The organism is Marinobacter sp. M1C (assembly GCF_023314135.1).
In the GTDB taxonomy this organism is placed as follows: Bacteria; Pseudomonadota; Gammaproteobacteria; order Pseudomonadales; family Oleiphilaceae; genus Marinobacter.
On sequence record NZ_CP092289.1, the window covers coordinates 4,485,265 to 4,539,790 of the forward strand.

Annotated in this window: 67 protein-coding genes, 2 pseudogenes and 2 riboswitches (1 of these 71 cut by a window edge); of the genes and pseudogenes, 15 read left to right on the forward strand and 54 right to left on the reverse strand. The window is 51.6% G+C overall.

What is annotated here, in order from left to right:
• The 3 genes from MIH19_RS21045 to MIH19_RS21055 form a co-directional block, all read right to left on the reverse strand.
• Window positions 1-29: the 5' portion of a thiazole synthase gene (locus MIH19_RS21045; RefSeq protein ID WP_249006723.1), read on the reverse strand. The gene continues 772 nt to the left of window position 1, outside the view; 29 of the gene's 801 nt are visible here — the first part of the coding sequence; it begins with the start codon at window positions 27-29; the stop codon falls past the left edge of the window.
• Window positions 30-124: 95 nt separating this feature from the next.
• The gene (locus MIH19_RS21050) at window positions 125-1,441 is read right to left on the reverse strand and encodes an LLM class flavin-dependent oxidoreductase (protein WP_249006724.1); all 1,317 of its coding nucleotides are present in this window, start codon (window positions 1,439-1,441) and stop codon (window positions 125-127) included.
• Window positions 1,441-2,214, reverse strand: coding sequence for a 3-oxoacyl-ACP reductase (locus MIH19_RS21055; RefSeq protein WP_249006725.1), 774 nt, complete (start codon window positions 2,212-2,214; stop codon window positions 1,441-1,443). The genes MIH19_RS21050 and MIH19_RS21055 overlap by 1 nt, the downstream gene beginning before the upstream one ends.
• A gap of 47 nt (window positions 2,215-2,261) precedes the next feature.
• Window positions 2,262-2,358, reverse strand: a riboswitch (TPP riboswitch).
• A gap of 89 nt (window positions 2,359-2,447) precedes the next feature.
• A riboswitch (TPP riboswitch) is annotated at window positions 2,448-2,556 on the forward strand.
• Window positions 2,557-2,665: 109 nt separating this feature from the next.
• Between MIH19_RS21055 and MIH19_RS21060 the strand changes: the two genes are divergently transcribed.
• Complete coding sequence (locus MIH19_RS21060) at window positions 2,666-4,105, forward strand: sodium:solute symporter (protein WP_249006726.1); 1,440 nt, start codon at window positions 2,666-2,668, stop codon at window positions 4,103-4,105.
• Between the two features lie 46 nt (window positions 4,106-4,151).
• On the opposite strand, the gene MIH19_RS21065 is transcribed toward MIH19_RS21060, so the two are convergent.
• From MIH19_RS21065 to MIH19_RS21080, 4 genes are all read right to left on the reverse strand, one after another.
• The gene (locus MIH19_RS21065; protein WP_249006727.1) at window positions 4,152-5,339 is read right to left on the reverse strand and encodes a PHB depolymerase family esterase; all 1,188 of its coding nucleotides are present in this window, start codon (window positions 5,337-5,339) and stop codon (window positions 4,152-4,154) included.
• 32 nt (window positions 5,340-5,371) lie between these two features.
• On the reverse strand, window positions 5,372-5,788 hold the full coding sequence (locus MIH19_RS21070; RefSeq protein ID WP_249006728.1) for a CopG family transcriptional regulator: 417 nt from the start codon (window positions 5,786-5,788) through the stop codon (window positions 5,372-5,374).
• Between the two features lie 320 nt (window positions 5,789-6,108).
• Window positions 6,109-6,354 (reverse strand): TIGR03643 family protein, encoded by a 246-nt coding sequence (locus tag MIH19_RS21075; RefSeq protein WP_283164712.1) that lies wholly within the window; start codon window positions 6,352-6,354, stop codon window positions 6,109-6,111.
• A gap of 77 nt (window positions 6,355-6,431) precedes the next feature.
• Window positions 6,432-7,067 (reverse strand): heme-binding protein, encoded by a 636-nt coding sequence (locus MIH19_RS21080; RefSeq protein WP_249006729.1) that lies wholly within the window; start codon window positions 7,065-7,067, stop codon window positions 6,432-6,434.
• A 203-nt stretch (window positions 7,068-7,270) separates the two neighbouring features.
• On the opposite strand from MIH19_RS21080, the gene MIH19_RS21085 reads away from it, so the two are divergent.
• Window positions 7,271-7,696 (forward strand): universal stress protein, encoded by a 426-nt coding sequence (locus MIH19_RS21085; RefSeq protein WP_249006730.1) that lies wholly within the window; start codon window positions 7,271-7,273, stop codon window positions 7,694-7,696.
• On the opposite strand, the gene MIH19_RS21090 is transcribed toward MIH19_RS21085, so the two are convergent.
• From MIH19_RS21090 to MIH19_RS21100, 3 genes are all read right to left on the reverse strand, one after another.
• Window positions 7,693-8,667: a M23 family metallopeptidase gene (locus tag MIH19_RS21090; protein ID WP_249006731.1), complete on the reverse strand. Its 975-nt coding sequence runs from the start codon at window positions 8,665-8,667 to the stop codon at window positions 7,693-7,695. The two genes, MIH19_RS21085 and MIH19_RS21090, sit on opposite strands and share 4 nt — an antisense overlap.
• Before the next feature lie 87 nt (window positions 8,668-8,754).
• Window positions 8,755-9,429, reverse strand: a complete 675-nt coding sequence (locus MIH19_RS21095) for a hypothetical protein (RefSeq protein ID WP_249006732.1) — start codon at window positions 9,427-9,429, stop codon at window positions 8,755-8,757.
• Between the two features lie 117 nt (window positions 9,430-9,546).
• Window positions 9,547-10,218, reverse strand: a complete 672-nt coding sequence (locus MIH19_RS21100; protein WP_249006733.1) for an SDR family oxidoreductase — start codon at window positions 10,216-10,218, stop codon at window positions 9,547-9,549.
• Between the two features lie 65 nt (window positions 10,219-10,283).
• On the opposite strand from MIH19_RS21100, the gene MIH19_RS21105 reads away from it, so the two are divergent.
• Entirely contained in the window at window positions 10,284-11,117 is an 834-nt protein-coding gene (locus MIH19_RS21105; protein ID WP_249006734.1) for a M90 family metallopeptidase, read from the forward strand.
• A gap of 74 nt (window positions 11,118-11,191) precedes the next feature.
• A complete protein-coding gene (gene ltaE, locus MIH19_RS21110) occupies window positions 11,192-12,208 on the forward strand; it encodes a low-specificity L-threonine aldolase (protein ID WP_249006735.1) in 1,017 nt (338 codons plus the stop codon).
• On the opposite strand, the gene MIH19_RS21115 is transcribed toward ltaE, so the two are convergent.
• The 3 genes from MIH19_RS21115 to MIH19_RS21125 form a co-directional block, all read right to left on the reverse strand.
• On the reverse strand, window positions 12,177-12,584 hold the full coding sequence (locus MIH19_RS21115) for a nuclear transport factor 2 family protein (RefSeq protein WP_249006736.1): 408 nt from the start codon (window positions 12,582-12,584) through the stop codon (window positions 12,177-12,179). The two genes, ltaE and MIH19_RS21115, sit on opposite strands and share 32 nt — an antisense overlap.
• Before the next feature lie 194 nt (window positions 12,585-12,778).
• On the reverse strand, window positions 12,779-12,970 hold the full coding sequence (locus MIH19_RS21120; RefSeq protein ID WP_249006737.1) for a hypothetical protein: 192 nt from the start codon (window positions 12,968-12,970) through the stop codon (window positions 12,779-12,781).
• Between the two features lie 70 nt (window positions 12,971-13,040).
• Window positions 13,041-13,355: a HigA family addiction module antitoxin gene (locus MIH19_RS21125; RefSeq protein ID WP_249006738.1), complete on the reverse strand. Its 315-nt coding sequence runs from the start codon at window positions 13,353-13,355 to the stop codon at window positions 13,041-13,043.
• Between the two features lie 228 nt (window positions 13,356-13,583).
• Here MIH19_RS21125 and rlmF point away from each other — a divergent pair, with 228 nt between their 5' ends.
• Window positions 13,584-14,537 carry a 23S rRNA (adenine(1618)-N(6))-methyltransferase RlmF gene (gene rlmF, locus MIH19_RS21130; protein ID WP_249006739.1) on the forward strand — a complete coding sequence of 318 codons (954 nt, stop codon included), beginning with the start codon at window positions 13,584-13,586 and terminating at the stop codon, window positions 14,535-14,537.
• A 25-nt stretch (window positions 14,538-14,562) separates the two neighbouring features.
• Here rlmF and MIH19_RS21135 read toward each other — a convergent pair whose 3' ends face one another.
• The 4 genes from MIH19_RS21135 to MIH19_RS21150 form a co-directional block, all read right to left on the reverse strand.
• Window positions 14,563-17,607, reverse strand: a complete 3,045-nt coding sequence (locus MIH19_RS21135) for an EAL domain-containing protein (protein WP_249006740.1) — start codon at window positions 17,605-17,607, stop codon at window positions 14,563-14,565.
• Between the two features lie 141 nt (window positions 17,608-17,748).
• Window positions 17,749-18,408, reverse strand: a complete 660-nt coding sequence (locus MIH19_RS21140) for a GGDEF domain-containing protein (protein WP_249006741.1) — start codon at window positions 18,406-18,408, stop codon at window positions 17,749-17,751.
• Window positions 18,409-18,485: 77 nt separating this feature from the next.
• A complete protein-coding gene (locus MIH19_RS21145) occupies window positions 18,486-18,659 on the reverse strand; it encodes a hypothetical protein (RefSeq protein WP_249006742.1) in 174 nt (57 codons plus the stop codon).
• Between the two features lie 277 nt (window positions 18,660-18,936).
• The gene (locus tag MIH19_RS21150; protein ID WP_249006743.1) at window positions 18,937-19,473 is read right to left on the reverse strand and encodes an alpha/beta hydrolase; all 537 of its coding nucleotides are present in this window, start codon (window positions 19,471-19,473) and stop codon (window positions 18,937-18,939) included.
• 495 nt (window positions 19,474-19,968) lie between these two features.
• Here MIH19_RS21150 and MIH19_RS21155 point away from each other — a divergent pair, with 495 nt between their 5' ends.
• From MIH19_RS21155 to MIH19_RS21165, 3 genes are all read left to right on the forward strand, one after another.
• A complete protein-coding gene (locus MIH19_RS21155; protein ID WP_249006744.1) occupies window positions 19,969-20,514 on the forward strand; it encodes an N-acetyltransferase in 546 nt (181 codons plus the stop codon).
• Window positions 20,515-20,598: 84 nt separating this feature from the next.
• The gene (locus MIH19_RS21160) at window positions 20,599-21,702 is read left to right on the forward strand and encodes a histone deacetylase (RefSeq protein WP_249006745.1); all 1,104 of its coding nucleotides are present in this window, start codon (window positions 20,599-20,601) and stop codon (window positions 21,700-21,702) included.
• A 296-nt stretch (window positions 21,703-21,998) separates the two neighbouring features.
• Complete coding sequence (locus MIH19_RS21165; RefSeq protein WP_249006746.1) at window positions 21,999-23,744, forward strand: diguanylate cyclase; 1,746 nt, start codon at window positions 21,999-22,001, stop codon at window positions 23,742-23,744.
• On the opposite strand, the gene MIH19_RS21170 is transcribed toward MIH19_RS21165, so the two are convergent.
• The 3 genes from MIH19_RS21170 to MIH19_RS21180 form a co-directional block, all read right to left on the reverse strand.
• Window positions 23,739-24,881 carry an iron-containing alcohol dehydrogenase gene (locus MIH19_RS21170; RefSeq protein WP_249006747.1) on the reverse strand — a complete coding sequence of 381 codons (1,143 nt, stop codon included), beginning with the start codon at window positions 24,879-24,881 and terminating at the stop codon, window positions 23,739-23,741. The genes MIH19_RS21165 and MIH19_RS21170 overlap by 6 nt on opposite strands.
• Window positions 24,882-25,103: 222 nt before the next feature.
• Window positions 25,104-25,436: a YnfA family protein gene (locus tag MIH19_RS21175; protein WP_249006748.1), complete on the reverse strand. Its 333-nt coding sequence runs from the start codon at window positions 25,434-25,436 to the stop codon at window positions 25,104-25,106.
• 97 nt (window positions 25,437-25,533) lie between these two features.
• A complete protein-coding gene (locus tag MIH19_RS21180) occupies window positions 25,534-26,439 on the reverse strand; it encodes a homocysteine S-methyltransferase family protein (RefSeq protein WP_249006749.1) in 906 nt (301 codons plus the stop codon).
• 198 nt (window positions 26,440-26,637) lie between these two features.
• On the opposite strand from MIH19_RS21180, the gene MIH19_RS21185 reads away from it, so the two are divergent.
• Window positions 26,638-27,087, forward strand: a complete 450-nt coding sequence (locus MIH19_RS21185) for a MarR family transcriptional regulator (protein ID WP_249006750.1) — start codon at window positions 26,638-26,640, stop codon at window positions 27,085-27,087.
• Between the two features lie 161 nt (window positions 27,088-27,248).
• Complete coding sequence (locus tag MIH19_RS21190) at window positions 27,249-27,677, forward strand: organic hydroperoxide resistance protein (protein ID WP_249006751.1); 429 nt, start codon at window positions 27,249-27,251, stop codon at window positions 27,675-27,677.
• Between the two features lie 59 nt (window positions 27,678-27,736).
• On the opposite strand, the gene MIH19_RS21195 is transcribed toward MIH19_RS21190, so the two are convergent.
• The 18 genes from MIH19_RS21195 to MIH19_RS21280 all read right to left on the reverse strand — a co-directional run bounded on the left by MIH19_RS21195 (window position 27,737) and on the right by MIH19_RS21280 (window position 40,352).
• Entirely contained in the window at window positions 27,737-28,630 is an 894-nt protein-coding gene (locus MIH19_RS21195; RefSeq protein WP_249006752.1) for a dihydrodipicolinate synthase family protein, read from the reverse strand.
• Between the two features lie 502 nt (window positions 28,631-29,132).
• Entirely contained in the window at window positions 29,133-29,681 is a 549-nt protein-coding gene (locus MIH19_RS21200) for a hypothetical protein (RefSeq protein WP_249006753.1), read from the reverse strand.
• Between the two features lie 133 nt (window positions 29,682-29,814).
• Window positions 29,815-31,281 carry an ABC transporter permease gene (locus MIH19_RS21205; protein WP_249006754.1) on the reverse strand — a complete coding sequence of 489 codons (1,467 nt, stop codon included), beginning with the start codon at window positions 31,279-31,281 and terminating at the stop codon, window positions 29,815-29,817.
• Window positions 31,282-31,298: 17 nt separating this feature from the next.
• Complete coding sequence (locus MIH19_RS21210; protein ID WP_249006755.1) at window positions 31,299-31,949, reverse strand: ATP-binding cassette domain-containing protein; 651 nt, start codon at window positions 31,947-31,949, stop codon at window positions 31,299-31,301.
• A complete protein-coding gene (locus MIH19_RS21215; protein ID WP_249006756.1) occupies window positions 31,949-32,797 on the reverse strand; it encodes a putative selenate ABC transporter substrate-binding protein in 849 nt (282 codons plus the stop codon). Before MIH19_RS21215 ends, MIH19_RS21210 begins: the two co-directional genes overlap by 1 nt.
• Before the next feature lie 279 nt (window positions 32,798-33,076).
• Entirely contained in the window at window positions 33,077-33,715 is a 639-nt protein-coding gene (locus tag MIH19_RS21220; protein ID WP_249006757.1) for an SGNH/GDSL hydrolase family protein, read from the reverse strand.
• A 390-nt stretch (window positions 33,716-34,105) separates the two neighbouring features.
• Complete coding sequence (locus tag MIH19_RS21225; protein ID WP_249006758.1) at window positions 34,106-34,435, reverse strand: DHCW motif cupin fold protein; 330 nt, start codon at window positions 34,433-34,435, stop codon at window positions 34,106-34,108.
• A gap of 99 nt (window positions 34,436-34,534) precedes the next feature.
• A complete protein-coding gene (locus MIH19_RS21230) occupies window positions 34,535-34,798 on the reverse strand; it encodes a Txe/YoeB family addiction module toxin (RefSeq protein WP_249006759.1) in 264 nt (87 codons plus the stop codon).
• Window positions 34,795-35,037, reverse strand: coding sequence for a type II toxin-antitoxin system Phd/YefM family antitoxin (locus MIH19_RS21235; protein ID WP_249006760.1), 243 nt, complete (start codon window positions 35,035-35,037; stop codon window positions 34,795-34,797). Before MIH19_RS21235 ends, MIH19_RS21230 begins: the two co-directional genes overlap by 4 nt.
• A 239-nt stretch (window positions 35,038-35,276) precedes the next feature.
• Window positions 35,277-36,224 (reverse strand): D-hexose-6-phosphate mutarotase, encoded by a 948-nt coding sequence (locus MIH19_RS21240; RefSeq protein WP_249006761.1) that lies wholly within the window; start codon window positions 36,222-36,224, stop codon window positions 35,277-35,279.
• Window positions 36,225-36,634: 410 nt separating this feature from the next.
• Window positions 36,635-36,889 (reverse strand): CopG family transcriptional regulator, encoded by a 255-nt coding sequence (locus tag MIH19_RS21245; protein ID WP_249006762.1) that lies wholly within the window; start codon window positions 36,887-36,889, stop codon window positions 36,635-36,637.
• Between the two features lie 79 nt (window positions 36,890-36,968).
• A complete protein-coding gene (locus tag MIH19_RS21250; RefSeq protein WP_249006763.1) occupies window positions 36,969-37,142 on the reverse strand; it encodes a BrnT family toxin in 174 nt (57 codons plus the stop codon).
• Window positions 37,143-37,271: 129 nt separating this feature from the next.
• The gene (locus MIH19_RS21255) at window positions 37,272-37,688 is read right to left on the reverse strand and encodes a GFA family protein (protein WP_249006764.1); all 417 of its coding nucleotides are present in this window, start codon (window positions 37,686-37,688) and stop codon (window positions 37,272-37,274) included.
• A 351-nt stretch (window positions 37,689-38,039) separates the two neighbouring features.
• Window positions 38,040-38,336, reverse strand: coding sequence for a type II toxin-antitoxin system RelE/ParE family toxin (locus MIH19_RS21260; protein ID WP_249006765.1), 297 nt, complete (start codon window positions 38,334-38,336; stop codon window positions 38,040-38,042).
• Window positions 38,336-38,590: a type II toxin-antitoxin system ParD family antitoxin gene (locus MIH19_RS21265; protein WP_249006766.1), complete on the reverse strand. Its 255-nt coding sequence runs from the start codon at window positions 38,588-38,590 to the stop codon at window positions 38,336-38,338. Before MIH19_RS21265 ends, MIH19_RS21260 begins: the two co-directional genes overlap by 1 nt.
• A 613-nt stretch (window positions 38,591-39,203) precedes the next feature.
• The gene (locus MIH19_RS21270) at window positions 39,204-39,686 is read right to left on the reverse strand and encodes an SgcJ/EcaC family oxidoreductase (protein ID WP_249006768.1); all 483 of its coding nucleotides are present in this window, start codon (window positions 39,684-39,686) and stop codon (window positions 39,204-39,206) included.
• A gap of 115 nt (window positions 39,687-39,801) precedes the next feature.
• Window positions 39,802-40,083, reverse strand: a complete 282-nt coding sequence (locus MIH19_RS21275) for a type II toxin-antitoxin system RelE/ParE family toxin (protein WP_249006769.1) — start codon at window positions 40,081-40,083, stop codon at window positions 39,802-39,804.
• The gene (locus tag MIH19_RS21280; RefSeq protein WP_249006770.1) at window positions 40,080-40,352 is read right to left on the reverse strand and encodes a ribbon-helix-helix protein, CopG family; all 273 of its coding nucleotides are present in this window, start codon (window positions 40,350-40,352) and stop codon (window positions 40,080-40,082) included. The genes MIH19_RS21275 and MIH19_RS21280 overlap by 4 nt, the downstream gene beginning before the upstream one ends.
• Window positions 40,353-40,555: 203 nt before the next feature.
• On the opposite strand from MIH19_RS21280, the gene MIH19_RS21285 reads away from it, so the two are divergent.
• Window positions 40,556-40,801: a type II toxin-antitoxin system CcdA family antitoxin gene (locus MIH19_RS21285; protein ID WP_249006771.1), complete on the forward strand. Its 246-nt coding sequence runs from the start codon at window positions 40,556-40,558 to the stop codon at window positions 40,799-40,801.
• Window positions 40,801-41,118 (forward strand): CcdB family protein, encoded by a 318-nt coding sequence (locus MIH19_RS21290; RefSeq protein ID WP_072795464.1) that lies wholly within the window; start codon window positions 40,801-40,803, stop codon window positions 41,116-41,118. The genes MIH19_RS21285 and MIH19_RS21290 overlap by 1 nt, the downstream gene beginning before the upstream one ends.
• 92 nt (window positions 41,119-41,210) lie before the next feature.
• On the opposite strand, the gene MIH19_RS21295 is transcribed toward MIH19_RS21290, so the two are convergent.
• The 4 genes from MIH19_RS21295 to MIH19_RS21310 form a co-directional block, all read right to left on the reverse strand.
• Entirely contained in the window at window positions 41,211-41,699 is a 489-nt protein-coding gene (locus MIH19_RS21295) for a hypothetical protein (protein ID WP_249006772.1), read from the reverse strand.
• 277 nt (window positions 41,700-41,976) lie between these two features.
• Window positions 41,977-42,372 carry a DUF2750 domain-containing protein gene (locus MIH19_RS21300; RefSeq protein ID WP_249006773.1) on the reverse strand — a complete coding sequence of 132 codons (396 nt, stop codon included), beginning with the start codon at window positions 42,370-42,372 and terminating at the stop codon, window positions 41,977-41,979.
• 96 nt (window positions 42,373-42,468) lie between these two features.
• A complete protein-coding gene (locus MIH19_RS21305; RefSeq protein ID WP_249006774.1) occupies window positions 42,469-43,092 on the reverse strand; it encodes a SagB/ThcOx family dehydrogenase in 624 nt (207 codons plus the stop codon).
• Between the two features lie 78 nt (window positions 43,093-43,170).
• Entirely contained in the window at window positions 43,171-43,749 is a 579-nt protein-coding gene (locus MIH19_RS21310) for a TetR/AcrR family transcriptional regulator (RefSeq protein WP_249006775.1), read from the reverse strand.
• A gap of 99 nt (window positions 43,750-43,848) precedes the next feature.
• Between MIH19_RS21310 and MIH19_RS21315 the strand changes: the two genes are divergently transcribed.
• A complete protein-coding gene (locus MIH19_RS21315) occupies window positions 43,849-44,331 on the forward strand; it encodes an HPP family protein (RefSeq protein ID WP_249018609.1) in 483 nt (160 codons plus the stop codon).
• Between the two features lie 311 nt (window positions 44,332-44,642).
• Here the strand turns inward: MIH19_RS21315 and MIH19_RS21320 are convergent, their stop codons facing one another.
• The 3 genes and pseudogenes from MIH19_RS21320 to MIH19_RS21330 form a co-directional block, all read right to left on the reverse strand.
• On the reverse strand, window positions 44,643-45,185 hold the full coding sequence (locus tag MIH19_RS21320; RefSeq protein ID WP_249006777.1) for a DinB family protein: 543 nt from the start codon (window positions 45,183-45,185) through the stop codon (window positions 44,643-44,645).
• A gap of 80 nt (window positions 45,186-45,265) precedes the next feature.
• Entirely contained in the window at window positions 45,266-45,943 is a 678-nt protein-coding gene (locus MIH19_RS21325; RefSeq protein WP_249006778.1) for a class I SAM-dependent methyltransferase, read from the reverse strand.
• Between the two features lie 211 nt (window positions 45,944-46,154).
• Window positions 46,155-46,709, reverse strand: a pseudogene (locus MIH19_RS21330) (transposase); the annotation flags it as partial.
• A gap of 76 nt (window positions 46,710-46,785) precedes the next feature.
• On the opposite strand from MIH19_RS21330, the gene MIH19_RS21335 reads away from it, so the two are divergent.
• On the forward strand, window positions 46,786-47,193 hold the full coding sequence (locus MIH19_RS21335; protein WP_249006779.1) for a transposase: 408 nt from the start codon (window positions 46,786-46,788) through the stop codon (window positions 47,191-47,193).
• Complete coding sequence (locus MIH19_RS21340) at window positions 47,190-48,275, forward strand: IS3 family transposase (protein ID WP_249006780.1); 1,086 nt, start codon at window positions 47,190-47,192, stop codon at window positions 48,273-48,275. Before MIH19_RS21335 ends, MIH19_RS21340 begins: the two co-directional genes overlap by 4 nt.
• A 38-nt stretch (window positions 48,276-48,313) precedes the next feature.
• Here the strand turns inward: MIH19_RS21340 and MIH19_RS21345 are convergent.
• The 9 genes and pseudogenes from MIH19_RS21345 to MIH19_RS21385 form a co-directional block, all read right to left on the reverse strand.
• Window positions 48,314-49,339, reverse strand: a pseudogene (locus tag MIH19_RS21345) (transposase); the annotation flags it as partial.
• Window positions 49,340-49,500: 161 nt separating this feature from the next.
• Window positions 49,501-49,887, reverse strand: coding sequence for a group II intron maturase-specific domain-containing protein (locus tag MIH19_RS21350; protein ID WP_249018577.1), 387 nt, complete (start codon window positions 49,885-49,887; stop codon window positions 49,501-49,503).
• A gap of 91 nt (window positions 49,888-49,978) precedes the next feature.
• A complete protein-coding gene (locus MIH19_RS21355; RefSeq protein ID WP_249006782.1) occupies window positions 49,979-50,188 on the reverse strand; it encodes a BrnA antitoxin family protein in 210 nt (69 codons plus the stop codon).
• Window positions 50,181-50,480, reverse strand: a complete 300-nt coding sequence (locus MIH19_RS21360; protein WP_249009066.1) for a BrnT family toxin — start codon at window positions 50,478-50,480, stop codon at window positions 50,181-50,183. Before MIH19_RS21360 ends, MIH19_RS21355 begins: the two co-directional genes overlap by 8 nt.
• A gap of 111 nt (window positions 50,481-50,591) precedes the next feature.
• Window positions 50,592-50,891, reverse strand: a complete 300-nt coding sequence (locus tag MIH19_RS21365) for a helix-turn-helix domain-containing protein (RefSeq protein WP_249006783.1) — start codon at window positions 50,889-50,891, stop codon at window positions 50,592-50,594.
• Window positions 50,884-51,198 (reverse strand): transcriptional regulator, encoded by a 315-nt coding sequence (locus MIH19_RS21370; protein WP_249006784.1) that lies wholly within the window; start codon window positions 51,196-51,198, stop codon window positions 50,884-50,886. Before MIH19_RS21370 ends, MIH19_RS21365 begins: the two co-directional genes overlap by 8 nt.
• Before the next feature lie 138 nt (window positions 51,199-51,336).
• The gene (locus MIH19_RS21375; RefSeq protein ID WP_249006785.1) at window positions 51,337-52,548 is read right to left on the reverse strand and encodes an FRG domain-containing protein; all 1,212 of its coding nucleotides are present in this window, start codon (window positions 52,546-52,548) and stop codon (window positions 51,337-51,339) included.
• Between the two features lie 149 nt (window positions 52,549-52,697).
• The gene (locus tag MIH19_RS21380) at window positions 52,698-53,333 is read right to left on the reverse strand and encodes a LysE family translocator (protein WP_249006786.1); all 636 of its coding nucleotides are present in this window, start codon (window positions 53,331-53,333) and stop codon (window positions 52,698-52,700) included.
• 304 nt (window positions 53,334-53,637) lie between these two features.
• Window positions 53,638-54,003, reverse strand: coding sequence for a cupin domain-containing protein (locus tag MIH19_RS21385; RefSeq protein WP_249006787.1), 366 nt, complete (start codon window positions 54,001-54,003; stop codon window positions 53,638-53,640).
• Window positions 54,004-54,526: the final 523 nt, after the last annotated feature.

Below are 54,526 nucleotides of genomic sequence, written 5' to 3' on the forward strand. Positions count from 1 at the left end.
AGTGGTTTGTCCAGGGATTGTTCTGTCATGTTGTGTTCCTGTTTGTGAGGGTTGCCGCTTGCGTAGGCGGCGACTGTTGAAGGTGTTGGTAAGGTGATTTGATCGCGAGCGTAAAAATAATGTGTCAGCGATGCGCTGGCCTGGCCAGCCCCAAATGTTCGCGCAAAGTGCTGCCCTGATATTCCCTACGAAACAGACCACGATTTTGCAACACCGGCACGACCTGCTCGATAAAGTCTTCAATGCCAGCGGGCAATGACGGCGGCATCAGGTTAAACCCGTCGGCGCCTTCGTTGCGGAACCAGTGCTCCATTTTGTCCGCAATCTGCTCGGGCGTGCCCACCATGGTGCAGTGGCCACCCCCCGCCGCCAGCCGGCCTAGCAGCTGGCGCAGAGTCGGTTTTTCGGTTTCGATAATGCGTAAAATGGTGCTGTAACGGCCCTGTGGCCCGCTAAAATCCTCCAATGGCGGAAGTGCTGGCACCGGTGCGTCCAAATCCCAGCCAGCACAGTCCTGGCCGATAAACATTGCCAGCTGGCGCAAAGACGCATCCGCGGGTAACAGCTCGTCAAGCTCACGCTGCTTGGTCTTTGCTTGTGCCTCGGTGGGTGCCACATAAGTGACCAAGCCCGGTAAAATCGGCACATAAACCTCGCGGCCCGCGGATTTCACCCGCTGTTTGATGTCACGGTAATAGCTTTTCGCCGCCGGCAAATCGTAGGCAACGGCATAAATCGCCTCAGCGCATCTGGCCGCCAGCTCCCGCCCGGGCTCCGACGCGCCGGCTTGAAACAATACCGGATGCCCCTGCACCGGGCGCGGTACGTTCAAAGGTCCGTCTACTCGAAAAAATTCCCCCTGGTGGTTAATCGGACGCACCTTGGCTGGGTCGGCGTAATGGCCCTGGCGATCAAACTGTAAAGCGTCATCAGCCCAGGAATCCCATAGTCCCAATACTGCCTGCACAAACTCGTCGGCGCGCCGGTAGCGCTCGGCGTGGCCGGGCATAGTTTCATAACCGTGGTTGCGAGCTTCTGCATCAAACATCGAAGTAACCACGTTCCAGCCAATGCGGCCGCCGGAGATATGATCCAGCGATGCGACAAGACGCGCGGCGTGAAACGGTGTGTAGAACGTGCTGGATACGGTGCTGATAAATCCGATCTTTTCCGTAGCCCGGCTCATGGCGGCCATGGCCGTTAGCGGCTCCAGGTAAAACCAGCTGCCATCCGACACATTGCCCGCCGAATTGCTGTCGGCGAAAAATACGGCGTCCAGTTTTCCACGTTCGGCGGTTTGCGCCAGGCGCTCGTAATAGCGAATATCTCCCAACTGCTCCACCGCCGACTGCGGGTGGCGCCAGGCGGCTCGATGATGGCCACAACCCATCAGAAACAGGTTGATGTGCATCATCCGTTGATGTGAATCGGAGGCCGTCATCAGTTTTTCACCAACCCGCCGTCTACCACCAGGTTCTGCCCGGTGACCGAGCGCGACCAGGGTGACGCAAAAAACAAAGTGGCATCGGCAAACTCTGCCGGCGTAGTCACCCGCCGCAACGGTGTGCTAGCGGCGATGAAATCAAACACCGCCTCGGGTGTGGCAGCAGATGCGTCGGTGGTGCGAAGCAGGCCGCCCGACACCATATTGACGGTGATGTTGTCCGGTCCCAAATCCTGGGACAGGGTGCGGGTGAGCGACAGCAAAGCTGCTTTGCCGGCGGTGTAATCGTGATACGGCACCACCGGGTTCTGGAACAGGTTGGTTCCCACATTCACAATGCGACCAAAACCCTGTTCGCGCATACCGGCCAGCGCCGCTTGGGTGGTGTTTAACGCACCACCCACGACGCCGGCAAACTGCTGGTTCAGATTCTCCCAGGTCAGCTGATCTGCGTTCGGGCGGGCGTCGCCGTTGAATGAGAAATCCGGTAAGGCATTATTGATTACCGTGGTCACCGGAAACCCAAAATGTTGCCGGGCCTGAGCAAACATCGCCTGCACAGCGGCGCGGTCTGTCACGTCAGCCTGCACCGCAAGCGCCCGTACCGGTTCTTCAGCGGCCAGTTTGTGCGCCGCTTCGGCGCTGTTGCGATAGTTGATAACAACGCTGGCGCCTTCGCGCAAAAACGCGCGCACCAGGTGTTCCCCCAAACCGCGTGCAGCACCGGTTATCAAAACCAGCTGTTGATCAAGACGTACGGATTTGTGCATAGACACCTCATGGCTGAGGCGAAGGTATGAATGGACAGATTTGGTGCGGGCGCACCTTCTGACATCCCTTCGCCAGTGTGAACTGGATCAGGTTCAACGGGTGTGCTCTCAGCCCTGCAAAGCAGGACACCCCGTGTCGAGCCAAAACCATAGCACAACGGCTGCGCGAATATGCAGGCTAAACCGCCGTTAATAGCTGCAATTGACAAGTACGAACAGACTTCCTACTCTATTGCCATTCCTGGGGGCGCCATTGCGATGGCTGAGACTCCGCACGTTGTGCGGTAACCCTTCGAACCTGATCCGGGTAATGCCGGCGAAGGGAAGGAAAACGCCTGCTTTATGCTTGCCTGTGCGCTTCTTTCTTTCCCAGCGGCTCGTCCCGGTTGTCCCGGTCGTTCGCCACCTTTGGCGATACGCTACCGTCTGCCACGGCAAGGAAGACTCACCGATGCTAAGCACCTCTACGGCCCTTGTGTGGCTGGTTTTATTCGCCGCACTTTTTGCCATACCCGGCCTGATTTACGCCCGCCACAAGCAAGACAAGCTGGATGATTTTCTGGTGGCCCGCAACAGCCAAAGCAGCTCAGCTACCCTGCTGACACTACTGGCGACCACCATGGGCACCTGGATTCTGTTTGGCCCGGCCCAGGCCGCCACCTGGGGCGGTATTGGTGCCGTTACCGGTTATGCACTGGGTGCCCTGGCACCGCGCTTGATCATGATTCCCTTGGGCAAACGCATTCGAACATTAATGCCTGAAGGCCACACCCTCACCGAATTTGTGCTCGGCCGCTATGGTCGTGTTATGTACGGCTTCGTGCTGGTGATCATGGTTTTTTATCTGTTTATCAGCCTGACTGCGGGCCTGACTGCCATTGCCAAAATGGTGTCTTTACTAGCACCAGTGCCCTTATGGCTAACCGCCAGCATCGTCATGGGCGCCACCCTGTTGTACACCCTGTATGGCGGCCTGCGGGTCACCATTTTTACCGACCGGGTACAAATGCTGGTGATATTGCCATTTCTGGCGCTGTTAATCGGTTTTGGCTGGAAAGCCACCGGTGGCTTGGCTCCAGCGCTGCAAGGCTTGCAGGAAAAAGCACCGCACCTGCTGAACCCGCTGGACATCAACGGTTTGAAATCCGGCCTGACCTTTTTTCTGGCAGTGGTGCTGACCGGGTTATTTTACCAGGGCACCTGGCAGCGTATTTTCGCCGCCCGCGATAACAAGGTTATCCGCAACGGTTTTATCATCAGCGGTCTGTTGAGCTTCCCGATCATTTTTATCATGGGTTTGTTCGGGCTGGCGTTTGTCGGTTTGGACTTGCCGGGTGACGGCTCGGTGGCGCTGTTCAGCGTGCTGTTGGCGGATGTGCCCGTGTGGTTTGCGATTGGCCTGTTACCCTTCGGGCTGGCGCTGATTATGAGCAGTGCCGACTCCACCATCAGCGGGCTGACCAGCATCATGGTTATAGACCTGCGCCGGCTGCTGCCAACGTTGAGCAACCATAGCCTGCTGTCGCTGTCCCGCTGGCTGATTGTGTTGTTGTCGGTGCCGGTGCTGTTTGTGGCGGCCCAAGGTTACAGCGTGCTTTACCTGTTTTTACTGGCCGATCTGCTGTGCTGCGCCGCCGCTTTCCCGGTATTTTTCGGCTTCTACAACGCCCGTTACCAAAGCTACAACGCCGCGATTAGCACGTTTTCCGGCCTGGCTACCGGGTTGATGCTGTTTCCCGCACCAGGGGCGCCGCTCACCTATTTGCTGGAATCTTTCCTGCTGGCAACCTTTGTACCGATTGCGGTGTCGTTATTGTTGCTGCTACTGCCAAAAGGAAAGCGCTTCGATTTTTCCATCTTGGCGCAGCGGGTGCGGAAGCTGGAAGGGTAATCTGCAGCCGCTAATAGCCGGCTTACGATTGCCCTTAACGTGACGTCTACCGCTGCTCGACTTTTGAATGCGTCAGGAAAAAGCGCAGCATTTCCCCAGTCGCATCCGGACCTTTTGGGTCGGTATACGAGCCTTGAGGCGCACCACCGGCCCAGGCGTGGCCGGCGCCGTGAATCGACCACTGTTCAACAATAGCCTTGCCGTTGGCATCATGATGAGTCGTGCGGGTATAGGCATGGCCGTTGGGCACCTTCCCTTGTTCACTTTTGGTGTCAATCGCGTTTTTCGGTCCGCTGCCTGAGCCGATAGAGCCAGAATACTGGGCCGCAACGCGGTCGCCATTGCCGGGGTGTACCGTGGTATCGCGGTCACCGTGGAATATGATGGCGGGAATTTTCTGATCCATTGACGACGTTGCGCCAGCACCCGCCCTCTTGTTATTACGGCTTGCAAGAGGCGCAGCATCACCTCGCATGGCCGCAAGTGCTGAAGCTATACTGTGTGCGGCACCGTGGGGCAGGCCAGAATGCACCCCCACCGCTGCGTACAAGTCCGGGTGGGTCATTGCAAGGGTGGTTGCCATGGCACCGCCGGCGGACAATCCGGCCACATAAACCCGTTGCTCGTCCAACTTATACTCATCGACAATCTGCCGCGTCATACCGGCAAGGATTGCCGGTTCGCCGTTCTCGCGTTGTTGATCGCTTGGTTTGAACCAGTTCCAACACTTGGATTGGTTGGCAGAAGCCGTTTGAGCGGGATAGAGCACCAGACACAACTGCGATTCCGCCAGCGTGTTCATACCCGTACCAGCCGCAAAATCATCCGGATTCTGGGTACATCCGTGCAGCATAACCACCAGCGGCAGGGACTGGCCGTGATAACCACTGGGAACGTACAGTTTGTAGTCGCGGCTGCCCGATTGATTCGTAAAAGTGCCACTGTTAAACGTTGCACCTTCGGGTGGCGCTTCGACGGAAGATGCCAAACCTGTGTTCAGACCTGTTTTCAACCCGGGCAAACCCGATAGTTTACCGCACAGAAGATCGCCCAAGCCATTGACATTACGATGAGCAGTAAAGGGCTGTCGTGGGGCTGAGGTTTGAGCCTGGTCTGGCGTGCCGTTCAGCGCCCGCTGTATCATTGCGGTCGCTTCCTGCAATCGGCCCGCATGGGTCAATCGCGTGGCCTCTTGCAAGCTGGCCGCAAGCGTTTCATTGGTTGGAAGATTCATTAAAAGGCTCCTCGGCGTGAATGAATACGCCATTAATAGATTCTGTCCGCCAGGGCGGCCTTGACCGCCTTGCTGGCCTGCAGAGCGCCTAGAACGGCGATGGATTCAATCGTTGCCAAGGCAAGTTCGGGAGAAACATCCTCGGCAATATTCGCCAGCCCTAGCACTTGAATTTGTAATACCTCTCCCTTCGCCTGTAGTGCCTCAAGATCACGACGGCTGTAATACTGCAAACCCAGCACATATGTCTTGCGAGCAACCGTTTCCTTGACCACTTCTGCATGGATTGCTAACTGGTTGCGAATCGCCGTGCGGATCAGATCGCTGCGATTAGAATAAAACCCTTCTTGTACCAGCAGATCAACCTGCCCCAGGTCTACCACACCAAGGTTGATAGTGAGCTTTTCGGTGGTGTCGCCTGTTTTGCGTCTTATCTCATGCACGCTCATCGCTTTTCCTTGTTGACTAGCACTGACCGAATCCTTTAAAACTCCATATGGATTCCAAATAGAATCCATATGGATGTTATATGGCGAATTTAGATAACTGTCAAGGAACAAATGGATCAGGCATAGAGGGGGCTGTAAGAAAAAACGCTGACGGCGTCTTGCGAAAGCGTCAGCTTATGACTTGGCGTAAAGACATCAACTGGCGCAGCAGCGTGCGACCGTTGGAGGGGCAAAAATGCAGGATTAGAAGAGCCAGGCACGCAGGGTTGAAGGGTCAGGCTGTGAAGGTGGAAAGGTTAGACTGCGCAGGTGGAAAGGAATCAGCGTTGCTTGTATTGCGTCGGGCAATAACCCCGCCCCACGTCTGGGCTGCGCAGCTTCAGGTGTTTTGTTGCACGACCGGACACCCGCGTTCGCCACAACCTGAAACTGCCGGGCTTGAGTGATTTGCGCATAAACCGGATAACCTCGGGTTCTGACAGTCCGTACAGCTGTTGGATGGCTTCAAATGGCGTGCGGTCTTCCCACGCCATTTCAATAATTCGTGACTCGTCGACTGGGCCCATAGCGCGTGCTCTAGCTAAACAGAAGTGTCCAGAACATTACGTTTTCCCGCAGTGTTTGGATGCAGGCAATGTTGCGTTTACGGATTGTCTGACGGCATCGCGATCGGCATCAAAACCTCATTGCGCCGCAAAAACCAGGGCATAAAGGGCGGGTTGTAACGCGCCCAAGCTGGCTTGCCAATCACGCGGAAGTCGTTTTCCTTTGCCCAGGCGTTCAACTTGTCTCTATGGTTCCGGTAACCTTTTTCACTCCAGGTGCCTGAGTAGCGCACCACCGCCATGCGCTGGATGGGAACCTGCCGTAGAGTTATTTTGGGATCTTTGGGCTGCGGCAGCGTCTCCATTGTATAAGACGCGGGCATCATGAAACTTACTACCCAGTTGTCGTTTACCCTCTGCTGACCGACCGGCGAGGTCATATCAATCTTTTCGCTTTCGGCTTTCTGCGCCACCGGTGAGGTCATTTCAATTTTCTGCTGGGACGTGTTATCGCCGGAGATGTATTTGAACAACCGGCCGAATGCCTTATTACCGGCGTTAGAAAACTTTCCGTCTACGACGGTTTCGGCCAGGATGTGTGGCTCGTAATCGCGCACCTCAAAATCCTGATCTTTGAGTACAAGCGTGTATTCAGCTTCTTCGGTCGCCATAACGTTGCCAACTCCGAGAATTGCCACAATCATCACCCAAACTGCCTGCTTCAGGTGAGTCATTAGCGCCCACCACCAAACGCTCTCTGGAGATCCATAGAAACACCTCACTTTTTGTGTACCCTTGAAGTCTGGCGTGGAAGATAGAAAGGCGCCATATTCCGCCTTTTAAGCCTTCATACGTGGCAATATCCGGGAATTACTGCCACGCTTTTGATTGTGGAAGGAAATGGCTCCACGCTTGAATTGGGATAAGGAGAAACACTATGTATCGCAAAATTCTCGTGCCCGTCGACCTGTCACGTACGGCGCAAATGTCGAAGGCGCTCAACACGGCAATCGACATCGCCAAGCACTATAACGCCGCACTCTGCTACATCGCGGTCACCAACACGGCCCCTTCCGCCGCCGCACACAATCCGGAAGAACTGGCCAAAAATCTCAACACTTTTGCCCAAGAGCAGGGAAAGTTACACGGCGTCGCTACCGACAGCAAAGTGATCTCGACGGCAGATACCGCCGTGGAACTGGATGACCGTTTACTGGAAGCCATCAAAGACACCGGTGCAGACCTGGTCATCATGGCGTCACACCCGCCTGGCACCGGCGATCGATTGCACATTCTCCACTCGAACGGTGCAAACATCGTCAGACACAGTAACGTGTCGGTTTTCGTTGTGCGTGAGGATTAATCTTGTGCGGCGCCGGGGCCCGAGACCTTAATCCTGTCGTTTCGAATGTAAAAGTCTCCGTTGATCGTCAAAGCCAAAGGCTTTCCGCTTAGCGGAGCCTCTTCGGGCAGGCCTCTTTGGGCATGCACGTGCAAATGCGGCTCTGAACTGTTACCAGAATTACCCATCTCCCCAAGCTTGTCACCAATTTCCAGACTGTCTCCGGCCCGTACCTGAATGCTGCCCTGGCGCAAATGCGCCAACACCACAAAGAAATCACCGCAATCAACAGCAACGTAATTGCCCGCTATATTCTCGGGGTCCAATTCAGGAACCTGCATGTCCTGAACACCGTCAACAATTCTGGCGATTTCTCCCTTACAGGGTGCTAATACCGGTGTACCGAAGGTGACATAACGAGTTGGGTCAGCGGGTTGCCAGCCTTCTACATGACGGCCAAACGGCGTAATCCGTACAATGTCGAGCGCGCGGCTCTGGCCCCGCCAGGGCCGGAATCGCTCTACCGATTCGTCCAGTGTATGCAGGTGAATATTGACTAGGCTGCCTGAGCCCCCATACGTCACCAGATAGTCGCCATCGCCGAAGGGCAGTGCGATATTCACGGTGCCTACCTGCGGGAGTTCCCGGCCCAGCAACGCCAGGTAACTCATATAACCGCCGATCGAGCCTAACCCGGCTGCCATCAGCACCAGCGTGGTTGGCCCGGCTGACGCTTGCCAAAATCCGTTGCCCAGGGAGCTGCCTCGCACAAGATGCCAAGCCATGGTCGACAGGAACACAACGCCGTAAAGATACGGCACCCAGAAAGGCGGCATCGTCCATAAAGCCGCGAGCCCTATCCCTAGAATAACCGCGCCAACCGAAATCGCCTGAAGCCCAAAGGCTAGAAAGCCAGCCGCCGGAAACCGTGCAAACCAAAACAGCAGCAGCACCGGCAGGAGAATCTGAGTAACCATGACCATCCAGGACATTAATCGGAGTTCCTTAATTCAAGCCGTAATACTGATAGGGAATGCACACACAGAGCACTTATAAAGAACGCTCATAACCAAAACGCGCTACCACGCCAGCCAGATGACATGCTTCGCGCCCTTTCCGGGGCGATGGGCACGCACCGTCACCGGCTCAACAGAAAGCCCGGTACGCTTGATCCTTTCGGTAAAGGTAGGGTCCTGCCCTGCCGACCAGTACGCCAGAATGCCTTCGGACGTCAGCGCGGCCTGGGCGGCAGCAATACCGGCGGCGGTGTACAGCCAGTCATTTTCCTTACGGGTCATTCCTTCGGGACCGTTGTCGATATCCAGCAAAATGGCGTCATAATGGCCCGGCGAATCTTTGATCAGCTGCACCACGTCGCCGACGTGCACTTTGGTTCTGGGATCATTCAAGGGATAACCCGCCGCAAGGCCCAATGGCCCGCGATTCCATTCCACTACGTCCGGCACCAACTCGGCCACGATTACTTCAGCCTTATCACCCAAAGCGCCCAGGGCCGCGGCCAGCGTAAAGCCCATGCCCAAACCGCCGATTAGCACGCGCGGTGCGGGGTGATTGGCAATCCGCTCGCAAGCAAGCGTTGCCAGGGCATCTTCGGAGCCGTGAAGGCGGCTGTTCATCAGCTCACCGGACTTGCCGGCAATTTTGATCGAAAACTCATCATTGCGCTGGAGCAGTCGCAGCTCCGTGCCTTTACCCGGAATGGTGGCGGTACCCAGCAGTTCAAAACGGGCCATAAAAACCTCAAAAGTCGTCAACACACCGGCAAAGGATTCACCGCAATATTCAGGCGCGATACTCTATATTCAAGCGCGACACTTTACCACGCCGTTCCTTCTACCCTTCACCTCTACTTACCAGGGCAACTGCTCGCCGTTGCTGTGCCAGAAGGTTCCGGAATTCTCCAGATTCAGCCCTTCAATCAGCGCAACCAATCCTTTCGCGGACTCTTCTGGCGTAATCAGCCCGCCGAAATTCACCATGCGAGTTTTCACATAGCCCGGGTGCAGCTGAGCGACGGCGATACCGTGGGGTTTCAAGTCTGTCGCCAGAGATTTCGCAAACGCGTTCAATGCGGCTTTGGAGGCACGGTAACCGTAGCGACCGCCGGAGTCGTTATCCGCAATCGACCCCATGCGGCTGGTGATATTCGCGATCTTGCCACCGGAAGGCATTTGCGGGAACAGGGCTTCGGCGATTCGCAACGGTGCGTAGGCATTGATCTCCATCTGGGTACGCAGGGAGTCAAAATCGATGCTGCCCAGTACTTCGTCCTGCAACAGACCCGCGTTGTTTATCAGTACGTCGATTTTAACGCCCTGCAGGCCGGCCATCAGCCTTTTCACACCGGTGTCGGTTGTCACATCCACACCGTCAACAACCTTTGCGGCCGCTTCTGCCAGCTCAGCCGACGTTTCACGACACACACCAATTACCTCACAGCCCTTTGCAGCAAAAAGCCGGGCTAGCTCCAGGCCTATTCCGCGGTTGGCACCGGTGATGACCACTACTCGTTTATTCGACATAACAACACCTCATAGATGAATAGGATAAGATGGCAAAAACGCCCTCCAGACAGGACACAGCCACATTGTCTTCGCCACTTGTATTCGCCGTGTTTGCTCTGGCGCTCATCGCTTTCGCGATATTTTACCTGTTTTTCTACCGCAACTGGCGGCGACAGCGTGAACTGCAACAGCCTTTTCCAAAAGCCTGGCGCACGTTGCTGCGGGCCCATATGCCACTCTATCAAAAACTTCCCCCGCCCCTGAAAAAGCAGCTGGAAGAATACGTTCAGCTTTTTCTTTCCGAAAAGGCATTCTACGGCTGCGCCGGCTTTGATGTGGACGAGCGGGTAAAAATAACCATTGCAGGCCACGCCTGCCTGCTTATTCTGGCCCGCCCCTATGCCTCTTATGACGATGTTCGCAGCATTCTGGTGTACCCGGATGTGTATCGCGTACAAACGGCACAGAGCGATGGCATCGTGGTGAGTGTTAGTGATCAGGTTCGTGCGGGCGAGGCATCTAACCGGGGGCAAGTGGTGTTGGCGTGGTCTGAATGCGAGGAAGGCGCGATGAATTCAGACGGCCCGCACAACGTTATTCTTCATGAGTTCGCCCACCAACTGGACTACCTGGACGGCACTGCAGACGGCGCTCCGCCGCTAAGCGGCGAGCAAGCCCAAGTGTGGCAACAAACCATGACCAAAGCGTATGAGAACCTGCGATCCAGCTTGCAGCACCATCAGAAAAGCTGGCTTGACCCCTACGGCGCCACCAAGCCTGCCGAGTTTTTTGCGGTGCTTACAGAGGCTTTTTTTCAGCAGCCAAAACATCTAAAAGCCGAACAACCGGACGTTTACGACGCACTGCGCGGTTTTTATCGGCTGGACCCCATAGACTTCAGCCGCCACGAAGGTTGAATCGCCTCCTGCCTTTCGCTGTAGGATGCCACGACCTATTTCACACATTAGCGATGATGCAAAAGAGCGCCACCATGATTGATTTCCGCAGTGACACCGTTACCCGGCCTACCCGGGAAATGCGCGAGGCCATGGCCTACGCGGAGGTTGGCGACGATGTTTACGGTGAAGACCCAACCGTGAACAGCCTACAAGCCTATGCAACCGAGCGGCTGGGCTTCGAATCGGCCCTGTTTGCGGCCAGCGGCACCCAGGCCAATCTGTTGGCCATCATGAGCCACTGCGGTCGCGGCGACGAATACCTGTGCGGCCAGTCAGCGCACAACTATCGCTACGAAGGCGGTGGCGCCGCCGTACTTGGAAGTGTGCAACCTCAGCCCATCGAGAATGAGCCAGACGGCAGCATCAACCTCGACAAGGCACGCGCAGCGATAAAACCCGATGACTTTCATTTCGCCATAACGCGCATGCTATCGCTGGAAAACACCATCGGCGGCAAAGTGCTTTCACTGGACTACCAGCGCCAGGCTCGCGCCTTTTGTGATGACCACCGGTTGCAGCTTCACCTGGACGGAGCCCGGGTATTTAACGCAGCGGTAAAATCAAACTGTGATGTAACGGATATAACCAAGCACTACGATTCCGTCAGCGTTTGCCTGTCGAAGGGACTGAGCGCACCAGTGGGATCGCTGTTATTAGGTTCAACAGCCTTTATCGAGCGAGCAACACGCCTGCGCAAAATGCTCGGCGGCGGCATGCGCCAGGCTGGCATACTGGCAGCAGCCGGGCGAATCGCCCTGGAGCAAGGGCCACTGCGACTGCAAGAAGACCATGAAAACGCCCAATGCCTGAGTACCGGGCTTGCCGCCATTTCAGAACTGGAAATTGACCCAAGCCGCACCCAGACCAACATCGTTTACGCCCGCTGCCGCTCGGGCAAAGCCGCGGCGCTGCGCGATTATCTGGCGAGCCAAGGGATTCTCATCACCGCCGGTGAGCCTATTCGCTTTGTGACCCACCGTGACGTTGATAACAACGATATAAAGCAGCTATTAACAGCTATTCAGCGGTTTTATCAGCAGCAGCCTTAACCGTCGATTGGGGGAGGTTGCCCCCCAACATGTTTTCAACGACGGCCGCATTATAGAAAGCTTCGACCTTTTGGATTTTGTCGCCTAGAACACTAAACCAGACTGCCAGCCGTACATCGCCAATCGGTTCAAAATTGGTCCGGTAATCCAGAATTGCGAATACGTGTTCTTCATCGGCACTGAGCTGACGGAGAATCAGGGCTTTCTGAATAGCGACCATCCCGAATTGGTAGGCCATCAAGTCATCCGGGTTCACGAAACGCATGTTTGGCCCAACATATTCAAATCCGTCCGTAACCAGCAAGGCCTTTGCCTCATCAAAACGCTGGGCTTGGATATCAGCAACGAACTGCGCCACGATGTCTTTTGGCTTCATCAATAGACTCCACTTCTAATACGGGAATGGTTTGAATGCCCAGAAACTTGCTAAGCTTTAACGGCGATATAAAAGACGTTTCTTTGTACAGCAGTGCTTTGGGGTAAAGCGCAAAAGCCACCCCAAGGCGCAGCAAAACAAGCAATGCTTTTTAATGAGTTTGGCAAGAACTTCAGTGCCAACCAACGGACACATCAGTCATTTTTCGGGGCAACCGGCTTCGGAGTAACTGGCTTCGGAGTAACAGGCTTCGGGCCTGCAGGGGCAATTTGCCCACTTTTACCTTTAACGACATAATGAACCGCTCCGCCAGCCTTTAAAAAAGCCGCTGTTTGCTCTTCAATTGAGGCCGTTGTTACTGAATCTTTTGCGGGTTTCTTGCTCATAGTATTCTCTCGGTTAAATGTTGGTTTATCTGTCCATTTCTACAATGTCTAATCTCGCTACACGAACTGTTTACGCAGCGTCTAGCGGTGTGATTCGGTCAACTTCCTCCTTGACCGATAACGCTGCAGTCCACAAATCAACAGCGTGCTGCGCATTCAGCCAAAACTCCGGAGAATTACCAAACAAACGCGCAAGCCGTAATGCCATTTCAGGGCTGACCGCACGGCGCTCTCGCAGCAGCTCATTGACGGACTGGCGAGATACCCCCAAAGATTCAGCCAATCCAGCGACCGTTAGGTCGTAGTCTGGGATGAAATCCTCTCTTAACATTTCACCAGGATGGGTCGGCTTGTGCTGCATACTGCCAGTGTCAGGAATAGCCACAGTTATTATCTCTCCCAGTGGTTGTTGCATATGACCTTGTACGTATTACCATCGTCAAAAGAAAAGCACATACGCCACTGGTCATTTATCGAAATCGTTTGCTGCTCCTGCCTGCCAGGTTTCAATCGCGGTACGCGAGTGTAATTTGTCACGTTACACATGTCAATTGATGGTCACGCGATGGTGGCTTCGTTTCACTTTTAAATTCTAAACTTCGGATATATTACTGTGAGCACACTTTACCGACGTAAAAAGAACCAAGCCAAGCCTGATCGCAAAGGTCTACACCCAAGAAATCTGCACAAGCAGGGCTATGATTTTCCATCGCTTGTAAAAAGCTGTCCGCCACTCGCCCCCTATGTGCGTAAAAATGCTTACGGCAACCTTTCCATAGAATTCGCAAACCCACTGGCCGTAAAAGCCCTGAATACCGCACTATTAAAGCGATACTACGGCGTTATTGATTGGGACATTCCAGAGGGTGCTCTTTGCCCGCCTATTCCCGGCAGAGCCGACTACATCCATTACGTAGCCGAGTTGCTTGGCGTTGGCGAGCCTACGACAAACCAAGCTAATACCCAGCCCAACATTTCGTTACTTGATATAGGAACGGGTGCGAATGGGATATACCCGCTACTAGCATGCCAAATATACGGTTGGCGGTCTGTGGGTAGTGATATTAACCATCAGTCGCTTGAAAATGTAACCTCGATTATTGCTAATAACCCCTCCCTAAAAGACCGTTTTACACTGCGCACGCAACACGATAAAAATCACATTTTTGAAGGAATCATTCAAACCGGGGAATTCTTTGATGTCAGTGTATGCAACCCGCCGTTTCATGGGTCGCAAGAGGAAGCTCTAACAGGCAGCCAACGTAAAATTAACAACCTTGCTCGTAACCGCGGTGAGCAAAAAACCCCGTCTTCCACTCTTAATTTTGGCGGCCTGGAAGCCGAGCTTTGGTGTAAAGGTGGCGAGCGACTGTTCCTTAAAAAACTCATAAAAGAAAGCCAGGTTTTTTCAACTCAATGCCGCTGGTTTACAAGCCTGGTTTCGAAAATTGACAATGTAAAGCCGGCAAAAAAACTGATTCTTAAACTTGGCGCAATTGACGTACGGGAAATAGAAATGAAGCAGGGCAATAAAACCACGAGAATATTGGCTTGGACATTTATCTAAGTCTCGTGCTCCGTTTTGGCGTCAATCATGACGTCGGGACAACGAACGTTTGGGCCGCTATTTCCAGAGCCTCCTGGCAGGGCAACGGACGTGCAATGAGATAACCCTGAGCCTGGTCGCAACCGTGTTCGCGCAGCATTGCAAGCTGCTCCTTGGTTTCCACGCCTTCGGCGATGACCTTAAGCCCCAGACTGTGAGCCATAACGATGATGGTTTTAACAATCACGTTGCTGCCGGGGTCTGTCGTCACTTCGTCAATAAAAGATTTGTCGATCTTGAGCATGTCGATAGGGAAGCGCTTCAGGTAACTCAAGCTGGAATAGCCCGTGCCAAAGTCGTCCAGTGAAACGCTCACGCCCAGCTCGTTCAACTGCTCCATGGTGGCGATGGCCAGTTCAACATCGTAGATCAGAGCGCTTTCCGTGATCTCCAGCTCCAGGTTCGCCGGCGGCATACCGGTTTCATCCAGAATTCGACGGGTCATGGCCACTAGATCTCGCTGATGGAACTGTCGGGCGGACAGGTTCACCGCCACTTTCAGCCCTTGCTGGGCGGCGACTTGGCGACAGGCCTCGCGCAGCACCCATTCGCCGATGGGTATGATTAATCCGGTCTTTTCGGCCAAAGGAATGAAGCGGTCCGGGGCAATCATGCCCTGCGTAGGATGATGCCAGCGCAAGAGGGCCTCTAGCCCGATAACCCGTCCGGAGACAATATCAATCTGGGGCTGATAGTACAGCTGAAACTGACTCTGCCCCAGCGCCTGTCTCAATGGTGTTTCCAGCTCCAACCCGTCATCGAATTTCTGGTCGCCTCCCGATACAAAATGTTGGTAATCATTGCCCCCTTGTTCCTTAATCACGGACATCGCGCTTCTTGCACTGTTGATCAGTGCATCCATGTTTCTGCCTTGATGGGGATACTCCGCGATGCCAATGCTGCACGAGACAAACAATTCCCGACTGCCACCCAAAACAATGAGCGAGTGCAACGCCCCACTAATAGCGTTGGCGATCCCGGCGGCATCACCGGCGCTCTGGCCAGGAAGTAGAACAATGAATTCGTCGCCACCCCAACGGGATACCGTATCGGCCTTGCCTACGCATGCGCTAACCCGCTCAGCCACCTGTCGGAGCACCTCGTCGCCGCCAGCATGACCAAAGCTGTCGTTGACCTGCTTAAAGCGATCAATGTCCATATACAAAATACTAACAATGCTCTGATAGCTGTCGGCCTGAAACATGGCCTGCTGAAGCCGGTCGGTAAGCAGCCGGCGGTTTGGCAGGTCGGTAACTTTGTCAAAATGCGCGAGATACGCGAGCTTCTGGCTTTTATCCAGGTTGGCAATCGCGAATGAGATATCGCCGGCCACTTCCAGTAAAAGCTTGAGTTCCGGCTCGTCGAAAAAAAACGACTCGCGCCCGCACAGCAATAAGACCACTTCCGGTGAATGGTTATTTGAAGTCAGCGGGAACGCTGCCAAGGCACGTATACCAAGCTTGGCGAGACCTGCAGAGTCGTCGTCAGGGTGCCCGGTCAAGTCATTACGCACAACAACGCGATGTTGCTGCACGCACTCGCGGATGGAGTCCACCTCGGAGCCCGTCAACAGCCGATCTTCAATCTGCTCTTCGGCGGCGTGCGCGTGTAGAATTTTGCACTGCTGCAGTTTGCTGTCGTACTGCACTATTAACGCGGCAGGCAGCTCGCCGTCTTCCACCGCGATGCGTGTCGCTGCCTCGAAGAGCGCATCGCGAGTCTGGGTGCGCACAATGAGGGTGTTAATACCGCTTAACACTTTGTGCATGCGGTTAAGGCGCAGCATTTTCTGCTCGGACGCCACACGGTCGGTAATGTCCACAACAGCTGCCATAACATAGCGACCATCAGCCGTCTGAACCGGGTTCAGCGCGATTTCGGCACGAAATTCGGTGCCGTCCTGGCGCAAAGCGAACAGCTCGCGCCCTTCCCCTATGATTCGCTGCGCGGGGTTGCGCATGTACTCACGGCGGTAACCTTTATGGCTCTGACGGAACTGATCGGGTAGCAATTGCTCAACAGATAGCCCCACCAACCCATGATCCGGGTAACGAAAGACTGAATGTACGAGCCGGTTGGCCATCCGGATAACGCCATTCTGATCGATCATAATTGTGGCCACAGGGGAAGCGTCGATGGTGGAGCGGAAGCGTTCTTCCTCACAGTTGAGCGCGTCGGCACCAAGCCAGCTGACAAAGCCCAGCACCAGGATGCTGGACAGACTGCTCAGTGCGAAGCCGAATGCCTCGGAATAGTAGCCAGCCAACACGCCCTGCATGCTCAGCCAGCTCGTAAGGATTGGAGTCACCGCAATGAACGGCAGCAGGCGCCGCAGCGAACGGCCACCAATGTAACGACTGGTGGCCGAGCTCATGAGGCCTTCGCCGGGCTGCACGAGCAGAGTGCCCAGACCACAGAGCACGAACAGCAAGGCCGTGTGCAGGGCCATAGTCGAGAAAACAGGCAACCTGAACTCCTTCACGCCAAACACAAAGCCGATCAGCGCTGCGCTGCTGATAATGGTCATTGCCAAGGCGAGAAGTTGCATCATCACAGTGGAGTGGCGTATCGGAGACATACTGGCCAGCCACGCGAAACCGATCAAGCTGAAACACAGCGCCGTGGCTCCCGACATCCGCCCGGGCCCGTTCTCTGGCGCGGTTGCCGTGTCCAAAAACACAAGATTATCGATGCCAAGCGACCAACCTGACGCATATTCGAAAATCGTGAGGCCCGATACCAGAAGTATAAAAACAATCAAAAACGCCGCGACCGGATCGCGGCCGGGCGCCTTAGCGCCTAACTTACGCCTCAGAATGACGCCACAAGCGATGAAGCAGACTGCCGTGTTGAACTTCATTGACTGTAAGGCGGGCAGCACTCGCTTCCCGGCTTCGATATCAAAGACCCATGACAGAAACACAAAAACGCTGACGCCGATGATCACCCAGCTGATCTGGTTAGCGATACTTCTGTAAATTCCCTGCGAGCCCAGCGCTTCAACTTTGTGCGTATCGTTTACCCCTGGCATAGCTTTCTCCATTTACCCACCTGGGGTGAGCTCGGCGTGTCTGAGCCGGTTTTCCAGCCGATAGGCGCCATACAAACAACGTACGCCTAATAATCGGGAGAAGAAAGATAAGTTGAATAAAAAGTCAGTGTTTCCGGGCGGCTATATTAGGGAGAACACTTCAGTTCTATTCCTACCCAAGTCTTTCGCTTTATATAACGCGATATCAGCTTTACCTACCATCTCTTCGAAAGACATTTCACCATCAAATAAACTAACCCCAATACTTACGGTTAACGCTTCTTCGTCAATTAATATCTTATTCGCTAGACCGTGCAGTCTTTTCGAAAAAATCATCGTTTGTTCTAAGTTAGTGTCCGGCAATAAAATCAAAAACTCTTCCCCGCCAAACCGAGAAATTAAATCACTTTCCCTCCCACATTCTGTTAACAACCGACCAAAATATCTTAATACCTTGTCTCCTTCTGAATGGCCATGCCTATCATTAATTCGCTTGAAAAAATCTATATCGATCATAAGAATCGACAAGGAGTTTTTCGTTCTGGAAAACTGAGACAAAACAGGTATTGATCGAGATTTAACTTCCCTCCTATTTAAAAGGTCTGTTAACTCATCGATGGACGCCAACTCCTTCAACTCGAGGGCTTGCAATTCCAATTTTTCACGAGCTTGAATAAGCTCTTCATACAGCTTGTCTCTATTGCTTGCATCAAAAAAAGCCCAATAGACATTTCCATTCACACCTATCTTTGCATTAACGGTAATAGGAATACGTATTCCATTTCTATTTACAATAATCAACTGCATTTCTCCACAATATTTTTCATGCAATAATGTGGGAATAAAATAACTTTGATAAAAAACTTTAGAGGCTTTCGTTAAAATGCTTTCGTTAAAATGCTTTCGACATTACGGCCAACAAGAAGGCTTTTATCCCAACAAAACTCATTAAAAAAATAATCATTCACATCAAGAATGACATGCTCAGCGCTCGTGACCAGCGCGCCGCAAGGTAAATTATCCAACATAAATTCATTATCAATATTAGCCAAGTTATTTTTCATTTAGGTATTTTATTAATAGAGGTGCGATTTTTTCAGGGTGCGTCGTATGTAAACAGTGCCCTTCCGCTTTAATGATTTCTATTGATGCAATTTGTATTTCATTCTGCATGTATTCACCAACTGACTTATCGGCTAAGGCGTCATCATCACTTTTGAATATTAATGTTGGATGTGTAACTTGACTTAAATTTTCTCTGTGGTCAGAAAAGAATGTCGCCTTAGCAAAGCTTTTAGCAATGAGAGGGTCAGTAGAACAAAAACTGCTTTAAAGTTCATCAGTCAGCGCTTCCGAGTTATTAACGCCCATCACTAAGGGTGCTAGATACTCGGCCCAGCCAATGTAATTTTTATCCATTAAGCCTAACAATTCATGCAGATCTGCCTCATCAAAACCACCAAAATATTCAGGAGGAAAGTTCAAAAAACAAGGTGTTGGCCATACCATAACCAGTTTGGCGAAATACTCTGGTTTTTTGATAGCAGCCAACAAACCGATAATACTACTGACAGAGTGACCAACTAAATAAACATTATTAAGCGATAATGCATTGCACACATCTAGAATATCTTCGGCGTACCCATCTAATGTATGATATTTATGTTGCTGAAACTGCGATACGTCAGATTTACCCGATCCCACATAATCAAATAAAATAATCTTATAGTCGCCCTTAATATACGGCAATAAAAATCGCCACATATTTTGGTCACATCCAAACCCATTTGCTAACAGCACCGTTATATTGCCTTCACCTAAAACGGCAACATTATTTCTTGTTAGCACATCAGTATTAGTACCCATAATCATAACTCTCGCACTAAATCACATCGTATATGGCAGTAAAAAACAACTGTCTATTAGTACTAATGTAAATCTTAGATAATACCAACAAAATAAATAATATTTAATAAATTCAAATTAAAGTGAATAATAAAATGTGCTAAATTTAGGTGAATCTTTATAAATTTCATATAACTGTAATACATACGTTCCCTTGGCAAGCAGAGTTTCATCCACTGACACAGTTCTGTGACTGTGTCAGTACGTTACCCGGGCTTGACGTTCAACCGGAATTTTCTCACGCTGCTGTAGCCACTCGAAGGTACAGAAAACCGGACAGCCGAAGCCCGGCCGCCAGCTTCTGGAGCAGAGCATGCGCAATACGGCAATTAATAGTCGGGAAATTGAAATGAAGCAGGAGAGCTTTGAATTGTTAGGCTAAAGTAAACGGGAGATACAGCTCCGATTGATCTTCAGTGGAGTCTGTTCTGCGTCATTCAGTTCCAGGAGTCTTTCATGGCCAGAAAAAAAGCCGGTAAAGCGACCTTTGTGCTTCGGGAAGCACGCGAAGAGGACCTTCCGGTACTCGTGGAGTTCCTCGCTAAACTTGCGCTGCATGTTTCTGGATCACCGCCGCAGAATCTCAGGCAAATTGAGCATAACCGGCTATTGAATGTGCTGCGCTCTTCATTGGGAGATGATAATAAATTACTGGCTGTGGCCGAGAACCCGGATGCCGGCCTCATCGGAATGGGCTATATCTATGTGTGGCACAGTCAAGGAATTTGGGAACAAGCGGAAGCGTTGGTTTTTAGATCAGGAATAATTGACGATGTGTGGGTGGCGCCCGAGTTTCGGAACCTTGGTGTTTTCAAGGCCCTGCTACGAGAGCTGGTTGGGTTTGCGGAAAGCCACAATGTACATGAGCTGGTCCTCGAATATGCTAAATCTAATAAAGAGGCTAAAGCAGCGTGGACCAAATTAGGCTTTAAAACCACGGGTATTCGCGCCGCGGCCTTCACCTCAACTGTGAAGGAAGCCCTTGCGTCACAGCAACCATGAGGAGCTTGTCGAAATCGTTTCGAAACTGTTTCGAAACGATAGCTACGGCAAGCAACCGAAAGAGCTCAAGAAGGAGAGTGTCTTGTGATCGGCGATCGCAGTGTCAATGTGTTTTATGATGAGATAATGCTGGGGCATAATCCCGAGGTGGATCTGCCGTTCATTCCTAGCCGGGTAGAAAAACGAGTCAGGACTATTCTCCAGGGACTGGATTTTAAATGGAGCTATCCTGAACATCCGGGGCGGTTGGCGGCGATCAAAGCGCATCTGGATAAAAACCCCATACCCGGCGTTCATTTCCAGTCAGGAGCGCCCGCTGCCACCTACGATCAACTGGCACGCGTGCACATCACGTCCTATCTGGACCATCTCTTTTCACTGGATGGCAAACGCGCCTGGCTCGACAGAGACACCACGGCGGTTTCCCCCGACAGTATCAAAGCGGCCACCGCGGCAGCCGGCAACGCCATTGCTGCCGTGGAAAGCGTTTGCAAGGGTGAGGCACAAAGCGCCTTCGCCCTTGTGCGCCCGCCAGGACATCACGCCGAGCCCGTGCGTGCACGGGGCTTCTGCCTACTGAACAACGTTGCCGTAGCGGCCGCCCATGCCCAGGCAAAGCTGGGCTGTGAACGTGTTCTGATCATTGACTGGGATGCGCACCACGGCAATGGCACCCAGGATATTTTCTGGGCAGACCCGGATGTGCTGTTCTTTGACACCCATTGCGCCGCACCGTTTTATCCCGGATCTGGTCTGATTGAAGAAGTGGGTGTTGGCTTAGGTGAAGGCTACACCATCAACGTCCCACTTCCAGAAACCACCGGCGACATTGCCTACGAGAAGGTCTTCCGAGACATACTGGTGCCCGCCGCAGAGCGCTTTAAACCGGACCTGGTACTGGTCTCGGCAGGGTTTGACCCCCACCACAACGATATGGCGATGAACCTCACCTATGACGGTTTTAAAGTGTTGACCAGAATCGTTCAGGACATTGCTGACACACACTGCGAGGGCAAGCTCGCGTTCGTTCTGGAGGGTGGGTACAACCTTTCCTCGCTGGCCAAAGGTGTTCACGCTGTGCTTGAGGTGCTAACGGGTGGCGACGTACCCAAACTCTGGGAAGCAGGCGTCAAGGAAGCTGGAGAAGCCGCAGAGTTCCACCGGTCGGCTTTCAGCGACGAAGAATAGATTTTCAGCCTGGCACGGCAACGTGTTGATAAACGTTCGGGCCAAGCTGCAGGAAGAGCGGGCGAGCAGCCATTAACCTTCTTTTCCATCATTCCGACAATCTCATGCGACGTCTGCACCATGGGCTCGAAATGCGCATGCTCCCCTGCGATCAGAACCGACACGTGTCTGACCTGATAAATCGCACAGGGCCTTCACCTTCTGCGACGCGCTCGTGCAGAACAATGACGCCAGATATGACATGTTGGCGATTTAATTATATTCTACGAAAATGACATTAACGGATAAACAGTTAAGTGCGATCGCATTGGCCCCTCATTTTTCTTCTGATTATTGTGAACCTGACAACGTGCGCGCGGGCTGAATCCGATGCCGATGACGGAGCAGTGCCTGTCATTGACGTTCGAACCGTATACCAGGACGCAGTGGTCGGTCAGATGGCATTTCTCGCTGAACAAGAAGAGGCGCTCTCCGTTGACGAGGTTCAGTCCCTGATTCGCGGGAATCCCACTGTTCTGAAGTACCCTGAGTCCAGCGTGTTAACCAGAGGCATCAATTCCGGTGCGATCTGGCTGGTGGCGAATGTTCTCAATCCGACCGATGACACCATTTTCCGCCGCGTGTCCGTCAGAACAGGCTGGTTGGAGCACGTCGACTTCTTTTTCATCACAGAAGGCCGGCTGCCACAGCACTTTATCGGTGGTGATCGTATTCCGCTGAATGAGCGCTCCCTCGCCAAACGCATACCCAGTGCCGACTATCCGTTTCCGCCCGGCGAGACACGCCTGTTGCTGCGGATTGAGACAGCAGACCCAATGGTGGTGCCACTGTATTTTTCCAGTATTGCGGCCAGCCACAGTCGAGAGCAGTCAGAAACGGCGTTCTACAGCTTCGTCTACGGCGTCATGTTTGCACTTTCGGCCTGCAGCCTGATGCTGTTCGCCGGCCTTCGGCAGCGGCGTTATCTGCTCTACTCGCTCTACACCGGCAGCTTTGTGGCCACGACGGCATCCTACAACGGTATCGGAATGGCCCTGCTCTGGCCCGAGGCGGTGGGCTGGCAACAATGGGCGCCACCCCTGCTGATGCTGTGTTTTGCCAGTTCCGGTTTGGCGTTTGCGACGAATTTTCTGAACATCAAGCGCTGCCAACCACGGTTCCACAGAACCCTCCAGACAATCAGCGTGGCTTATTTTGCGCTTTTTGCTGCCTGTTTCGCCTTAGACGAACAGGGCCTGGCGTTGCGCCTGGCATTCCTGGTTGTGCCGGTGTTCAGTGTATTGATGGTCTACATGGGCGTGTCGAGCTGGGTGGCGGGCAACCAGTCCGCACGCTATTTCATGCTGGGCACATTAGCCTCCGTTGTTGGCGCTTCGATTACGGCCTCAACGGTAACCGGCATGATTCCTTATACCCAGCTTGGCTACTACGCCGTGGACATCGGCATGGTAGTGGATGCCATACTGTTGATGTTGGCGCTGGCCGATCTGGTTCGTAAAAACGAAGAGGCCCGGACGGCAGCCGAACAAAATGCACAGACTGACCTGCTGACCGGCCTGAACAATCGGCGCGGTTTTCTGCCTGTCGCCGAATCACTATGGAGCCTGGTCACGCGCAAGAACAGAAACGTCTGTGTGGCTATGATCGATATTGACCGTTTCAAGAACATCAATGATCAATATGGCCATGCCGTCGGCGACAAGGTCTTGAAGGCAGTTGCTGACGAGCTTGATAGATCGCGGCGCCGCGGCGACCTCCTGGCCCGCTGGGGGGGTGAGGAATTCACTCTTTTGTTGCCGGAAACGAGCGAGGCGGAGGCCCTCAAAGTGGCCGAACGTTTCCGCCACAATATTGAGCAGCTGGTGACCAATGACCGCGGCAGGCTGATTCAATGCACCATCAGCATCGGTGTCACCAGCCGCCATGCTGAACATGTCACCCTGGACCAAGCTATTGCCAGGGCCGATGAGGAACTCTACCGGGCCAAGCTGCAAGGGCGCAATCAGGTCTCTTTTGGCCGCATGTCAGGGTTGTCATCATAGAGAATGGCGCATCACGTTTTCTATGCTCGCAGTGGACAAAACCACAAGATTGGCCTTCATGGAGGACGAGCTGGCCGCTGCTTGTGAGGCTGAAATAATGTGTTCCTCCGTCACTCCGATTGACGCAAGACCGGGTAATCCATTCTGAATAATCCATTGCCGAAAACGGTGCAATGCTTGGCCTCTGGAGGTCTCAAATACTTCAGCAATCCAGTCAATCACCCGATCGATACGAGCGATGTGACCTACTTCAACTACGTTATCGCGGTTAGCCGCTATGCCCGCTGGTAACAATGCGCCGCATATCGCGCCGTGCGGCGCACCGCATAGTCCGCCTAACGGGCCAGCAATGCCGTGAACAACACCCAGCCCCGAGTTCGCAAGCGCAAGGCCACCGAAAAGGCTCACCTGAGCCAACGAGTCACGCGCGTCTTCAGATTCCCTGTCCATAAGTTGCTTTAAAGCCTGGAGCCCCTTGGGGATAGCCTCCTGACACAACATGTCCGTAAACAGATTTGAGCGCGACGAAAGAAACGGCTCGATTACCTGAGTAACAGCATCCAGCCCCGAGTATAAGCTGACTTGCCGGGGGCAGTTGTCGGTAAGCGCAGGGTCTACCAAAGCAAGATCCGGGAGTAACTGGTTATCCCTGAGACTCACCTTGCGCTGGGCTTCCGGAATATCAATAACCGCGTTTCGAGTGACTTCTGCACCTGTGCCAGAGGTGGTGGGAACCAGAATCAACGGCAGGCGTTTGGCTGACAGTGGCAACCCGCTTCCGACGACCTCCAGATGGCTGATCAAATCTGTCTGACTGGGCAGCATAGCCGCAAGTACTTTAGCGGCATCCATAACAGAACCACCGCCGATACCGAGGACCAGGTCTATTCCCAGTAACTTGCCGTGATCAATAGCCTCCATCAGTGTTTGCAGATCTGGCTCTTTCTCAATGGACAGCGTTTGCACGATATCGACGGTCTTCAATGACGCAAAGACACCAGAGAGCCTGCCTGGATTTCTACCATGCACTACTAATGCTCGCGTACCCAGTTTTGTCGCCCGATCGTTTAATTGGGCTATGTGCCCCCGTCCGAACAGTATCTCTGCCGGGGTTACCAAGCCAAAAGCGCCTAACATAGAATGTATCATCCTGAATATGAATGGCATTCCCCCTGGCCAAACAGAAGGAATAAACAATAGAGATATCAAAAGTAATGACTAAATTTGCCGGCAGCAAGATTTTTATAGGATCTGTCCATCCTGAGGCTTAACGCTGAAGCGAAGGAAGCGGTGCGCCCGCTTGGTAAGCTCTCATCCTTCAGGAACCAAACGTTGCAGATAACCCACTTAATTGACGGGTTACGTGGTGCGAGGCGCAAACATGATGATGGCCATGCCCAAAAGTGCCACCGCAGAGCCCACTATGTCCCATGTTGTTGGTCGAATTCCGTTGACTGTCCACAGCCACAAAATCGCCATAAAAATATAAACACCACCATAGGCTGCATACACCCTGCCCGCCGCCATTGGATGTAACGACAGCAGCCAGACAAACGCGACCAAACTCAGAGCACCGGGTACCAGAAGCCAGATTGTTTTGCCTTCCCGAAGCCAAAGATATGGCAAATAACAGCCAAGAATTTCCGCTAATGCAGTGATGATAAAAAGGCCAAAAGTCTTCAATTCAGGCAAATCATTTACTCCTTGGCAGCAGCGTGCATTACGCATCTGGTGATCCGATTTGTTAATGAAAAAATATTATCTTCATGCTGCTCGATTGCTTTACGTGCTAAACAATATTTTCTGTTAGATAACGGAGGTGTTTGCCACTGGTGCCACAACAACCGCCTAGTACTTTTAGTCCAAAATCCCGGTTCAGCTGAACCATAAGGCTACCCCACTCCGAAACAGATTCAGATTTTAGCTCTGTGGAACCGTCTAGTTCCGCATGGCTAAGAGATGACGCGTTCGCCTGAATACCGATCAGCCGCTCAAATACTTTTTCAGAAAGAGTCTTTGGGTTCAAAAATGACGGGTAGGAACAGTTAATAAAATAGCCGAGCGGGTGGTTCACAGTCTTGGAATCCACGTATTCAATTGCTTTCTGGATGTCCATTCCATCCAGAACCTTACCATCAGAGCCGATCACGAAACTGATAATGTAAGGTAATCCAGTTGCTTCCATGGCTAAAGCAATTCCAGCCGCCTCCTCTACAGAGGGCAAGGTTACTGCCATTAGAAAATCAACTTCTGCACTGGCTAGCTGATTGATCTGCCATTGATGAAACTCGCTCGCTTCACTCAGTGACAATCCTTCGTCAGGCAAATAACAATCGTTCTTGCAGCCTATCAGGCCACCAACTTTAACGGGTACTTTTCTAGGTTCTTCGGCAACCAGTTCTTTTAGAAACGTGGCGGCCTCAACATTAATGTCCTGCCGCTGGTTTGAGGCTTGCACTCTCTCCTTATTTGCCCGCCAGGTCGGTGTGCAAAGCAAGATAGGCCTGTCATTGGCTTCCGCGATGCCTAAATATTCCTGATACAGGTTCGTCAGTGCAGCCCTACCCTCTTCAGTAAATACCAGGGGGGCATGCATCAGTCTGCCGTCTAGCTCTATCAGTTTGTTGCGGCGGAGCCTTTCGACGATGGCGGCCTCAGCGACAATAAAATCATGTTGTTCTAGAAGCTCTTTCATAAAAAACTCGTTGGCAACTTTAGGTCATTGACACTAATGGTAAACCGCACCGGAGCCTAGCGAAAGGAACCAAACGCAGGGGAGCTCTTTCAGTGCTGCCAGTCATGTTCACTGGAAAAACCCCTAAAAAACGCCGTACACTCGGAGTTAAATACTTAGCGCGATGGCTTTTATCGCCGCCGACACAATGGATCTTTCATGCCTGACAACGACTCCTACTCCGAGCTTCTGCTCGATAACCAGCTGTGTTTTGCCCTCTACTCGACGTCTTTAATGATGACCAAAGCCTATAAGCCACTGCTAAAATCCCTAAATCTGACCTATCCGCAGTATCTGGCCATGCTGGTTTTGTGGGAGGAAGACGGGATAACCGTGAGCCATATCAGCAAGCGATTGCTGACAGACCCCGGCTCGCTCACGCCTCTGCTCAAGCGGCTCGAGTCGGACGGTATGCTGAACCGGCAACGCCGGAAAGACGATGAACGCGTGGTTGAATTGCATCTCACAGAACAGGGCCGGGCTCTTCAGGACCAAGCCAAGGATATACCGGGTTGCATTGTGAATGTCAGTGGTCAGTCAGTCGCCGACCTTATGGAACTGAAACAGCAGCTGATCAAACTGCGCAGTAATCTGAAAACACCCACCTGAGCTCCTTCACCTGGCACGCGCTTATTACACTTCCGCCATTTATCTTGCGCACAATCTATTTGTGCGCTAACTTAGTAATCGAACAGCGCTTACAATTTGCGCACTCGTTAATCACGCAAACGAGGAGCCATCAAAACGGCTCGTCGAAAGGAGCAAACATTATGTCTGTTGCAAAAATCGTTTATCGCGCATCCGCCGAAGCCACGGGTGGCCGTGACGGTCGCGCCATCTCATCAGACGGTATTCTGGATGTTGAGCTGACCACTCCGAAAGAACTTGGCGGTGCCGGTGGCAAAGGAACAAACCCTGAGCAGCTCTTCGCTGCTGGTTACTCTGCCTGCTTTATTGGTGCCATGAAGTTCGTCGCGGGCCGCGACAAGCTGGCAATGCCGGAAGAAGCCTCAATCGAAGGCGAAGTCGGCATCGGTGAGATTCCGGGGGGTTTTGGTATCGAAGTTGAGCTGAAAATTTCATTGCCGGGCATGGACGATGCTCAGGCTGAAAAGCTGATCAACGAAGCGCACAAAGTGTGCCCCTACTCAAACGCGACCCGTGGCAACATCGACGTTACCTTAACCCGCGTTGAATAATTCCCTCTTTGAGTGATTAAAGAAAGGCTAACCCTCTGCTTCGCAGCGGGTTAGCCCCGTCAGGATAAATCCAGTTCATCAATCAATTCCCCGAGTCGTCGGCGCCCTTCTCCATCCAAGGCCTTGAGCGGCAACGGCAAACACGGGTGTTCAACGAGCACCAGCAACTCTGCAGCAGCTGCAACAACGCGAAGACTGCCTCCAAACTCGCTGAACAACTCCCACAGCGGCTGCAATCGTTCCGACAAGCGTATCGCTTCCTTCGCATTCCCAGCCTGGGCTGCGCGAGTAATCGCAAGTGCGGTGGAGGGAAACACGCCCCCGATCACCGAATACCAGGCATCACAGCCGGCGTTCAATCCGTTTGCAGCAGAACCATCGCCGCTGACGCCCACAGTGACGTGTGAAGGAATCTGTGCACGAAGTCGTTCCACTCTCGATCTTGCCGTAACAGGATCCTCAGGCACTCCCGGAATCTTGATGGATGCTACGTTCGGAAGTTGTGCTATCTGGCCATGAAGCTCGTCACTGAACACAAACTGCGTGGTACCGGGATTATCGTAAACACACAGCGGTATCGACAGTGCATGCGTTACCGCTTCATAGAGCCCAAAAACTTCCTCTGGGCGCAGCTTCTGATATGACATTGGTGCCAACAGTACCCCAGAGACACCCGCAGCCTCTGCGTCTTCAGCCAAGGCAAGCACATCGCGCGTACGCAGCGCACCAATACCCACCACCACTGGGACATTTCCTGCGTGTTCCACCGCAAGTCTTACCACCCGCGCACGCTCCGCCATGGTCAGGTAAGCATAGTTCCCGGTCGAGCCGAGTACGCCGATTGAGTCGACGTTGGCGGTGACAAGCCGCCCAATCAATCGAACAAACGCCGCTTCGTCCAAACCGCGTTCATTCATCGGGGTCAAAGGAAATGCGCTCAGGCCGGAAAACATACTGGATACCCCAATGTTGTTGAAATGACGAGTGTCTTACCGTTTGAAACCAAAACCCCAAAAAAAACGGGTTAACGTGTAAAACGAAGCTTTGTGGCGACTTTGGATGACGTCAACCCATTCCTGGCGTAGAAATACCACCGCAGCAACAAACGCTACTGGCCATGCGATTGCTTCAATGACGGATAATATGAAATTTAGCCAATCCATGGTGACCCTCTAGGTATAACGCCTGCAGCAGGAATAATCGCGAGCCAGCTAGTCTTTTTTGTCTATCGTTATCTCAATAGATTTGCTGTTACCAGCAAACCACTTCTGAACATACAAAGTACCCACGATCGGAGCAGTTCCTTCATCAGGGACCTCCTTATAGCGAACACTGTTTTTTGTTTCTTTCTCGTATTCAAACATGACTACTTTCTTCGACATGAAATATTCTCCCAATAACCAACGTCAGAAACCTGGGCTGCTAACGTCTGTATTTTGCGCGTAACGCTTAAGCTCAGCAGCGCTGGAGGCCCAGTCTTTCGTTTTCACGTTGGAAAATCTCGCGAATCCTGGTGCCATCAGAAGACTCTTCTTCAAGTGTCTCTGAATTCCATTGGCTCCGCTGGGTATCAAAGAAGTCACCGCCATAGATGTGAATGCCACCCGTAAAACGCTGCAACGGATTGGTAACAGAATGTAGTGCGTCTTCAGTTAGCATTGCGGTATCTTTTACAAACAAGGCATTTGCACCGAATGCCTTGATTCCGTCAGACGTCCTTTTCCAAAAAATGTTGTCCTCACGGCCTGTGTAGATTCCGATGTTAGCCCACATCAGATGATTATGAGGCATGAGATTCATCTGCGGAGTCCACGTGGCGGCAAATATCGTCAGCGTTGGGGAGCTTAGAAGTACATTTAGTCCTGCCTTGCCTGGATCGCCTAGCGCGGCCAACACAGCTGCGGGTGTAGAGACCGCTCGGGCAAGTACTTCGTTGACGGCGGCTTGTGCATCAGTCTCTTCGTTGGCAGTGATGCAGTCAGCAATAAAGCGTTCGATCTCCATGCTCTTACTCCCGTTGATGTAGGTGGTTTGGCATCCGCAACTCTACCACTCCAAGGGCCGCATTGGCTCGAAAGCAGCCGTGTCCGGATCGCACTTTTGTTCACCCCTAGCCTTGGTGTCAACGGTTTCTCGTTCAGCAGGTCGGCATGGTTTGCAAGGCGAGCTTGCGGCGAATATAACGCCCAAGAGTATCAATTCCAATGTTGAGCAGAGCCGTTACCAGAATCAGCACCATGGCACGATCAAACCGGATGTTCTGAATAGCGCTGTCTACATAGAAGCCAAGCGTGTAGATGCCGAGAATCCCCAGTATGGCTGTCTCCCGCATGATGATTTCCCAGCGATAGAACAGAAGCGCCAGAAATGAGCGATATACGCGGGGTACCAGCTCCCAGCTATAACGGTTGAAACCTTCTGCAGCGTCTGCGCGGAGTTTAATGGAATTGGTTTGCCGGCCAATCAGGTGCCCGATAATCCCACCGTTGTGCAGCGCTAAAGCAACCACCGCAGGCAGCATTGAAGGCCCCCAGAGTTGCAGCAAAATATACGCCAGAATGTACTCAGGCGTGGACCGTACGATCACCAGAACCACATGCCCGGCACTGCGCCGTACAGGCCCGCCAAAGTGGTTTGATATCAAGGGGAATGCCAGTAACGACAGAATCCCTGTCGCTACAAGCGCGATCTGGGTGAGCACAAGGGTGTTCCAGATGCCCAGCAGGGCCTCATTGATCATCAAATCACTTAGCCACGGCGTTAGCCCCGTTAAACCTTCCCCGTTGCGCAATGGCGCAGGCACGATGTCTTCGGTGAAAAAACGCTGCACATTGCCCCATACAATGGGCAACCCTTCACCAAGAAAAAACGGAGCGCCAAGAACGTACACGGGCAGAAGCTTTGGCCTTACCCAGAGCGGCATGGTGGCGATTAATACATAGAACAGAATCAGCATCGCGCCAGCGTCGGAATAAAGCCCCTGGGAGAAAGATGCCTCAAGATAAAAACCCAGTGTGGGCAGGCCAACGAACCCAAGAATGGCACTGGAGCGAAGGCCGCATTCCAGCCTGTAGGCTGTGTAGGTGCGCATCTTTACCCAGCAATCGGGAATACGGGCATAAAGGAACGCCGACATATTCCCAGTGCCGGGCGGCAGCACACGGCCAGATTCCGGATCGGCCTCTTCCAGGATTTCTGAATAGACCTTGGCGAAAATCCCGGCGTAGGGAATGGCGATGGCCAATACGCCCGTGAGTGGGTGAAAACCAAAGAACTGCAGAAAGATCAGCGCCCAGAAAAGCTCGTGAATGGCGCGAATAAAGGCGCAAAAAATCCGCACGGGCAGGGATCGGTAAGCCAATGCCATCAGGAAGCCTGCGACACTCCCAAGCGCAACCCCGACAAAGGCAAAGGCGACCGTCCTCAACAGTGCGGTCATCAACCCTTCAGTGCTGAAAAAGTTGGGCGTTGCGATGCCAAACAGGAAATTACCGAGATCCCGCCAGGGGTTGGAGGTGGTCACCGCGATATCCGCAAACAGCAACCCAACCAAGGCGATGGCAAGGAAAATCAGGCTGACACGAACCGTTGGGGAAGAGGGCATAGAACGGGCCGCGTTACCTAGTAAAAAGATACAATGTCTGCCGCTGCAAGGTGTTCGCTGGGTTGATCCAGGGCGACCTGGCCATCCTGAATGCCAACGATTCGGGTACAGTAATTCAGTGCGAGGTCCACATCGTGCAGCGCAATAATACTGGTGGTGAAGCGATCACGCAGTTGCATCATGACCGAGTTCGCCATGGGGCCATCGAGTGCAGAAACCGGCTCATCGGCCAGTAGCACGGCTGCGTTACGGTAAAGCGCACGCGCGATAGCAACACGCTGGCGCTGCCCACCGGACAGAGAGGCTGCGGGTGTCCATAGCTTTTCCGTGATACCCAGTGACTGCAACAAGGTCAGCACTTCAGCCCTGTCTTTGGCGAACGGGCGGGCAAGCGTGAGGGCGTTGTACCAGGTGGCATGTTTATCCAGTTGGCCCATAAAGACGTTATGGAACACCGAAAGGGCGTTTACCAGGCCAAGATCCTGAGGGATCAGAGACGAATCCCGGTTAATCCGTTCGTAAATCAGGCGAATCAAGGTGGACTTCCCCGCACCACTTTTACCCACCAGCGCGATTTTGTCGCCCGGATTAACCTTCAGCGACAACGGACCTATAACCCGCTTGCCGCTGAATGAGGCCGTAAGGTCCGTAAGGTCAAAGCCTGACATTAATCGAGAATTCCGATCTCTTGAGCCGTCTTACGAATCGGCTCATAGTCGGCGTTAGAAGCAGGAATAAAACCTGAACGCGGGAAGCTTGCCAGCAGTTTCGGGTTATCGAGGTTCAACAGCGCCTCGGTAACACGCTGCTTGAAACCATCACCAAAACGCTCATCCACATCGCCACGAATCGTCCACTGATAATCCGGGTAGTCGGGCGTTTTCCAGATCACCTGAACGGCATCGGTGTCTATGTTTCCATCACCAAGTTCTTTCTCCCAAACCTGAAAGTTCAGCGCGCCTACATCGTACGTACCGGCTTCAACCAGGCGAAGGGTGCGGGTATGGTTGCCGCTGAAGCCAACGCGCGAAAAAAAGTCATCAGGCTTTGCACCAAAGGTGTCGCGCACATAGAACTCAGGCATGAGCCGGCCAGATGTGGAGCCTTTGGAACCGAAGGTAAAGGTTTTACCCTGCAACTGATCTTTCAGCTCTGAAAGCTCTGCGGCGGGTTCAATACCCGTGTTGGTATTGGCAATAAAATAGGTCTCGAAGGCTTCGTCTTCAACACCTTGGGCGATGGCTTCAGCGCCCGGAACCAGCCTGCGTGCCTGCACACCAGAAAGACCGCCAAACCACGCCAGCTGAACCTGATTGTTACGGAACGCTGAAACGGCAGCCGCGTAGGACTTCACTGGAATATAGCGTACATCAACATTCAGTTGCTCAGAGAGGTAGTCCGCGACACCGCGAAAACGCTCAACAAGTTTGGTTTCGTCTTCATCCGGGATGGCCGTGAATACAAAGGTCTCAGCGGATGCCGCAGCAGCGGTGAAACAGAAAAAACTGGAAAGCATCAACTTCCGTATTATATGCATCGCAATTTGAAATCCTTGATCGTCTAAGCAATTGATAAACCAGAACGGCCGCGCGGCGCACACCGGTGAGCCGCAGGATACTCTGATTCCTGTCAACCTTGAACTCTAGTAACGTAAGGCCGGATCGTCAGTCAGCCGTCCGGTGTTGTCATTGCGATATTTCGGGTGAAACACCGACAGATCCAACTTGTGTTCGATCAAGTAGTGAACGGCGCGACTTCAAGGGCATCCGTTACCGGCACTTGTTATGCGGCAAAATTATTGGACTAACGGTTGTATTACTTTGGCAAGCGCGAGACCGAGTGTGCGATGTTGGTCTTCATCTAGGTGAACACCATCTACACGACTTGTCGAAGTAACCGAACCAGCATCAAAGTAATGGCATCCACACTCTTCCGCCACAACTTGAATTGCGTCAGCCAGACCTACGGCTTTGTCTTCCGCTCTTTCAAATTTGGGCGCAATATTACCTTTAGCCTTCTGCAATTCGGGGGGCGCCACAAGCACAATTGCCGGTACTTCCATTCCTGGTTCAATAGGAGCGCGCCGTATCGCCCCGACCAGAGTTTTTAAACCTTGTGCGGACTGCCATGCGGTCAAGTTATGCATAGACTGAAAATCATTGGTTCCCAATAGCATGATAACCAATGACAACGGCGAGTTGATTTCGATGCGCTGTTCTAGCCCCTCAAGTCCGTTTCGCCCCGGCTTGTAAGGGTCATCCCATACGGTACGGCGACCGTTAAGACAGTCTTCAATAATCCGAACGGACTTACCCGAATTGAGCAGTGCATTCTCTAAAACCCCCGGCCACCTTTGGTCAAATCGAAATCGACCACGAGTGTCAGGGATGATGCCCCAACTCAACGAATCTGCGTATACCAAAATTTGGTGCATTGCCTGCGCCTCTCTTGACGTATAACGCCGCCAACACGCGTAGCTTTGGAATGAAGGCGAAACTGCAGACCTGTTGGAAGCCGTTGCTGCGCCTTTTCAAGCCTATTCACGACCTCTTCTCGCAACATCCTATAAAACGGCGCTGTCTCGGGACACTCTGGAGGCGAGCCATAAGCGATTATCCCGCTCTTTGCTACATCAATCAGAGATTCTCCGCAGTCGGCGACGGGCATGTGCTGCACTCGAGGATCTGCCAGTTCAATCAATTCACGATCTGCCAATCGGATGCCCCTTCGTTTACCGGGCGTTCCGCCAGCCTTAGCCATCACTGGAAACAAAACCGCAGCGCAGCGAAGGTTTTGGCATCCGGTACGGCCTGGTTATGTGGATTTAGTCGACAACGAATAGCTTGGATCCAAGCTCTGTCGATGAGCGATGTAGTTCTGCGTTGTCTGCGACCTGATAGCTCGATCCCGGCCTGAGTACGAAATGCCGGCCGTCGTCTAATTCAGTATGAAGCTCGCCTTCGAGACAAAGAAGTATGTGGCCCTTGGCACACCAATGATCGGCCAAATAACCCGGGCTGTACTCGACCATTCGAACTCGGATGTCACCAAAGTTTCGAGTTCTCCAGTAAGCAACACCCTGCTCGCCAGAATGCTCGGTTTTCTCAACTCCAGACCAGTCAGTGACGCCAAAAGGCAAATTCGTTATGTTCAAGACAGCTCCTCTCTCTATACACATAACGCGAAGCTTTGCGGCAATTGTGGAACCGCACAGCGGTGGGAAAATTGTCCGGCAACAGCGGCTGGTTATGCATTATTCGTAGTGACTCCAGAGCCGGAGAACTTTTACCACTCGTTCATCTTCGAGCACTTCGTAAACAACACGATGCTGGATATTGATGCGGCGAGAGTATGCTCCTGCAAGATCACCAATGAGCTTTTCGAACGGCGGCGGCCTCCGATACGGATCTTCCGCAATCAGCGCCAACAATCCCTGAGCTTTTGGCTTGAGGCTGCTGGCAGCTAACTTTTTTGCATCTTTTTGGGCCTGTTTGGTGTAAACCAACTTCCATGTCACCAGTTCAGCTCCTCATCGCATTGATCCATAGGGGTCTCCATTCCCTCTCGAATAGACTCGCGCATACCTGGTACAGATAACAGGTAAAGCGTTTCCTGAATCGCAGACCAATCTTCCTCGGAAACGAGAACAGCCCTGTTCCGTTTACCCATAATAACGATTGGTTGATGGGACTCGGCCGTTTCGTCAATCAACCTGTAAAGGTTGCTGCGCGCCTCAGTTGCCGTAATTCCGGTCATGACGCACCTCTGATGTGTTGAATATTTAATCAGTGTACGCCATTAGATACGTACGTCAAGACGAACGTATTGCATAACGCCCGCGTAATAGGCGCGAGCTTCGAGCGTCCTAATTGACGCGTTTGTTAGGAGTATTTTCACTCACTTTTAGAATTAACTATTTTGTATATAAAATTAAATAATTTTGCCATTCATACAGGATATTTAGGGTCAGAGTAAAAATCCTGTAGTGCCTCGACTCAATTTTTCGCAATCCGATAACAGACCGACAAACAATGCTCCGCACCCGCAGCAATGCTGACACGATCATCGGCAATATTGCCGGTTTCAATACACAGCATGTTCAAATAACCGCCCTCCCCCATATCACCCAGCCGGGTTGATTTATCAATCCAGGGGTTCCAGACCACGGTTGAGCGGCTGTTGTTGGTTTCAATGTTGATACGACGTTGCCAACCTTTGTCTTCGAGTGAGCAGACGGGCTTGGTATTTTGATAAATGCGGTCAATTTCGGCATCAATGCAAATCGGCGTGATTTCGACTTTACGCTGCCAATCATCCAGGGAATCAATGAACTGGCAGCCTTCCAGGCCCTTAACCGTCACATCATTGATATCACTCACGGCAAAATAACTGTGTAACGCCTGACTGATGGTGACGGTTTCTAACCCATGATTGCGCGTGATCAAGTTCAGCTCAAGGGTTACGCCGACGCTGACATGTAGCTCTAGCTCGGTGTTGTGTGACCATAAGGCTGGGGGCACTTGCGTTTGCGGCAGGCGAAATACTATGTTCGTTTGCCCGGCAGCCGTCGTGCTGGTTTCAACCACGTCCCAAACAGCGGCTCTGACAAAACCATGGGCGGGATAATCCTCACGATCAGGATGCGCGCCAAACCAGGGCCAACACACTGGAATGCCGCCGCGAATAGTTTTACCCGCGATAAACGTCGCTTCGTCTGAAAGCCAGATCAGCGGTTGCTGCTCGTTGGCACCTCTTTCGGCACCCCCTTTAGCTTCTCTTTTAGCAGCCCAGGACAGCACCTGCGCGCCCTGCAGGGCAATGCTTGCCGTGGCGTGCTGGTTAGTGATGTCAGCCACAATCAAATCGCCAGTCGCGTTGAATCGCAGCTGCCCTTCTATTGCGAACTGTTCGTTGAGTGTGGCAAGTTTTTGCTGGCTGGGCATTTGCTTGAAACCTGTGTTTAGCCGAGGAATTTATGCTGCTGGTTATGGCTTGTTTTATAGTCTAAACAAAGCCCACTACTCGTTATTTTCGGGCTTCTTTAATGTATATGACGGTGCCGCCGTTGCGCATTTCCACTTCAAACAACTCCCAAATATCTATTTGATCTAAAATTTCGTTACTCACTTTCCCTCCAGAGAATTACGATTTTACGCACCTAACGAGGCTGTAGAAAAACTATAGAGCCTTGTTACGATGATGCTCCTATGTAAAATTTAGACGTTTTTTCGATGACAAGTGCTTCGGATTTTTAAAATAGGCGCTATTTTTAGATTACTTATTGACCAATTCTAGATCCAAAAAAGCCTCCGACCTTTTTCTACAGCCTCAACGCTGAGCGCACCGGCGCACTTTAGTGCGTCCGAGTGACGCACTTGTTAGCAGACTCTGCTTGAAGTCGCTCAACCAGCCACACCTTGATGATTGACTGGCGGGTAACACCAATGCGCGCCGCCTCACGATCCAGTGACTCTACGACCCAAGCAGGAAAGTCCACGTTGATTCGCTTTTGTTCCTGATTGACACGGCGGACCGTGGACAGATCTAGGTCATCAACAATATCGTCCTGACCTTCCTCGAATTTTTTATCGAAGTCTCTAGCTTTCATAAAGCTCAACCTCCTTCTTGCGGGAACGCCTGACCGAAATCAGACGAATACGGCTTTCCCTGTATGTGACGACCGCCGACTAGTGTCTTTCCCCAATCTTGCCTATCAACACGAATCTTGGCTCGCCCTCTGATTTTGCGCGGATTTCCAATAGATACGGATCTTTCCACAGAACTCGGGCGGCCACGAAATCAATGCCGTGCTTATCCAGATTGGTCTGACTTTTAGTTTCGTCGAACTCAAACTCGTCCATGAGTATAAATTATTCCTTTTTTACTCAGCTCGCAAGATGTGGGAGGAGTAGTGCAACTGCTAATGCATAGCTTCGCTGCAATTTTTCAGTCACAAAGCGGTGAAGAAATTGTCCGGCAACAGCGTTTTGTTAGGGCTTGCTATTTTGCGGGACATACCCGGCCTCGAATTGGGTGAGGTCATCGTTTATGGGCCACCAATTAGCTTTTGAGCCTGTGTAGCAATGGGCAACTGGCTCTGAGGATAACGGCTCATTGATGAGGCCCGCACGAATGCGCAGCACACCAGGCAGCGCGTCTTTTTTACTGTAGATCGGCGAGCCACACTCACTGCAGAAAACACGCTGCTTGCCAGGCGATGCCTCAAAAGATTTGAGCATTTTAACTCCGCTATCTAGCTGGAAAGCGGCCTCTTTGACAGGTGTATTTGTAGCAAAGGGAGTGCCTTGCGCTTTGCGACATTGGGAGCAATGACAAATCTGTATTGGCTCTAGCTCACATAGGATCTGGAAGCGAACCCCACCGCATAAGCAACTACCTGAATACAAAGTGCTCTCCTTTTTTGGCCTAACGAGGCTGTAGGAAAACCCTCGAGCCCTTTTGTGATAACGTTCCTACGTAAAATCTAGGTCTGCTTTCCACGATAAGTGCTCTGGATTTTAAGAATAGGCGCTATTTTTAGCTTAATTATTGATCGATTCAAGGCCGAAAAAAGTCTTTGGCCTTTTCCTACAGCCTCAACGCTTTTGTTCAGCGGCAGCCTTGACAGAGCGAGGCGCCGACAAGGCTGTCCGGTGGCGGGCCCATCTGGCCCGGAACAAACTGGAACTGTTTGTTGGGCGACAATGGAGCGGGGCCTGGATGGAAGTCTTGCAGCTGCGCCGGAAACATAGTCGCCACTAATCCAGAAGCCTTTCAGGTGCATCCATGTCCTCGTGCAGGACACGAACAATAAGCATCTCCGATTCAAGCACACAGTAAAAAACAGCGTGATGCTCAACCTGCAATCTGCGATACCCAAGAAGAACATGGGCGTAGTTCGCGCCTAGTGACGGATGATTAATCAGCTGCTGCATTCCTGCTTCCAGTTGATCCAGGTATTTGTCCGCTTGATCAACACCCCATTCTTCGCAGGTGTACACCCAAATTCCGATGAGGTCTGATTCCGCCTTCGGCGTGACACTCAGATTGAACACTAATTAGCCGCTTTCATACGTTTACGGCCAGCAGTCTTGATAGCCGATATATCAAGCGGCTTAGGTATCCCGCTTGACTCACCCTCAGACAGAGCCCGCCTCAGCGTGGCGAGACGTACTTGGGCTTGCTGGTCTCGCCGGATGAGATAGCGGATATACTCACTATCATTGCCAAACTGGCCGCTTTCAATCTGACCTTTCACCCAACCGTTTTGTTGCTCAGTCAGCGTAATAGTTTTCCGGTGCATGCTCATAGCTGGTGCCCCTAACACAGATAAAGTATGACAATATCATACCACTCGCTTGCACTGAATCAATGCCACACTTTGTGGCGCCCAACGTCTCATTCATCGGCGCCAGTTTTGCTGATGTCCGGCTGCAATGTTTTGTTAGGAAGCCTTAGCATTCTGATTCCAACTAAACAGACTGGACCCTCTAATGTCACGTTCAATTCAGAACCTGCTTGAACAGTCGCATAAAGCTTGCTTGGCCTATGTAAAATCGTCCCTGTACCAAAACAACGGTATCACCAACGGGTGCGCAACCATGTGTAACCAAATACACCGCTGCTGGCCCCGCTGCACTACCCGTTGCGATATCTTCGACACTGCCATCATTTTCCCAGGTACGTCCTTCGAAATCGTTTATTTCCAAGACGTAGACAAATTTGGCACCCACTGTTGCTAGCAAAGCCTCAAAGTCTGGAGCAACGATCCGGGCGTGTTCAAGATTGGAAACTGTAGGCACGATCAGGTACGGCCAGCAGCAAAGACCTATTTACCAACACTTAAACGCCAACGGTGGGTCAGTTTTAGATTGGCGATAAGTGGGTCAGCTTTAAACCGGCGTTGACAGGTTATGCCTCTGTTACTTTTTCTCGGGCATGGCGGACGAGTGATGGCTTGTGATTAGCCATTGCTTCCCATCCCAGCGGTATGTGTAGCTGTAGCGGCCACTGACAGCGGCTCCTGTTTTTGCGAAAGTGAATGTGTAGAGCCCAGCATCAACGGCAGTGTTGCAGCCTAGCTCAATGCTACGCAAATCAATCTTTCCTGAAGGGCGGTTTTCCAGAAAGTGGTGGAAATAGTCCTCTTTCTCTACTGGAGTGAGGCGCGGTTTGTTTGATACCGTAGGCAGAAGAATTGACCGCTCTGCGTAGTTTGCAACCACTTTGTGAGGATCGCCAGTTTGTAGTGATTGATTCCAACGATCAAACAATGCTGCGATCTCTCGCTCTGACGTGACTTTGCAGCTTTCTGTACGCGAGGCCTGCGCATTGTTTGGTGTGCCTTGGTTCGTGGCGCATCCGGCGAGCGCAACGGCTAAAACAAAAACACTAACTAACTTCATGGAAAAACTCCTTCTGGTGGGGTTGGGAAAATGAGGCATAACGCCAAGCGCACCGGTGACGTTAACGCAGCGAAGCGGAAACAAAGGCATCCGAGTGCCGCGCCTGGTTAAATTGCTATCGTTCACCTTCCAAGCCATGCCATACCCGAAGAGTAATGATGGCACTGGTATGAACCGAATATCGAACAACGTATTTTCCGAAAACCATATCTCGAATAGAGTCAGGTACCGGAGCCATTTCAACTGGCGTGCCGATTTTGGGGAAATCTGGCAGCAACTCAATTTTACCAACCAGCTCAATGGCTATCCTGACTGCCGCTGACGGGTTGTGGATCACAATGAATTCCCTGAGGCGCTTCAAATCTTCAATGGCTTCGTCCGTGTAAACCAGTTTCACTTACCCGACCTCGGTGCATCCTGCTCGCTTTCAGTTCCCCAACTATTGAGCCAGCCATGAACTTCGCTGGCATCAACCACCTTACCTTGGGCTGCAGATTCCATTGCTTCCAGAGTTTGCTTCCAACGCTCTTGCTCAAGCTGTTGCTTTGCTATGTATTCCGACAGTGCTTGGTTGATCACCCAGCCTTTGCTCCGGTGGAGCCTGCCAGCGATTGATTCCAGATGCTTTTCAACTTCTGCCTGAAGGCGAACTGTAGTGACACTCATGACCGTACTCTCAATATGATTGACTACAATGTATTACATCATAGTAGTCGAGGGTGCAGCAAAAAACATAACGCCGTGGCTTTGCGGCGTGCCGGAGCGCTAGCTCAGGCGCGCCCGACAACAGCCACTGGTTAAATGCTTGAATGCGCATTGGCGTGCGCATAAACTAAGCCCGTGCATTAAACAGCCACCTGGAGACTCTGATGGCCGAACTCTACAATGCAACCGCACCCAAAAAGGCAGCTAACCTCTCCATCAATAGCGATCTACTGCGCAAGACTCGGGAACTCAACATCAACCTGTCGGCTACTCTGGAGCGAGCCCTGAAAGAAGAGCTTTCCAAACGCGAAGCAGCACAATGGGTTGAAGAAAATCGCGCTGCGATAAGAAATTACAACGATTTTGTCGAACAACATGGATGCTTCGGCGACGAATTCAGGGAGTTCTAATGTCACAGTTCGATGTGTACCCCAACCCGAGCAAAGTTAGCAAAGCTCATTATCCTTACCTTGTCGATATTCAGAGCAGCCTCCTGAGCGAATTGGCAACTCGAATCGTCATCCCTTTGGGCAAACGCTCCGCCTTTGGTGGCGAATCCATGCAAGGACTCACGCCGGGAATCAGCTTTGCCGACCAAGAACTTTTACTGCTAACTCCACAAATTTCCTCTGTGCCAGAAAAGCATCTCAAAAACCCGGTTGGTTCCCTCTCGCATTTCAGAGACCAGATTGTCGGAGCTCTGGACCTTGCTGTCACTGGCATTTAACGCCCTGCTAAACGGTGGAGTAAGCTGTACCGATTTTTTGCGGCTCTTTGCAAAAAACGGGCTGGCTTGCGGAGTCCGATTTGAGCAGTTTGTTAGGCTGTTTTTACAGCAGATATACAATTTACTATATTGATTCCTGCCATAATAAGGTATTTGGAGTTTTCATTCTCTAAATGGGTAAATCCAAAATCAAGCATTTCATTGAGTGCAAAGGCTAACAATATCTTCTCATTTTGAGACGATACGTACTGCTGCAAAGAATCCTCTATGGAGGATGGAGATAAGCCTTCGGTAAATTTCACAGAGGCTACAAATCTAGCCATTTCTTTATCTTGTAGATCTTCAGATATTTTTGAGATTTTTATGCCAGATTCTTTTAATGCGACATAAGATACAAGTAGTATGTTTATCAGTACTTCCATTTGCTTTAGGGAGTTACCCATCTGCTGCTGCACTAAAACTGAAGCTAAGAGGTTTGGTTGTTCAATATATATTTCATCAAAAAACGATTCTTTTTCCTGCATGCTCATCTGTTGAACCTTAAGGATAGAATCTGCTAATGATTTTTTCTTTATTTTCATTGTATTGCTCTAACTTTTCTTGATGAATATACGGCCTAACGAGGCTGTAGGAAAACCCCCGAGCCCTTTTGTGATAACGTTCCTACGTAAAATCTAGGTCTGTTTTCCACGATAAGTGCTCTGGATTTTAAGAATAGGCGCTATTTTTAGATTAATTATTGATCGAGTCAAGGCCGAAAAAAGCCTTTGACTTTTTCCTACAGCCTCAACGCCTTGCGAAGTGGCGAAGTGGCGAAGTGCGCAGCACTTTGTCCCGCTTGCGCAATTTGTTATGTTTTTATTCGTATTTGGCCACTTCATTTAGCAACTCTTCTTTTAGGACCTGGGGCTCAATGCACCAGAAGTTCCATTCCTTATTTGGAAAGACTGCTACTTTCACTTTATCTTGCTCGAACAGTGGTAGCCAATGGCCGAGTAACTCTTCTAGGCTAATCTCTGTTGCTGTGTGACCGGGGAAATTCTCATCTGTGATTTTCTGAGCGTAATCGTAATGCGGCCACAATGGGAAATATTCAAAATCTTCCGGTGCGACCGGAACAAGCCAGCCTTCCTGACTTTTAACGCCCCACAACTGCTGCCAATCAGCGACCTTACTGACGAAGTGATCATATCGATCAAAGCTATCTAGTGCTAAAACAGCTTCATGCTGTTTCTCATTCATCTTGTAAGGCACTGAACCCTCCCTGAAACATAACGCTAAGCGCACCGGTGGCTTTTTTGGAGCGAAGCGGAGAAAAATCATCCGTGTGACGTGGCTGGTTATGCATAGTTAGACACTCCACCGTTGTCCGATACAAAGTAGCGCAGTAGGCTCCACATCTGAAGGGAACCCAAATGCTTCCTTCACCTTCGAATCATCAAAGCCTGCGACCAAAACACAACCAACCCCTAGAGCCGTGCACTGAAGATGAACATTTTGCGCTAAAGCTCCCGATTCCATATACACATAGCGAGAACCACGCTCTCCTTGGGGTGCCTGCGATTCAAAGCGGCTGATGGCTACTTCGAGCTTTCCAGCTAACCCAATGACGATGGCCGCGTCATTTAGCCATGGTTGATCGCCAATCCCCATTTCTCGTATCGACGCTTCTGGAGAGATGCTGCCAAGTAGTTTTAAAGAGTGATTGCCACTCTGGTATTCATAAATCCCAGGCTCAAGTTCCGCAATACGCCGCACCAAAATGTGGATCTGCAAAGGGTAGAGTCCGCCCGCTGAAGGTATTGCCTTTTTTTGCTCAGGGCCTGTTATTCCTTGCGCAGCCCACAGTAACTGGGATAGAGAATCAATACGCAGGGGAGCTTTAGAGTACTCTCGCACACTGCGACGATTTTCAATACAGCTAACCAATGATTCAGACTCAAGTGTTTCAGGAGCAGGTAGCTCGAAAATCATGCACTACTCCTTATGTATTGTGGCGTTACGCAATCGATTTCTCGAAGATATTTTCTTCAGGCAACACAAGTACCAAAGTTATTCATCAGCATAATCATGCAGCATATTCTCCAGTATTTTTTTGGCTTCCATCGCCGCATCAAGATTTCCCTGAACGTGCGCCACTGAGGTAGCCCCTTCCTTAAGTAGAACAACCAAGCGTGTGAGCTCTTCTGTTGCCCCGTCCGGAAGAGACAACGCATCCACCTGCTTTCGAATCAATCTCGTTATATCAGCTTTGTGCTCGGCACAGGCCCGGTGGATGACATTGTCTCGGTCGCCGAATTCAGCGCTGGCATTGATAAAGAAGCAGCCATGGAAGTGGTCGATATCCGGCACCCGGCTGTGGAACCAGTCATCCAGAGCACTAAATAATTCAAGCAAAGCGGGTTTGCCTGAAAGTACATGATCCAGCCTCGATATAAGCCAAGCCCGGTAGCTACAGTCACGATAGCGGATGACCGCTTCCACTAGGTGTTGCTTGCTGGGGAAGTGATGATAAAGCGTTTTCTTGGCTATGCCTGACTCCGCTAACACTAGGTTCACTCCCACTGCGTTAATGCCCCGAGTGTAAAACAATTTAAAGGCGGTACGAACTAGCTGTTCTTGCTTATCCATGGTTATACCCACATCACACCAGATATCCGTATCTTGACATCAGTAGACAAGACTGTCTACTCTATGCAGACCGATCTGTCTACTTTGGAGATTTTGCTCATGTACAAACGTCTGACCACTTCACGTTACCTTGTCCCTTTGCTAGCAGGCTTGGGGGCAATGCTGTGTATTACCGCTTTGAGCAGCCTAGGCAGCGCTAATCAGTCCTCCGTCTGGTTGATGGCTCCCTTTGGCGCGACCATGGTAATCCTATTCGGATTGCCGGAAAGTCCACTAGCACAGCCCAGAAACATCATCATAGGTCACCTATTAACAACGGCGACCGGCCTGTCTGTAGCAGCTCTGGCGGGCGTTACCCACTGGTCGATGGGGTTGGCAGTAGGACTAGCGGTAAGCTTGATGATGCTGACCAACACTACCCACCCACCAGCAGGGGCTAATCCGCTAGTCGTCATGCTCGCAGGTGAACACTGGGGTTTCCTGTTGACGCCGGTGGCGGCAGGCACCGTTCTGATTGTGGCTTTCGGGGTGGTATACCACCGGCTTATTTCCGGTCAACGCTATCCGAAGCAGTGGTTGTAAACGACACTATTAGTCAAAACAGGGAGGCTGGGCCAGGAGAAATACTTGAGGAGCCCAGCTCACTGATGTGCATAACGAGGCTGTAGGAAAACCCCCGAGCCCTTTTGTGATAACGTTCCTACGTAAAATCTAGGTCTGCTTTCCACGATAAGTGCTCTGGATTTTAGGAATAGGCGCTATTTTTAGCTTAATTATTGATCGAGTCAAGGCCGAAAAAAGCCTTTGACCTTTTCCTACAGCCTCAACGCTGAGATAAGCGGCCACGCGTCAGTGGCGTCCGGCGGCCATCAGCCGCGTACTGCTGCGATTTGTTATACATGAGGCTCGTTCGGAATCAGAGCCAAAAGATCAGTAACACCAACATCTTGAGCTGCCTGTGATAGCAGGGCGGAAGCCTGACCTCTGTGATGGGTCTGATGGTTAAAAAAATGAGTAACCAAGCTCGAATATCGTTTGTTAGAAGGCACCCCTTTCGTGTTCTTGTAGCTAAGAACGAAATCTAGGTCGCTATTAGATAGTTCGTCTACCCAGTTGATTATCTGCTGGTCTAGCCAAGTGCGGTGTTCTGAGAGGCTATCAAAATCGCTGAGAACAATCTGATCCAGACTAAGAGGAGTTTGAAGGTTACCGACTTCACGTAAAGAGCTGCGGCAGGACGGGTGGGTAGCAAAACGCTTGAGCCAAATGGTATCGCCGACAACGACATGGTTGAGGGTACCCAGAATCGAGCCAAAAAAAGCACCGCGGTCTTTGCCGAGCTCTTCTGCCCCAAGCTGACCAGCAGCTTCATAGACCTTTAAGTTCATCCACTGGTTGTAGGCGGCCATCAGTTCAAACTGGAGTTTCAGGCCCATCGGAATTCCCTCTCATGCATAACGCTTGGCTTTGCGGCGTGCCGGAGCGCAGCGTAGGCGCGTCCGCCAACAGCCACTGGTTATACGGACTTTGCCACCAACATCTCAGTAGCACCTTTTTGAAAACGATAGCTGACAGGCTGCAACGAGACAGCAATTCCGTCAGCGGATAGTGCCGTCATGACCGAATCAAGGTGCTTTGAGGTTTTTCCGTCCAGCGAGATAACAGGAAAGACGCGAACCTCAGAGGCAACTCTGCATAGCTCCTGCATTGACTCCAGGTGAGCTGCCTCATCTACCTGATCACTGTAAAGAAAAAGAAAGTGAGAGCAGAGTGCCAGATCAAACTCGGAGTCAGAGAATGGCAGCGTAGGCAATGACGCCGATACATATCGTCCCTGCCGGCGACCAACATCAAAATCAGATAGGAACCTCGACATGGCCTTCATCCGAACCTCGCCAAGCTGCTTAACGCTGCCTAGTGAGTCCCAAATATAGCTGTCTGCATTCTGCTGCATCTTACCCATTATTTCCGGGTATACATCGTCGATCCGGCGACGAATTTCCTGAACTTCGAATTGATACACTGGATCACACGAGATGATTTGGTATCCGCGCTTTGTCGCCTCAGCATTAAAACTTGCAGGCCCATCGCCACAACCCAGAATTCTCTTATTCAGATCAGCTTCCGACAACCCGAACATCTTCTGGTATTCGTCGAACGACCTTCCCCATGGAACTACATTAGCTAAATCCAAAACCGACTCTCCCTAGTCTGTATAACGAGGCTGTAGAAAAACCCTTCTCAGAGCACAATCCGCAGCCGCTTTGTTATTTTTTCACACGCTGCGATCAACTGGCTCACGTTTGATCATTTACTGACAACACCACAGCATTATTGATATCCGGCGCTGAACACTCTACACATGGCCGTCTGTGGCCTATATCTGGCCATATCCTAGCCCGGTATCATGCCGCTAACGGCCCATAGTTCGCCAGCTTCTCAATATTGTGCACCAGGCAATACAATTGCCACTGGCCTTGCACCTTCTTTTTACTCCGCAGGCTGAAGCGATTCAGACGTTTGTTGCTGCCGATGTTACCGAACACGGGCTCAACCACCGACATGCGATGACCGTAAATCGCTTTGCCTTGCTGGCTATCGACTCGGTGTTTCATCCAGTCGGTATACGTTGGGCCTCGCCTGAGCTCCAGGGTGTAAGAGACCTGTCTTCCTTTGCCTTTACGATGATCTGCTGAGCTGGGGTTTTGCATGCATTGATGTTTTTTTGGACAGTGGCGACACTGCAATAACCGGCCTTGGAAGTGGACTCTGGGTACGCCGTTTTGGTCGGTTCGGGTGCCTTCGTGGCGCAGGGATTCTCCGGCGGGACAGATGCACGTCATCGTAACCGGGTCGAACTGAAATTCACTGGCGGGAATCACGTGTTTCCAGCCGCTCTTCGATGGAGTTTGTGAGCGCTTACCGTACTTTTCTTTCTGCTCGGCGAACTTGGGATCCCTGTGTGTCAACCTCAGTCCATACACCCGGTCTATGAGTTAACATAGATTTCAGGGCGCGGATTGAGGAGTGTAAGCAATGCCAAAACCTGAGTCACAGATACCCGATAATCACATCTTGCCAGACAGTCAGTTGGAGAAGCGGACCCGTCGCCGATTTTCCACAAAGTACAAGCTGAGAATACTGGCCGAAGCGGATCAATGCGCCTACGGTGAACTCGGCCCTTTATTACGCCGTGAAAACCTCTATAGCAACCAGTTGCGTGATTGGCGTAAGCAGTTGGAAGTCGGTGGCGAGGCTGCTTTATCCAAGTCTGCGCCGGGGCCTAAAGCGTCAAAAACACCGGACCAGAAGCGCATTGAGCAGCTAGAGAAAGAGCTGACCAAAACGCAGCACCGGTTGCGGGTGACTGAAGACTGTGTGGATCTCCAAAAAAAAGCCTTGTCGATGCTCGATCTGTCGAACAATGGGAGCGATCCATCATGACCGTCCTTGAGGCGCGCCCGGCGCACATTCCGTTCCGCTCTGCCTGTGATGCTTTGGGACTGAACCGGAGCACCGTTTACGCGTGGCGACGACGTCAGAGCACAGCACCAGACCCAGTCAGGCGCTCTCGTAAAACGACGCCGCAGCCCAGAGCGCTCTTAACCTCGGAGCGTGTGCAGATACTTGAGCGGATGAACGAACCCGAGTTCTGTGATCAAACGCCGTATCAGGTCTATCACACGCTGCTGGAACGTGGTGAGTGCCTGGCCTCGCTCAGCACACTGTATCGCGTGCTGCGACAAGCCAATCAGACCGGTGATCGCCGGAATCAACGTGCGCCTCAGTCGCATGCTATACCGCGCCTGACCGCGACACGGCCAAACGAAGTTTGGACGTGGGATATTACGAAATTGGCGACTACACGCCGGGGTAACTACCTGAACCTGTATGTGGTTATGGACCTGTTCAGCCGCTATGTCGTGGCTTGGATGATCTCCCGCAAAGAGAACAGTCAACTGGCGCAGCAGCTCATGGAACAAACACTGACACGATATGGGCTGACCAACCGCGGGGTCACCCTGCACCAGGACCGTGGATCGCCTATGATCGCCCAGAGCTTTCTCGACCTGATGGCCGATGTGGGCGTGGTCTGCAGCCACAGCCGCCCCAGAGTCAGTAATGACAATCCATTCAGTGAAAGCCAGTTTAAAACACTCAAAACGCAACCTGACTTTCCCGGACGCTTTGACAGCCTGGAATATGCACGGTTATGGGCAGCGGATTATTTTTGCTGGTACAACCATGAACACCACCACAGCGGGCTGGCCGGCTTTACGCCGACTCAGGTCTACACCGGCAACTATCAAACCGTGGGCCAAGTGCGGCAAGCAACGCTGGACCGGTATTATAGAGACCATCCGGAACGCTTCTGCCAAGGGAAACCAAAAGCCGCGTTACCGCCGGAAGTTGTCCACATCAACCCCATCACTTCGGAGGCGATAGGGGGTGAGACAAGTAGCGCTGTGAACTTCCCAACGTTACCAGCAGCACGAAAGGCGCTGGAGCGGGCAAATAGATGTTAACGTTTTAAAGAGCTGTCCATATGAGGTTGACATGTTCCGGGATCACGACTGCGGAAGCGGTTGTCCGGGATGTAACCGTTGATCTGTTGCTCATGCAGGTACTGCATATTGGCTTCGTTGGCGAAGCCGGTGTCGGCGGTCACGATCGCGCCGGTTTGATAGATGTTGTCGGCAATGCCGAGTTTTTTATAACGACGCTGAACCGTTTCCAACACCGGCTTTAAAGTATGGTGTTCCTGACCTTCACCGAATGCCTGCGCATCGATGATGACCTGGTGTTTTTTGTCCACCGTGGCCACACCGTTATAACCTTGGATCGTGCCTTTACTCGTGGTCATCTTGCCGCTTTCGTTATCGGTGATGTTGCTCTTCACTTCCTTGTTTCGTTTCCCTTGGCCCATCCTTGGGCTGTTCGTCTTTAGGAAGCGGTCCACTTTCTTCATCGACTCGTCCAGAGAGAGCACGGTTTTCGCGCGTCGAATATCCCGATCCAGTTCCGCTTCCGTTTCAGCCTCGTCCCGCTCGTGATGCTCATGCAGGTGGTGGCGAATCAACCGTTTCAACTTGTCGCGTTTTTCGCTAAGTTCCTTAAAGGTGCCAGACCATTCCTTCGCGGCGTCCGACGACATTTTGCAGCCGTCGATAGCAAACAGCTCGTTGCCCAGAAGGCGCTGTTCATGGTACACCAGCAGTATTTGTTCGAACAGTTCTTCAATCTCATCGGCGTGCTGGCTGACAAACTTGGCCAGGGTGGTGAAGTGCGGCACGGTATCGCAGGATAAAGCTTTAAAAATGATGTTGGTCTCGCAGCACCACTGGATCTCGCGGCTGGAGGTGATGCCTTTGGAGTACGCGAACAGAATGATCTTCAGCAAGATGGCGGGATCGTAGGCCAGGCGGCCGGTGTCGTCGTTACGATATTTCGGGTGAAAAACCGTCAGGTCTAGCTTGTGCTCAATCAGGTAGTGAACCGCGTGTTCAAAGGTGCCGGGCTGGAGCTGCTCTCGGTAGTTGATGACCACCATCGTATCCTGGTCGTAGTTGTAGTGCTTAAAACGAGGCATTCCGACGGCTCCCTGTCTGTTTTCTCAATACTACCAAAATCGATCCGACTTGGGGTTTTTCTACAGCCTCAATCGGGATAGGGAGGCACCTCACGGCACCCCTCCCCCCACACCACCGGGCATACGGATCACGTACCACGGCGGTTCGGTTGATTGAGTTGTCAGCAATCCACAAGGTCCGGGAGCCCCATAGAGGCAAAGTACTGCCTCGGCAGGGCCTGCCTTAACCCCGGACTATGGCTCAAACGCCACGGGCCATGAGCAGACTTGGCCGTATTCCAGGCCAGCTTTACACTCACTCCGCGCTTGCGCAACTGGCGGTAACCGGATCGCTCCCATTGCTTTAAGTGATAACACCGGAGCTTGCGACGTACCCACTTTTCCAGATCCCGGATCGGCGATTTCACTTGCGCAAAACCGTAATAGCCTTTCCAACCTCTCAGGTATACCACTAACTCACCCATCACCGTTTGCATGGTACGACCTCGCGTTCGCCGGGTGATAGCTCGAACGCGATACTTGAACTGCTGAATCGCGTCTTCGCTCACCTTGCGTCGCTTTTCCCGATCCCGTCGAGTGAACGTGAACCCCAAGAACACTCGCTCCCAGGGACGACCAACCGCGCTCTTTTGTTAACTATCATTGCCACTGCAGCTTTAGGTCTCTGTGCGAAGACGCGCAGTCTCGAAGGTACAAGTTGATCAGGCTTTGATAGGGAATACCCTTCTGTTCAGACATTTTCTTGAAATAATCTACCGTATCTTCGTCAAGCCGGATCGTTACCTGCTTCTTGAGTTTCGCGGCATAAGGATTGGGCTTGGAGTCGGTAAAGTCGTAGTGATCACGCATGGCGGAACCCCTCATATATTTTTCTTTCGCGTTTCTCCGCCTTCCTGGCTGAAATGATGCGAATACAGTCCGTGTCTCTGACGCAGTGACAGACAACCAGCAGCTTCGAATGGATGCTTGTACCTAGCAGCAAAAAGCGATCCTCATCAACTTCAGAGTGATCCGGATCACCCAGTAATCGACCGAATTCATCGGTAAACACAGTCTTCGCCTCCTCGAAGGAGACAACTCCGTGCTTACGTAAATTCGCGGCGCTTTTTGCGGTGTCCCATTGAAAGTTGAAATGATGCATCACTACATCGTACCTACAGCGTAGTTATTCCGCCAGCACTGCCTGATAGTTAACGCTCGGCTTTGCGGCGTGCCGGAGCGCAGCGTAGGCGCGTCCGACAACAGCCGCTTGTTAACCCCGGAGTTCGAGGTCTTCCCGGATGACCTCGGGATGGCGAAAAGCAATCTCGATGAGCGCTTTTGCTGGCCCAGAAGGTTTACGTCGACCTTGCTCCCATTCCTGCAACGTACGCGCAGAAATATGCAGTACTTCAGCAAACTCTATCTGGGTCAGGCCGGTTTTACTCCGTGCTTCTGCCACCTCATTAGGTTCCACACGACTGGTTCGTGCGGCTTTGCCCTCTTTCATTTCTATAACGGATTGGAGTAGCTTGTTGCCAAGCTCCTCAGCACTCAGAATCTCGTTACTCATTTTCCAATACCTCACGAATCGACTTCAGGATATGCGCGGGTATGTTGTCCCTGACGGCCTTTTTGTAGATCACCAACAACCAGATCTCACCATTTGCCAGCTTGGTAAAGTAAATAACTCGCACCCCACCACGCTTCCCTGAACCCGCTATCGACCAACGAACCTTTCTACACCCCCCGCTACCTGGGATGGGGTCGCCAATTTCAGGATTGGCTGCCAGCCAAGCAAAGAAAGCGCTTCGCTCCTCCTCAGTCCAGATTTTTCTGGCATCCGCTTCAAATGTAGGTGTTTCGATAATGGTAAACATAACGGCCAATATACGTCATTGACGGAGCTTTGCAAAGTTGGCAGCAATTAGGGTTAACGCTGCCAGCATGCGCGGTTTTTGAGTGGAGGCGAAGCCGCAACGAAAAAAGCGTCGCCGTGCCTGGCCTTGTTATGACTTCTATCGATAGCCATTCAGATAGCTCAAGTAATTTGATAGACCATCAAGGTCTGGGAAAACAGTGCCCGGATGAACACCAAATTTAACAATCTTCTCCAAAAAATATTTCTTACGGTCAGCTGGGATCACTATCTTCTTAATTGACTCCGACTCCAGTTTCATATTGTTAGTGGGATGTATTGTGAACATTCCAGACTGTGCCGTGACCCTTCTTGTCGCGTGAGATGGAAAAAATGCAACTATATCCTTCAGCGTTGATGAATCTATTTCTTCTTCTTTTTTGAATCGGCCGATATCATAAACATAGATTGCACCGTCGGATTTGCTCAGACTGTAGACCGCGAAAAAACACGCGATCAAAGGGCTTAAACTCCAATCTAACAACCTTGTGGGAAGGCCATGGTGTTGAGCGATTGTAAGCCACTCGACTTCGCTCTCAGGACTGCTTTGTAGATGTGGTTTTGCATGAGTCTTGAAAACCCACATTAGGTTGTGTTCCCGCACATCTGCCGATTCAACATCATTATGCCTAAAAAGCGAAGGAAGCAGAGGATATTCGTGATTAGACACTCCTCGACAAAGAGCCGTTTTGCTTATCCCTTCAATCGCGTCGTCAAATTCCGAAAATGTTTTCACAACGACAAGGTTTTCACCTTCCTCATATTTGCTGAGGTCAGATGTAATCTTTTTCGTACTTTCATCTATTAATGCAAGTAAAAGATCTGCGATTATCTGAGCTCTGAACAAGGCACCAGTTCGTTCAGTCTGAGATACATCTACATAATATCTTTCACAGAGATTATAGAGGCCATTATTTTGACTTGGGTGTCTCTCGTTACCAATTATTAGAATATCTACAATGTCATTTGTTAAACCATCTCTCTGATCATTAACTCCAGAGAGAGAAATTTCTTGATGAAGGAAAGGTAAAATAAATTTTGCGTTGTATGTGACTACTTCGTCACGTCCCAGAAAATCGAGAAATTCATCGACAATTTTTACGAATTTTGGTTTATCTGCTAGAAACTCATTCGTTATTCCGTGTCTCTCAATAGCAGATGCGTCAACCTCGCGTTCTGGATTCAGGTATACATGGTAGTTACGTCCTGTTAGCTGTTCATCAATAAGCTCAACGCAGCCAATCTCAATAACCTTGTGCCCCGAAGAAAACTCGGACCCTGTTGTTTCAATAGCAACGACTACCTGTCTCAAATCTTAAAACCTCTTGTCATAACGCCCGGCTCACCGCGCGAATTTTTGATGGCGGCTTTTGTGCGTCTTTCTGCACAAAAGGTGACAACACAAATTTGTCCGGTGCAGCCGTTTGTTATGTGATGGCCGGTTGGCACTGGTGACTGAAATCACCTAGTACTCGCGGCAAGACGTACACCCAAGGTTACAAATAAGGCCCCAAGGCCTCGATCCATCCAAAGCCCAACTTGTCGATTTTTCTTCAAAAATGAACCTAGCTGAGACCCTGCCAAAATCAAGGGTGGCTCTATGAAAGCAGCGACAACAATTATGAGGCTTCCGTGGAGAAAGAGCTGAGCGCCATTGGAGCCGGCTCCATCAACAACAAACTGTGGCAAGAAGGCGAGGAAGAAAATGGCCACTTTTGGATTGAGCGCTGAAACCAGCACACCTTGCCAATAGACCGAGTGCTTGCTCTGATTGTTTGAATTCTCGTTCGAGACAAATGTATCGCCACGCGACAGCAGCATTTTGATTCCAAGCCATATCAAATAAGCAGCGCCCAGCCATTTAACGATTGAAAAAGCTAGCGCTGACGTTGCGAGGATTGCTGAAAGTCCGGCTGCCGCCATGACCACATGCAATCCAGCACCTGTCCAAATGCCAAACATAGCAGCAAGGCCCTGTCGCCGCCCATTGCGAAGCGTCTGCCCCAAAATGAAGGCAATATCTGGCCCAGGCGAAAGGTTCAAAAGAACCGCTGCCGACAAAAATGTCATCCAGTGTAGGATCGTATACTCAAACATTCCTAGGCTCCCTATGAAACGGCCATATTTTTAGCAGCGCACTGCACACATAACGAGGCTGTAGAAAAACTATAGAGCCTTGTTACGATGATGCTCCTATGTAAAGTCTAGACGTTTTTTCGATGACAAGTGCTCCAGATTTTTAAAATAGGCGCTATTTTTAGATTACTTATTGACCAATTCTAGATCCAAAAAAGCCTCCGACCTTTTTCTACAGCCTCAACGCTGAAATAAGCGGCGGCCCGACAGGGGCGTCCGGTGGAGGCCGCAGGCCGGAACGAACTTGATTGACTTGTTAACTGATTCAGATCCAAACGTCGTTCTCTGCCGTTTTGCTACCAGCCTCGCCGCCAGTATTCACAACGCCACGTGGCTCGATAAGCAAAACTTTTGCTTCATGTTCCACATAAGGCTTGTGTTCGATACCTTTCGGGACAACGTACATTTCACCCTCAGACAGATTTACAGACCCATCTCTGAAATCAATTCTCAGACTACCCTCAAGCACGATGAACGTCTCGTCTGTATCCGTGTGATCATGCCAAACGAACTCACCTTGGATTTTAACGACCTTGAATTGGTAGTCATTCATCTCGGCGATGACCTTTGGTGACCATTGCTCATCGAAGAGGCCGAGCTTGTTTTTGAAATTTACCGCCTGATAGCTCATGTGAACTCCTTTTCAGTAACAGTTAACGAGGCTGTAGAAAAACCCTCGAGTATTTTTTGATGACGCTCCTACGTAAAATCTGGGTGTGTTTTCGATGATAGGTCCTCCAGATTTTAAGAATAGGCGCTATTTTTAGATCGTTTATTGATCAATTTCAGATCGAGGATTGTCTTCGACCTTTTTCTACAGCCTCAACGCCGTTGTTCAGCGGCAGCCTTGGCAGAGCGAAGCGGCGACAAGGCTGTCCGGTGGAGGGCCGTCAGGCCCGGAACGAACTGGAACTATTGGTGTACGCCCAGCATGGGCATGAACTAATGGGGTGAAAGTCCCCTGTGGGAAGGTCACCGTTCAGCCGGTTTTAGCCGATTGAACGCTAACCACTAGCGAATGGCAAGGGCCAATCCGTGAGGAGCGGTCTCCGGAACGCCGGCCGGAAGTAAGCCGCTAGCAAAACTGCGAGCTGATGAACAAGAACATCATATGAGGCGTAGGCCGGAGGCGAGTTGGCACCAGACGACGAAGC

What these genes read in the sequence shown, in the direction of transcription:
- MIH19_RS21050 (WP_249006724.1), bottom strand. Translation starts at nt 1,441, where the DNA reads ATGACGGCCTCCGATTCACATCAACGGATGATGCACATCAACCTGTTT.
- MIH19_RS21055 (WP_249006725.1), bottom strand. Translation starts at nt 2,214, where the DNA reads ATGCACAAATCCGTACGTCTTGATCAACAGCTGGTTTTGATAACCGGT.
- MIH19_RS21060 (WP_249006726.1), top strand. Translation starts at nt 2,666, where the DNA reads ATGCTAAGCACCTCTACGGCCCTTGTGTGGCTGGTTTTATTCGCCGCA.
- MIH19_RS21065 (WP_249006727.1), bottom strand. Translation starts at nt 5,339, where the DNA reads ATGAATCTTCCAACCAATGAAACGCTTGCGGCCAGCTTGCAAGAGGCC.
- MIH19_RS21070 (WP_249006728.1), bottom strand. Translation starts at nt 5,788, where the DNA reads ATGAGCGTGCATGAGATAAGACGCAAAACAGGCGACACCACCGAAAAG.
- MIH19_RS21075 (WP_283164712.1), bottom strand. Translation starts at nt 6,354, where the DNA reads ATGGGCCCAGTCGACGAGTCACGAATTATTGAAATGGCGTGGGAAGAC.
- MIH19_RS21080 (WP_249006729.1), bottom strand. Translation starts at nt 7,067, where the DNA reads ATGACTCACCTGAAGCAGGCAGTTTGGGTGATGATTGTGGCAATTCTC.
- MIH19_RS21085 (WP_249006730.1), top strand. Translation starts at nt 7,271, where the DNA reads ATGTATCGCAAAATTCTCGTGCCCGTCGACCTGTCACGTACGGCGCAA.
- MIH19_RS21090 (WP_249006731.1), bottom strand. Translation starts at nt 8,667, where the DNA reads ATGTCCTGGATGGTCATGGTTACTCAGATTCTCCTGCCGGTGCTGCTG.
- MIH19_RS21095 (WP_249006732.1), bottom strand. Translation starts at nt 9,429, where the DNA reads ATGGCCCGTTTTGAACTGCTGGGTACCGCCACCATTCCGGGTAAAGGC.
- MIH19_RS21100 (WP_249006733.1), bottom strand. Translation starts at nt 10,218, where the DNA reads ATGTCGAATAAACGAGTAGTGGTCATCACCGGTGCCAACCGCGGAATA.
- ltaE (WP_249006735.1), top strand. Translation starts at nt 11,192, where the DNA reads ATGATTGATTTCCGCAGTGACACCGTTACCCGGCCTACCCGGGAAATG.
- MIH19_RS21115 (WP_249006736.1), bottom strand. Translation starts at nt 12,584, where the DNA reads ATGAAGCCAAAAGACATCGTGGCGCAGTTCGTTGCTGATATCCAAGCC.
- MIH19_RS21120 (WP_249006737.1), bottom strand. Translation starts at nt 12,970, where the DNA reads ATGAGCAAGAAACCCGCAAAAGATTCAGTAACAACGGCCTCAATTGAA.
- MIH19_RS21135 (WP_249006740.1), bottom strand. Translation starts at nt 17,607, where the DNA reads ATGCCAGGGGTAAACGATACGCACAAAGTTGAAGCGCTGGGCTCGCAG.
- MIH19_RS21150 (WP_249006743.1), bottom strand. Translation starts at nt 19,473, where the DNA reads ATGGGTACTAATACTGATGTGCTAACAAGAAATAATGTTGCCGTTTTA.
- MIH19_RS21155 (WP_249006744.1), top strand. Translation starts at nt 19,969, where the DNA reads ATGGCCAGAAAAAAAGCCGGTAAAGCGACCTTTGTGCTTCGGGAAGCA.
- MIH19_RS21170 (WP_249006747.1), bottom strand. Translation starts at nt 24,881, where the DNA reads ATGTTAGGCGCTTTTGGCTTGGTAACCCCGGCAGAGATACTGTTCGGA.
- MIH19_RS21180 (WP_249006749.1), bottom strand. Translation starts at nt 26,439, where the DNA reads ATGAAAGAGCTTCTAGAACAACATGATTTTATTGTCGCTGAGGCCGCC.
- MIH19_RS21185 (WP_249006750.1), top strand. Translation starts at nt 26,638, where the DNA reads ATGCCTGACAACGACTCCTACTCCGAGCTTCTGCTCGATAACCAGCTG.
- MIH19_RS21190 (WP_249006751.1), top strand. Translation starts at nt 27,249, where the DNA reads ATGTCTGTTGCAAAAATCGTTTATCGCGCATCCGCCGAAGCCACGGGT.
- MIH19_RS21195 (WP_249006752.1), bottom strand. Translation starts at nt 28,630, where the DNA reads ATGTTTTCCGGCCTGAGCGCATTTCCTTTGACCCCGATGAATGAACGC.
- MIH19_RS21200 (WP_249006753.1), bottom strand. Translation starts at nt 29,681, where the DNA reads ATGGAGATCGAACGCTTTATTGCTGACTGCATCACTGCCAACGAAGAG.
- MIH19_RS21205 (WP_249006754.1), bottom strand. Translation starts at nt 31,281, where the DNA reads ATGCCCTCTTCCCCAACGGTTCGTGTCAGCCTGATTTTCCTTGCCATC.
- MIH19_RS21210 (WP_249006755.1), bottom strand. Translation starts at nt 31,949, where the DNA reads ATGTCAGGCTTTGACCTTACGGACCTTACGGCCTCATTCAGCGGCAAG.
- MIH19_RS21215 (WP_249006756.1), bottom strand. Translation starts at nt 32,797, where the DNA reads ATGCTTTCCAGTTTTTTCTGTTTCACCGCTGCTGCGGCATCCGCTGAG.
- MIH19_RS21220 (WP_249006757.1), bottom strand. Translation starts at nt 33,715, where the DNA reads ATGCACCAAATTTTGGTATACGCAGATTCGTTGAGTTGGGGCATCATC.
- MIH19_RS21235 (WP_249006760.1), bottom strand. Translation starts at nt 35,037, where the DNA reads ATGACCGGAATTACGGCAACTGAGGCGCGCAGCAACCTTTACAGGTTG.
- MIH19_RS21240 (WP_249006761.1), bottom strand. Translation starts at nt 36,224, where the DNA reads ATGCCCAGCCAGCAAAAACTTGCCACACTCAACGAACAGTTCGCAATA.
- MIH19_RS21245 (WP_249006762.1), bottom strand. Translation starts at nt 36,889, where the DNA reads ATGAAAGCTAGAGACTTCGATAAAAAATTCGAGGAAGGTCAGGACGAT.
- MIH19_RS21250 (WP_249006763.1), bottom strand. Translation starts at nt 37,142, where the DNA reads ATGGACGAGTTTGAGTTCGACGAAACTAAAAGTCAGACCAATCTGGAT.
- MIH19_RS21265 (WP_249006766.1), bottom strand. Translation starts at nt 38,590, where the DNA reads ATGAGCATGCACCGGAAAACTATTACGCTGACTGAGCAACAAAACGGT.
- MIH19_RS21270 (WP_249006768.1), bottom strand. Translation starts at nt 39,686, where the DNA reads ATGAAGTTAGTTAGTGTTTTTGTTTTAGCCGTTGCGCTCGCCGGATGC.
- MIH19_RS21280 (WP_249006770.1), bottom strand. Translation starts at nt 40,352, where the DNA reads ATGAGTGTCACTACAGTTCGCCTTCAGGCAGAAGTTGAAAAGCATCTG.
- MIH19_RS21285 (WP_249006771.1), top strand. Translation starts at nt 40,556, where the DNA reads ATGGCCGAACTCTACAATGCAACCGCACCCAAAAAGGCAGCTAACCTC.
- MIH19_RS21290 (WP_072795464.1), top strand. Translation starts at nt 40,801, where the DNA reads ATGTCACAGTTCGATGTGTACCCCAACCCGAGCAAAGTTAGCAAAGCT.
- MIH19_RS21295 (WP_249006772.1), bottom strand. Translation starts at nt 41,699, where the DNA reads ATGAAAATAAAGAAAAAATCATTAGCAGATTCTATCCTTAAGGTTCAA.
- MIH19_RS21305 (WP_249006774.1), bottom strand. Translation starts at nt 43,092, where the DNA reads ATGATTTTCGAGCTACCTGCTCCTGAAACACTTGAGTCTGAATCATTG.
- MIH19_RS21310 (WP_249006775.1), bottom strand. Translation starts at nt 43,749, where the DNA reads ATGGATAAGCAAGAACAGCTAGTTCGTACCGCCTTTAAATTGTTTTAC.
- MIH19_RS21315 (WP_249018609.1), top strand. Translation starts at nt 43,849, where the DNA reads ATGTACAAACGTCTGACCACTTCACGTTACCTTGTCCCTTTGCTAGCA.
- MIH19_RS21320 (WP_249006777.1), bottom strand. Translation starts at nt 45,185, where the DNA reads ATGGGCCTGAAACTCCAGTTTGAACTGATGGCCGCCTACAACCAGTGG.
- MIH19_RS21335 (WP_249006779.1), top strand. Translation starts at nt 46,786, where the DNA reads ATGCCAAAACCTGAGTCACAGATACCCGATAATCACATCTTGCCAGAC.
- MIH19_RS21340 (WP_249006780.1), top strand. Translation starts at nt 47,190, where the DNA reads ATGACCGTCCTTGAGGCGCGCCCGGCGCACATTCCGTTCCGCTCTGCC.
- MIH19_RS21355 (WP_249006782.1), bottom strand. Translation starts at nt 50,188, where the DNA reads ATGCGTGATCACTACGACTTTACCGACTCCAAGCCCAATCCTTATGCC.
- MIH19_RS21360 (WP_249009066.1), bottom strand. Translation starts at nt 50,480, where the DNA reads ATGCATCATTTCAACTTTCAATGGGACACCGCAAAAAGCGCCGCGAAT.
- MIH19_RS21365 (WP_249006783.1), bottom strand. Translation starts at nt 50,891, where the DNA reads ATGAGTAACGAGATTCTGAGTGCTGAGGAGCTTGGCAACAAGCTACTC.
- MIH19_RS21370 (WP_249006784.1), bottom strand. Translation starts at nt 51,198, where the DNA reads ATGTTTACCATTATCGAAACACCTACATTTGAAGCGGATGCCAGAAAA.
- MIH19_RS21380 (WP_249006786.1), bottom strand. Translation starts at nt 53,333, where the DNA reads ATGTTTGAGTATACGATCCTACACTGGATGACATTTTTGTCGGCAGCG.
- MIH19_RS21385 (WP_249006787.1), bottom strand. Translation starts at nt 54,003, where the DNA reads ATGAGCTATCAGGCGGTAAATTTCAAAAACAAGCTCGGCCTCTTCGAT.